Annotated in this window: 46 protein-coding genes and 2 tRNA genes; 40 read left to right on the forward strand and 8 right to left on the reverse strand. The window is 56.6% G+C overall.

Features of this window, described 5'->3' with window-relative positions:
• Nucleotides 1-183 precede the first annotated feature (183 nt).
• From ACMTNU_RS12945 to ACMTNU_RS12990, 10 genes are all read left to right on the forward strand, one after another.
• Nucleotides 184-453: a hypothetical protein gene (locus ACMTNU_RS12945; RefSeq protein WP_413935679.1), complete on the forward strand. Its 270-nt coding sequence runs from the start codon at nucleotides 184-186 to the stop codon at nucleotides 451-453.
• Between the two features lie 15 nt (nucleotides 454-468).
• Nucleotides 469-759, forward strand: coding sequence for an alginate O-acetyltransferase AlgX-related protein (locus tag ACMTNU_RS12950; RefSeq protein ID WP_413935680.1), 291 nt, complete (start codon nucleotides 469-471; stop codon nucleotides 757-759).
• A gap of 69 nt (nucleotides 760-828) precedes the next feature.
• Nucleotides 829-2,673, forward strand: coding sequence for a carbamoyltransferase (locus ACMTNU_RS12955; RefSeq protein WP_413935681.1), 1,845 nt, complete (start codon nucleotides 829-831; stop codon nucleotides 2,671-2,673).
• Between the two features lie 11 nt (nucleotides 2,674-2,684).
• Entirely contained in the window at nucleotides 2,685-3,089 is a 405-nt protein-coding gene (locus ACMTNU_RS12960; protein ID WP_413935682.1) for an SxtJ family membrane protein, read from the forward strand.
• A 19-nt stretch (nucleotides 3,090-3,108) separates the two neighbouring features.
• A complete protein-coding gene (locus ACMTNU_RS12965) occupies nucleotides 3,109-3,261 on the forward strand; it encodes a DUF5989 family protein (RefSeq protein WP_413935683.1) in 153 nt (50 codons plus the stop codon).
• 552 nt (nucleotides 3,262-3,813) lie between these two features.
• Nucleotides 3,814-6,657: a hypothetical protein gene (locus ACMTNU_RS12970; RefSeq protein WP_413935684.1), complete on the forward strand. Its 2,844-nt coding sequence runs from the start codon at nucleotides 3,814-3,816 to the stop codon at nucleotides 6,655-6,657.
• Nucleotides 6,654-10,133 carry a DUF6603 domain-containing protein gene (locus tag ACMTNU_RS12975; protein ID WP_413935685.1) on the forward strand — a complete coding sequence of 1,160 codons (3,480 nt, stop codon included), beginning with the start codon at nucleotides 6,654-6,656 and terminating at the stop codon, nucleotides 10,131-10,133. The genes ACMTNU_RS12970 and ACMTNU_RS12975 overlap by 4 nt, the downstream gene beginning before the upstream one ends.
• Before the next feature lie 2 nt (nucleotides 10,134-10,135).
• Nucleotides 10,136-12,976, forward strand: a complete 2,841-nt coding sequence (locus tag ACMTNU_RS12980; protein ID WP_413935686.1) for a hypothetical protein — start codon at nucleotides 10,136-10,138, stop codon at nucleotides 12,974-12,976.
• On the forward strand, nucleotides 12,973-17,277 hold the full coding sequence (locus ACMTNU_RS12985; protein WP_413935687.1) for a hypothetical protein: 4,305 nt from the start codon (nucleotides 12,973-12,975) through the stop codon (nucleotides 17,275-17,277). Before ACMTNU_RS12980 ends, ACMTNU_RS12985 begins: the two co-directional genes overlap by 4 nt.
• Before the next feature lie 12 nt (nucleotides 17,278-17,289).
• Nucleotides 17,290-18,987, forward strand: a complete 1,698-nt coding sequence (locus ACMTNU_RS12990; protein WP_413935688.1) for a hypothetical protein — start codon at nucleotides 17,290-17,292, stop codon at nucleotides 18,985-18,987.
• 53 nt (nucleotides 18,988-19,040) lie between these two features.
• On the opposite strand, the gene ACMTNU_RS12995 is transcribed toward ACMTNU_RS12990, so the two are convergent.
• Nucleotides 19,041-19,117, reverse strand: a tRNA-Met gene (locus ACMTNU_RS12995).
• Nucleotides 19,118-19,204: 87 nt separating this feature from the next.
• Here ACMTNU_RS12995 and fmt point away from each other — a divergent pair.
• The 5 genes from fmt to pheT are packed head-to-tail and all read left to right on the forward strand — an operon-like array spanning nucleotide 19,205 to nucleotide 25,609.
• Nucleotides 19,205-20,158 (forward strand): methionyl-tRNA formyltransferase, encoded by a 954-nt coding sequence (gene fmt, locus ACMTNU_RS13000; protein ID WP_413935689.1) that lies wholly within the window; start codon nucleotides 19,205-19,207, stop codon nucleotides 20,156-20,158.
• Nucleotides 20,159-20,192: 34 nt separating this feature from the next.
• Entirely contained in the window at nucleotides 20,193-21,605 is a 1,413-nt protein-coding gene (gene rsmB / locus ACMTNU_RS13005) for a 16S rRNA (cytosine(967)-C(5))-methyltransferase RsmB (RefSeq protein WP_413935690.1), read from the forward strand.
• The gene (gene rpe, locus ACMTNU_RS13010; RefSeq protein WP_413935691.1) at nucleotides 21,605-22,306 is read left to right on the forward strand and encodes a ribulose-phosphate 3-epimerase; all 702 of its coding nucleotides are present in this window, start codon (nucleotides 21,605-21,607) and stop codon (nucleotides 22,304-22,306) included. Before rsmB ends, rpe begins: the two co-directional genes overlap by 1 nt.
• A 10-nt stretch (nucleotides 22,307-22,316) precedes the next feature.
• Nucleotides 22,317-23,882 carry a phenylalanine--tRNA ligase subunit alpha gene (locus tag ACMTNU_RS13015; RefSeq protein WP_413935692.1) on the forward strand — a complete coding sequence of 522 codons (1,566 nt, stop codon included), beginning with the start codon at nucleotides 22,317-22,319 and terminating at the stop codon, nucleotides 23,880-23,882.
• 8 nt (nucleotides 23,883-23,890) lie between these two features.
• Nucleotides 23,891-25,609 (forward strand): phenylalanine--tRNA ligase subunit beta, encoded by a 1,719-nt coding sequence (gene pheT, locus ACMTNU_RS13020; RefSeq protein WP_413935693.1) that lies wholly within the window; start codon nucleotides 23,891-23,893, stop codon nucleotides 25,607-25,609.
• 122 nt (nucleotides 25,610-25,731) lie between these two features.
• Here pheT and rplT read toward each other — a convergent pair whose 3' ends face one another.
• The 7 genes from rplT to ACMTNU_RS13055 form a co-directional block, all read right to left on the reverse strand.
• Nucleotides 25,732-26,097, reverse strand: coding sequence for a 50S ribosomal protein L20 (rplT, locus tag ACMTNU_RS13025; RefSeq protein ID WP_086424793.1), 366 nt, complete (start codon nucleotides 26,095-26,097; stop codon nucleotides 25,732-25,734).
• A gap of 52 nt (nucleotides 26,098-26,149) precedes the next feature.
• Nucleotides 26,150-26,344, reverse strand: a complete 195-nt coding sequence (rpmI, locus tag ACMTNU_RS13030; protein ID WP_413935694.1) for a 50S ribosomal protein L35 — start codon at nucleotides 26,342-26,344, stop codon at nucleotides 26,150-26,152.
• A 40-nt stretch (nucleotides 26,345-26,384) separates the two neighbouring features.
• Nucleotides 26,385-26,876 carry a translation initiation factor IF-3 gene (gene infC, locus ACMTNU_RS13035; protein ID WP_245630884.1) on the reverse strand — a complete coding sequence of 164 codons (492 nt, stop codon included), beginning with the start codon at nucleotides 26,874-26,876 and terminating at the stop codon, nucleotides 26,385-26,387.
• Nucleotides 26,877-26,908: 32 nt separating this feature from the next.
• Nucleotides 26,909-28,837, reverse strand: a complete 1,929-nt coding sequence (gene thrS / locus ACMTNU_RS13040) for a threonine--tRNA ligase (protein WP_413935695.1) — start codon at nucleotides 28,835-28,837, stop codon at nucleotides 26,909-26,911.
• A gap of 86 nt (nucleotides 28,838-28,923) precedes the next feature.
• Nucleotides 28,924-28,998: transfer RNA gene (locus tag ACMTNU_RS13045), tRNA-Val, on the reverse strand.
• Between the two features lie 133 nt (nucleotides 28,999-29,131).
• Nucleotides 29,132-29,404 (reverse strand): HU family DNA-binding protein, encoded by a 273-nt coding sequence (locus ACMTNU_RS13050; protein WP_086424796.1) that lies wholly within the window; start codon nucleotides 29,402-29,404, stop codon nucleotides 29,132-29,134.
• 67 nt (nucleotides 29,405-29,471) lie between these two features.
• Nucleotides 29,472-30,062 carry a helix-turn-helix domain-containing protein gene (locus ACMTNU_RS13055; protein WP_413935696.1) on the reverse strand — a complete coding sequence of 197 codons (591 nt, stop codon included), beginning with the start codon at nucleotides 30,060-30,062 and terminating at the stop codon, nucleotides 29,472-29,474.
• Between the two features lie 309 nt (nucleotides 30,063-30,371).
• Between ACMTNU_RS13055 and ACMTNU_RS13060 the strand changes: the two genes are divergently transcribed.
• The 25 genes from ACMTNU_RS13060 (at nucleotide 30,372) to ACMTNU_RS13180 (ending at nucleotide 56,739) form a co-directional block, all read left to right on the forward strand.
• Nucleotides 30,372-30,821 carry an RrF2 family transcriptional regulator gene (locus ACMTNU_RS13060; protein WP_413935697.1) on the forward strand — a complete coding sequence of 150 codons (450 nt, stop codon included), beginning with the start codon at nucleotides 30,372-30,374 and terminating at the stop codon, nucleotides 30,819-30,821.
• A gap of 40 nt (nucleotides 30,822-30,861) precedes the next feature.
• The gene (locus ACMTNU_RS13065; RefSeq protein ID WP_413935698.1) at nucleotides 30,862-33,351 is read left to right on the forward strand and encodes a sulfurtransferase TusA family protein; all 2,490 of its coding nucleotides are present in this window, start codon (nucleotides 30,862-30,864) and stop codon (nucleotides 33,349-33,351) included.
• Nucleotides 33,352-33,353: 2 nt separating this feature from the next.
• Nucleotides 33,354-34,046, forward strand: a complete 693-nt coding sequence (locus ACMTNU_RS13070) for a phosphoadenylyl-sulfate reductase (protein ID WP_413935699.1) — start codon at nucleotides 33,354-33,356, stop codon at nucleotides 34,044-34,046.
• 2 nt (nucleotides 34,047-34,048) lie between these two features.
• Nucleotides 34,049-35,089, forward strand: a complete 1,041-nt coding sequence (trpD, locus tag ACMTNU_RS13075; protein ID WP_413935700.1) for an anthranilate phosphoribosyltransferase — start codon at nucleotides 34,049-34,051, stop codon at nucleotides 35,087-35,089.
• Between the two features lie 26 nt (nucleotides 35,090-35,115).
• The gene (cysD, locus tag ACMTNU_RS13080; RefSeq protein WP_413935701.1) at nucleotides 35,116-35,913 is read left to right on the forward strand and encodes a sulfate adenylyltransferase subunit CysD; all 798 of its coding nucleotides are present in this window, start codon (nucleotides 35,116-35,118) and stop codon (nucleotides 35,911-35,913) included.
• A 98-nt stretch (nucleotides 35,914-36,011) separates the two neighbouring features.
• Nucleotides 36,012-37,856 carry a GTP-binding protein gene (locus ACMTNU_RS13085; RefSeq protein ID WP_413935702.1) on the forward strand — a complete coding sequence of 615 codons (1,845 nt, stop codon included), beginning with the start codon at nucleotides 36,012-36,014 and terminating at the stop codon, nucleotides 37,854-37,856.
• Nucleotides 37,857-38,269: 413 nt separating this feature from the next.
• Nucleotides 38,270-38,842 (forward strand): OmpA family protein, encoded by a 573-nt coding sequence (locus ACMTNU_RS13090; protein ID WP_413935703.1) that lies wholly within the window; start codon nucleotides 38,270-38,272, stop codon nucleotides 38,840-38,842.
• Entirely contained in the window at nucleotides 38,839-40,599 is a 1,761-nt protein-coding gene (locus ACMTNU_RS13095) for a hypothetical protein (protein ID WP_413935704.1), read from the forward strand. The genes ACMTNU_RS13090 and ACMTNU_RS13095 overlap by 4 nt, the downstream gene beginning before the upstream one ends.
• Nucleotides 40,600-41,011: 412 nt before the next feature.
• On the forward strand, nucleotides 41,012-41,731 hold the full coding sequence (locus ACMTNU_RS13100) for a PCP reductase family protein (protein WP_413935705.1): 720 nt from the start codon (nucleotides 41,012-41,014) through the stop codon (nucleotides 41,729-41,731).
• Between the two features lie 96 nt (nucleotides 41,732-41,827).
• The gene (locus tag ACMTNU_RS13105; RefSeq protein ID WP_413935706.1) at nucleotides 41,828-42,583 is read left to right on the forward strand and encodes a hypothetical protein; all 756 of its coding nucleotides are present in this window, start codon (nucleotides 41,828-41,830) and stop codon (nucleotides 42,581-42,583) included.
• A gap of 218 nt (nucleotides 42,584-42,801) precedes the next feature.
• Nucleotides 42,802-43,560: a YebC/PmpR family DNA-binding transcriptional regulator gene (locus tag ACMTNU_RS13110; protein WP_413935707.1), complete on the forward strand. Its 759-nt coding sequence runs from the start codon at nucleotides 42,802-42,804 to the stop codon at nucleotides 43,558-43,560.
• Nucleotides 43,561-43,608: 48 nt separating this feature from the next.
• Nucleotides 43,609-44,217 carry a Holliday junction branch migration protein RuvA gene (gene ruvA / locus ACMTNU_RS13115; RefSeq protein ID WP_413935708.1) on the forward strand — a complete coding sequence of 203 codons (609 nt, stop codon included), beginning with the start codon at nucleotides 43,609-43,611 and terminating at the stop codon, nucleotides 44,215-44,217.
• A 2-nt stretch (nucleotides 44,218-44,219) separates the two neighbouring features.
• Nucleotides 44,220-44,711, forward strand: coding sequence for a hypothetical protein (locus tag ACMTNU_RS13120; RefSeq protein ID WP_413935709.1), 492 nt, complete (start codon nucleotides 44,220-44,222; stop codon nucleotides 44,709-44,711).
• A 16-nt stretch (nucleotides 44,712-44,727) separates the two neighbouring features.
• Nucleotides 44,728-45,732 carry a Holliday junction branch migration DNA helicase RuvB gene (gene ruvB, locus ACMTNU_RS13125; RefSeq protein WP_413935711.1) on the forward strand — a complete coding sequence of 335 codons (1,005 nt, stop codon included), beginning with the start codon at nucleotides 44,728-44,730 and terminating at the stop codon, nucleotides 45,730-45,732.
• Nucleotides 45,733-45,895: 163 nt separating this feature from the next.
• Nucleotides 45,896-46,972, forward strand: a complete 1,077-nt coding sequence (gene pheA / locus ACMTNU_RS13130) for a prephenate dehydratase (protein WP_413935712.1) — start codon at nucleotides 45,896-45,898, stop codon at nucleotides 46,970-46,972.
• 3 nt (nucleotides 46,973-46,975) lie between these two features.
• Nucleotides 46,976-48,061: a histidinol-phosphate transaminase gene (gene hisC / locus ACMTNU_RS13135; RefSeq protein WP_413935713.1), complete on the forward strand. Its 1,086-nt coding sequence runs from the start codon at nucleotides 46,976-46,978 to the stop codon at nucleotides 48,059-48,061.
• A gap of 18 nt (nucleotides 48,062-48,079) precedes the next feature.
• Nucleotides 48,080-49,093, forward strand: a complete 1,014-nt coding sequence (gene aroF / locus ACMTNU_RS13140) for a 3-deoxy-7-phosphoheptulonate synthase (RefSeq protein WP_090745677.1) — start codon at nucleotides 48,080-48,082, stop codon at nucleotides 49,091-49,093.
• A gap of 7 nt (nucleotides 49,094-49,100) precedes the next feature.
• Nucleotides 49,101-49,994: a prephenate dehydrogenase gene (locus ACMTNU_RS13145; protein ID WP_413935714.1), complete on the forward strand. Its 894-nt coding sequence runs from the start codon at nucleotides 49,101-49,103 to the stop codon at nucleotides 49,992-49,994.
• Complete coding sequence (gene aroA, locus ACMTNU_RS13150) at nucleotides 49,991-51,313, forward strand: 3-phosphoshikimate 1-carboxyvinyltransferase (protein WP_413935715.1); 1,323 nt, start codon at nucleotides 49,991-49,993, stop codon at nucleotides 51,311-51,313. Before ACMTNU_RS13145 ends, aroA begins: the two co-directional genes overlap by 4 nt.
• 23 nt (nucleotides 51,314-51,336) lie before the next feature.
• Entirely contained in the window at nucleotides 51,337-51,996 is a 660-nt protein-coding gene (cmk, locus tag ACMTNU_RS13155) for a (d)CMP kinase (RefSeq protein ID WP_413935716.1), read from the forward strand.
• On the forward strand, nucleotides 51,993-52,685 hold the full coding sequence (locus ACMTNU_RS13160) for a lysophospholipid acyltransferase family protein (RefSeq protein WP_413935717.1): 693 nt from the start codon (nucleotides 51,993-51,995) through the stop codon (nucleotides 52,683-52,685). The genes cmk and ACMTNU_RS13160 overlap by 4 nt, the downstream gene beginning before the upstream one ends.
• Nucleotides 52,686-52,740: 55 nt before the next feature.
• Nucleotides 52,741-54,456, forward strand: coding sequence for a 30S ribosomal protein S1 (locus ACMTNU_RS13165; RefSeq protein ID WP_413935718.1), 1,716 nt, complete (start codon nucleotides 52,741-52,743; stop codon nucleotides 54,454-54,456).
• A gap of 29 nt (nucleotides 54,457-54,485) precedes the next feature.
• Entirely contained in the window at nucleotides 54,486-55,388 is a 903-nt protein-coding gene (sppA, locus tag ACMTNU_RS13170; RefSeq protein ID WP_413935719.1) for a signal peptide peptidase SppA, read from the forward strand.
• A gap of 45 nt (nucleotides 55,389-55,433) precedes the next feature.
• Nucleotides 55,434-55,712, forward strand: a complete 279-nt coding sequence (locus tag ACMTNU_RS13175) for an HU family DNA-binding protein (RefSeq protein WP_086425704.1) — start codon at nucleotides 55,434-55,436, stop codon at nucleotides 55,710-55,712.
• Between the two features lie 31 nt (nucleotides 55,713-55,743).
• A complete protein-coding gene (locus tag ACMTNU_RS13180) occupies nucleotides 55,744-56,739 on the forward strand; it encodes a PCP reductase family protein (RefSeq protein WP_413935720.1) in 996 nt (331 codons plus the stop codon).
• Nucleotides 56,740-57,058 lie beyond the last annotated feature (319 nt).

Genomic DNA, 57,058 nt, shown 5'->3' on the forward strand with positions numbered 1-57,058 from the left:
AAGAAGGAAACGGTCAGGAAGTGTAAACCGCAACACAACCGATCAAGCCGAGAGGACCGCCGCCTGAACCAGTTACACACCTATTGACATGACCTCGATCAATGCCCATTTTAGAATTCTGGATCAAGGCCCGGGGGGCAGTTCAAAGACACGATCATTGATGCAGCGTTGAGCTTTCCCTCAATGCTCAAGCGAGAGGTCGTGGTCACGAAGTTCAAAAACGTGCGAGTCGTATTCTCTCATCTTGGAGGAGCTGCTCAAACGAACAATCATTACGTGATAGATGGACAAGTAGCAGCGTTTCCCCTCTATGTGTCGTCCCGCTTTAGAGCGAAGCTGTTTCTCCCCGATCAACTGAAGCGTGTACAAAATCCTGCGCAATATGCCGAGTCGCATCCGAATGCGAGTTTGCTTCAGAAAACCTATGAGCGTATGAAAGCGCTATCGAATTAAGGAGGTTTTCGAGTTGTGGTTATCATCGCTCCAAGTGATTCGCGCTTGCATGGAGCAGAGTTTGAAGATTTTCCGAGATTGTCGGAAAAACCCCATTTCGACATGTTTGTTGAACGTCTGGCTGGACAGTCTGGTTTAGGAGTCGCTAATCTAGAAAAGTTATTGCGGCCGCTCACTGCCAACGAGCTTCTTTACTTTCGCGATGATGACCATTGGAATGAACGAGGTCATGCGGCGGTCGCCGATATTCTAGGTCGGTTTCTCAAATCCAGGCACATCATCAATAGCGACAGAAAAGCTCTTTGAGAAAGTGGTGTTCCCGAAGCGAGGGGGACTCCATGCGAGAAGTCCTATCAATGTGTGAGGGGCAAGGGCATGAGTAATATCCTTGGGATTTCGGCTTTTTACCATGATAGCGCGGCATGTTTGATTCAGAGTGGAGAAATCATTGCCGCCGCTCAGGAAGAGCGGTTTACCCGTAAGAAGCATGACCCAGGGTTCCCCAGCTATGCCGTGACCTACTGTTTACAGGAAGGGAGAATCGCCCTAAAGGATCTCCGCTATATCGTCTTTTATGATAAGCCGCTCGTAAAATTTGAGCGCTTACTTGAGACGTACCTAGCCTTTGCTCCAAAGGGACTGCAATCGTTTGTGGCGGCCATGCCGGTGTGGCTAAAAGAAAAGCTCCTACTCCGGAATCTGCTTGAGAAAGAATTCATGGCGCTCGCCCCGGAGTTGAAAAAGTCTGAGCTGCCTATGGTGCTGTTTGGCGAGCATCATGAGTCCCATGCAGCCTCGGCCTTTTATCCGTCTCCCTATGACAAGGCGGTTGTGCTCTGTATGGATGGCGTCGGGGAGTGGGCCACGACCTCCGCTTGGCTTGGTGAAGGAAATAAGCTCACTCCGCTCTGGGAAATCCCATTTCCCCATTCACTGGGGCTGCTTTATTCCGCCTTCACATATTACACCGGGTTTAAGGTCAATTCGGGTGAGTATAAGGTGATGGGTTTAGCTCCGTATGGGGAGCCTAAATATGTCAAAGCGATTTATGATCATCTGCTTGACCTCAAAGCGGATGGGACGTTCCGTCTGAACATGGAGTATTTCAACTATTGCACCGGGTTGACCATGACCGGGGATAAGTTCGATAGGGTCTTCGGTGGCCCTCCGCGGAAACCAGAGAGTAAGTTGACACAACGGGAGATGGATCTGGCGCGTTCAATCCAGGAAGTAACCGAAGAAGTGATGCTTCGGGTCACGAAGACTCTGCACCGAGAGACCGGGGTCGAGTATCTCTGTATGGCCGGCGGCGTGGCGCTCAATTGTGTGGGAAACGGGAGGATTCTACGAGAAGGCCCGTTCAAAGGAATTTGGATTCAGCCGGCCGCCGGGGATGCAGGTGGAGCAGTTGGTGCAGCGCTCTCTGCCTGGCATCGGTATGATGATCAACCAAGGCTGTCAACGGGTGTTGACCGCATGAAGGGGAGTTATTTGGGGCCGAAACATACGAATACTGAGATCGAGCAGTTCCTCAAGCAAGCCGATGCCCCCTATGAACGTCTAGACGATGAGCGGCTCTTCGATCGTGTCGCCAAGGAGCTTGCGGAGGGAAAAGTCGTCGGATGGTTGCAGGGCCGGATGGAGTTCGGACCTCGTGCCCTCGGTGGTCGAAGCATTCTCGGTGACGCCCGAAATATCAAAATGCAGTCGGTGATGAACCTCAAGATCAAATATCGCGAATCGTTCCGCCCCTTTGCCCCTTCGGTCGTGCGGGAACGTGTATCTGATTTCTTTGAGATGAACACGGATAGCCCCTATATGTTGCTTGTTGCGCCGGTGCAGGCAAAGCGATGCCTGCCGCTTCCGGCACAACAGGCCACGCTCTGGGGAATTGACCTGCTGAATGTCCCGCGCTCCGATATTCCGGCTGTCACACATCTGGATTATTCAGCCAGGATTCAAACGGTGCATGAAGACACGAATCCTCGCTATTATCGACTGCTCAAGGCATTCGAAGCCCAAACCGGCTATCCTGTGCTCGTCAACACGTCCTTTAATGTTCGAGGAGAGCCAATTGTGAGCACACCCGAGGACGCCTACCGGTGCTTCATGCGAACGGAAATGGATGTCCTCGCACTTGAGAACTGTGTGCTGTACAAGACCCAGCAAAAGCCACTGACGAACGAGACAAACTGGCAAAAAGAATTCGAGCTCGACTAGGAGATCACACCGTGAATTCAGCATACCATCACTCTACGGAGAAAGATTTGCGGCAGTTTGGGCTTCTGGTGGGCAGTGTGTTTGCCGTGATCGGAGTCTGGCCGATTGTGTTTCGGAGTGAGTCGCCTCGGCTTTGGGCGGTGATTCTCGGATGCCTACTTATTGCCCTCGGCGCAATTGCCCCGAAGAGCTTGACACAGGTTCATGCCGGATGGATGAAGATCGGCCATGTTCTCGGTTCGATCAATACGAGAATCATACTCGGGGTTATTTATTATCTTCTCATTACTCCAATGGGTCTTGCGATGCGTCTGATGGGTAAGGATTCCATGCATCGCACGCTCGCGCGAGACGCCGAGACCTATCGCGTCGTTCGAGCCCCTCGGCCCCGTCAGCATATGCGGAATCAATTCTAGGTTAGAAGAAGGAGAACGTATGGGAGAATTGCTGGCTGAATTGTGGGCGTTCATGAGAGAGCGAAAGAAGTTTTGGCTGTTACCGATTCTCGTGGTATTGCTGCTATTCGGGACGCTCATCGTTCTTACGCAGGGGTCTGCGGTTGCGCCATTCATCTATACGTTGTTCTAATCACTACGAAACGTATGTCGGTTCAAGCAGAATGGTCCCTGTCTTTGACATTGCTCATCCTGCGTCCACCGGCATCGATAGCCGATTGATGACCTGTCTGTGCATCCTCTCCCAGGAACGGGCATTGTAGGAGCGGATACATCCCGTGCCATGCCCCGTCGGCTGATCAAAAACCGGTGCATGATTGACCGTGGGCGTGCAGATTGTGCGCCGGATGTCAAATCTGGCGGACGTGATCTGGAACAACGCACCGAAGAGCATCCTGGATCCGTTCCCGGCTCAGGTGCAGGGCGCCAAGAGTGTGTACTAAGTAGGGGGATAGAATCTGTAGCCTTCTTCAGTGAGGGTACAGTGAGGGGGCTGGTTTGGATATCCGGGCCAGCCCCTTGTGGTGCCTTCTATTTTTCGTGCGAGACGCGTCAACACATCACCTTGCCATTCCATTGGTACTGCTCGTAGAGCCCCTGTCCAGTAGTGGTTGCCTCGACTTCGCTGCAGACCCATGGTAGGCTGCGCCCAAAAAATCTGTCATGATAAGAGGAGGAGCCACCGGTGCTTCCTGTGCTTTTGGCGGGTCCAATTCTGCGCCGTGCAGAGCCAACGCTTGTCACGGCATGGATGGCCTTTTCGGAAGAAGTCACAGTTCGAATCAACATCTGGGACGCGTTGGTCCATGATGCCGGTCCCAGCGCACTACTCTCCACCGATCTCCAGCCGCTTAACCCACGATCGAACTCGGCGTCAAGTATTCGGATCGGCGACAAGCTGCACCTGGCACAGGCGATTTTCAAAGTTGAGCCGGAAAAGGCGTTGTTCCCGGGCCGGCCATATTCTTACAACGTCCTAGTAAGAGACCGTGCAGGGAATGACCATGATCTGAAAAGCCTGGGCTTGTTGAGCAATGGTGAGATCAATGGGCACTCGAACCTGGCAATGGGGTACGAGCCCGGCTTTCTGCCGACGTTCATGCTGCCGCCAGCAGAGTTGACGGACCTGCGGATCCTCCACGGATCGTGCCGTCGGATGACGCAAGAGATGGAAGATGGGATGGCGTGGGTCGACGATCTGATCCGTGAAGCGCGGCTCGCCGATCCGATCCACCGTCCGCACCAGTTGTGCCTGACGGGCGATCAGATCTACGCCGACGACGTGGCGTTACCCTTCCTGCCCCAGCTGATCATGCGTGGGCGCGAGCTGCTCGGCAACAATGAGTTCCTCCCCACGCGGTGGCCCGGGCCCGATACCAGGTACTGGCCTGCTGATGCCAAACACTTTCCGCCAGCGTTGCGGCGAGAGGTCGTCCTCTCCGAGGGGCGCTTCACGACGATCGACTACCACAGTCACTTGCTTTCGTTTGGTGAGTTCGCAGCGATGTATCTCCTCGTGTGGTCGAATGTGCTCTGGGACAAGTCGGCGCTCAGCTCGTTCGATGAGATTGTGGAGCGCTTCTTCGCGAGCGGACCTCCCTGGGATCACCTTGGTATTCACTTTCAACAACGGGATGCCTCGGACCAACCGAAGATCGAGCGGCCTCTGCTCGAGAAGTTCCTCGACCTCGTGCTGCCATCGGGCAGCGGGCCGAACACGCTTACCGTCGGCGAGCTGCGTGCGACGCTGAAGCCACGTGACATCGACGCCGAGCCCACGTGGCGATTCGCGCTCGAGGCGCGTCTTCTGCTACCGGATCGGCGCCAGCGGATCCTCGATCAGGTGAACGCCGATCTCGACGCCGACACGAAGGTGACGCCCGCAAACGATCAAGAGCGGGAGTGGTTGAAAGACAAGCACGAGGGGCACACGAAGATCTTTCGAATCGTCGATGGCCTGCCGCAAGAGGAGCAGCCGGCGTTTCAGGCGTTCTACGAGGCGCTGCAGAGCAACTGGGGCGGGCTCTACGATACGAAGCACAGCGTGCGAAAGCGTGAGGTGGATCTCTTCTACAACAACCTGCCGAAGGTCCGCCGCGCACTGGCGAACGTCCCTGTCTACATGATGGCCGACGATCACGAGGTGACCGACGACTGGAACCTCAATCCCATCTGGAAGGACCGCGTCTACACGAACCCACTCGGCAAGACGGTCCTGCGCAACGGGATCCTCGCCTACGCGCTCTTTCAAGGCTGGGGCAACGATCCGGACTACTTTCAGAGCGGACCAGCCGCCGAACTGCTGACCCGCGCGCAAGAGTTGTTTCCGACTGGTGCGACCGCTCCATCCAGGGAATCCGAGGCCGCTGAACGCATCAATGTCCTCCTCGGCCTCGACGGAGCCGAGCGACCACCGGTGCGGTGGCACTACTCGGTGTCGTGCGCGCGGCATCTGCTGCTAGCCCTCGATAATCGCACGCGCCGCAGTTTCGTCTCTCGAATCGGTCCGCCCGGCAACATCGCGATTTCTGCGATCGCGGAACAGGTGCCCGAGGGGCCGTTGCCCGCGGGACTCGAAGTCCTCATCGTCATGGCCCCCCTACCTATCGTCGGCCCGCCGGTCTTCGACGAAGTCGTGGCACCGTTGTCCTATCGCGTCTTCGACATGATCAGCTACGTCTCGCACCGGAATAACCAGATCAAGGGCATGCCGGGGACGAACCCTGACGCGATCGAAGCCTGGGCGTTCGATCCGAAGACGATGGAGGCGGTCCTCAAGCGGCTGGAACCGTACCGGCGGATCGTCTTGCTCTCGGGTGATGTGCACAACGGGTCCACTCAGTTCCTGAGCTATTGGAAGAAGGGTGACACCCAGCCGGCGAGGTTCGTGCAGTTCACGTCGAGCGGTGTCCGGAATGTGATGCCGAACTTCCTCCGCGTGGTAGACCGTGGATTTGCGTTCGTGCAACGGATTATCCGGGCGAACATCGGGATCACGCGCCTGGGGTGGAATCAGAAAGACCCAGCACCTTTGTCGCTCCCACCTGGGAATGAAGGCGTGATGCCGGTGCTCGCCGGGAAGCTCGCATCGAGTCCCGTATTGATCCCTGCCGGCGGATGGCCCGCGACGGCCTCTTTTGCGCGGCCACCCGATTGGAGCTGGCGTGCGCATGTGGTGCTCGATGAGCGTCCCGACAGCGCCCGACCCGAAGCGGCGCGGCCAGCACCGCTGCCATCGACGATGAATGCGACCTCTCTCGACGGATACCGGCAGCTCGTGGCGCGACACGTGAAGCAGTTCAAGAAGGCATCACACGGACGGCAAGTGTTGATGGCCAACAATCTGGGACGGATCCACTTCGAACAGTTGCCGCAGGCCATTCACGCCGTGCAGGAACTTTTCACCGTCCATCCCGCCGCCCCTGATCCGAAGAAGGCCGAGGTCTACGCGCTCCACCGCGTGCAGCTGGCGGCGCTCGCGGGTGCGACGATCGACGAGCCTGAGCCGACGCTAGGAGACGCCGGGTGAGCGATTCCAAGAAGCCGACGAAGACAAAGAAGAGCGTTGTCCAGCGCATCGTCGGCTGGTTCGTCGACGTGTATCTCTGGGCGCGTGAAACGCTCACGGATGACCAAGCCCGTGCCGCGCTCCTGACCGACCTCGGACTGCCACCCACCTCGAACGCGAAGCTGGATCTCCCGAAGGACAAGCTCGACAGCCTGCAGCGCTATCGCGCGGCACAGGACGTCGACGCAAAAGCGTTTCTCCAGGCCGTCGAGGATCTGAAGGCGATTGCCGACGCCGTGAAGGCGTTCGCCACGGCGGTGGGCGTCAGCGGCGAAGCTGCGATCGAGGAGTTCTCGCACCGCGTCTTCCACCTGTTGGCGCTTAACTACATGCGCCTGCACCAGCCCATGCTGTATTGGGCGGCGCAGCCCTTCGGCTTCATCGAGGAGTCGCTCACCACGCACTCGACGGCCAAGGCCTACCCGGAGCGAATCGTTTCGTTCTTCAAGGGGATCGGCAATCACTTCGAGGCGCTCGGATGCAGTCTGGCTACCGAGGAACAGGCCAAGGCATTCTCCGATTTCATTTTCATTCCGGTCTCAATTACAGCGGCCTTCGGCGGGCAGGCGATCGCTTCTGCCATCTCCGAAGACTTCGGCCAAAAGAACCTGATCGAGGTCATGTACGGCTGGGAGCCGGCGCCGGGGACACCTCCAAGCGATGCCGATCGGTTGTCGGATGGGATTCTGTCGGTCCTGATCCGTCATCCATTCAAGCCCCCCGCCGCGATCGGCGAGGTCAGTGAGGCCAACGCGAGCTGTTCGTTCATGCTGGTGCCGCGCGCACACGGCGGTCCCGGCCTGCTGGTGGCCGTCGGCAGCGCCCTCCAGTTCGACCTGCCGGTGGACGATGACTGGACCTTCAGCTTCAGGGTTCGGTCGGCCAATGCCGTCGACTTTCTAATCCGGTTCGACGAGCTTAACGTCGAGGCGAGTGCCGCGACGGATGCCGACATTCGCGTGGCCATCGAGGCTAACGGAGAGGAATCCAATGAACCATACGTCGTCGGCATCTCGGAACGAACGAGGCTTGAGTTCGGACGGCTGGCGCTCTCAGGGGAGCTGTCGTCGACCGGTGCCGGGTTCAAGCTGGCGGCTGCCGATTGTGCGCTCGTGATCGATGCCGAGGCGGACGGTGACGAGTTCATCGCCGATTCATTGCCGAAGCAGGAAACCAGGATTGCGTTCCAGTTCGGCCTTGGCCTCTCAAGCGAACGTGGGCTGTATCTGGAAGGCGGTGCGGGGCTTCGATCCATCATTCCAATCGCCAAATCCATCGGCCCGGTGACGATTCAACACATGCAACTCGGTCTGGTGCCGGATACGGAGAACGATCGGAGCAACCTTGCCCTCATGGCGACCGTCGCGATGGCGTTTGATATCGGTCCCTTGCGGGCGAGTCTGGATCAGATCGGCTTTCAATTGAAGCTGGATTTCGCGAGCCGGAACCCAAATCTGGGGTTTGCGGATCTGGTCTTCGGTTTCGTTCCGCCGAAGGGCGTGGGGTTGCTGATCGAGGGCGATGTCGTGTCCGGTGGCGGCTTCTTGCTCCTCGATCCCGATCAAGGCCGCTACGCGGGAGTCCTGCATCTCGACCTCGGCGGCGGCGTGGCATTAAAAGCCGTCGCGCTGCTCGATACGAGGCTGCCGGACGGCCAGAAGGGCTATTCGTTGCTCGCGATCATTACGGTAGAAGGGTTTCAATCGATTCCGCTGGGCTTTGGGTTCTTCCTTTCGGGTGTGGGCGGTCTCATCGGTATTCACCGGACCATCCTCCAGGAACCGCTTCTGGCCGGCGTGCGCAACCACACCCTGGATCACATACTGTTCGCGGAGGATCCTGTCCGCAACGCGCCGGCGTTGATTGCTGCCGTGGGTGCGGTGTTCCCACCGTCGAAAGACAGACATCTCTTCTGCCTCATGATCCAAGCCACGTATGGTAAGCCGGCGCTCCTACATATCCATTTGGCATTGGGTATCGAACACAATCGTCAAAGTGGAAGCGGGAGGACATCGAAGTTCTTCGTCATGGGACAGATCAAATCGTTGTTGCCGGACAAGGATAAGGATCTGATCCGATTGCATATGGACGTGGCTGGCGTGGTGGATTTCGAACAGAAGACCGCCGCATTCGACGCGTCATTATTCGATTCGCGGTTGGCACGCACGTTCACCATTGCGGGGGACATGGCGCTGCGGGCGCAATGGGGAGAGTCACCGAATTTTGCGTTGGCGGTCGGTGGATTCCATCCGGACTTTGCCGCGCCGGTGGGTTTCCCAAAGCTCACGCGAGTTTCCATCAACCTGTCCGATGGGGATAACCCGCACATTCGCTGTGAGGCCTATTTTGCGTTGACATCCAATACGACGCAATTCGGTGCCAAGACCGAGATCTTCGTTAAAATATCGAAATTTTCGGTACATGGCTATGTGTCATACGACGTGCTTGTCCAGCATGATCCGCTGCAGTTCAACGCCGCCTTTGACGCAAAAGTTCAGCTCAAGATCGGCTCGAAAAATCTACTCATGGTTCGGTTGCGAGGGGAGCTGATCGGGCCGAGCCCGCTCCATATTCGCGGAAGTGCAACGTTCGGATTTCTGTGGTGGGACTATACGGTCAGTATCAACAAGACGCTGGCACAAGGCGAAAAGCCTCCGATACCCGAGCCGGTCGATGCCGAAGCGCTGTTACTGGCCGCCCTCCGTGATCCGGCCAATTGGAGCCACGAACTGACGGACACAGACCGGGCCTTGGTGACGGTGCGAAATGCCGAACCGAACACGGAACTCGTCATTCATCCGTTGAGCCGGCTCTCGGTTCGACAGCGAGTGTTGCCGCTCGATCGCGAGATCTCCCGGTTCGGCGTCGCCCGGTCGAGCGGAACGCGTCTGTTCCGCATCACCGAGGCACGCGTCAACAGCCAGGTGAAGTCACTCGAACCGGTTACGGAATTTTTCGCACCGGCGCAATTCCTCGACATGCCGGATGATCAGAAGCTTTCGGGCCCTTCGTTCGAGCGGATGCCCGCCGGCATCCGTGTCGGCACGAATCGTGTGGTGTTCGGCGCTTCAATTACCGCCGATCTCGATTACGAGGAGATTGTGGTGGATTCAGCCATGAACGTGAAACCGGATCCCACATTCCAATCGTCCGTGCGGCTGACCGCACCGGCGTTATCAATGCAGGTTCAGTGGGGGGCGGCGAAACAAAGTCGTGCACAACGGCTGGGCCGTGCGAAGTATCGATCGGCTGGGATCGCGGTGAAATTCATGGAGCCACACTTTGAGATCGCAAGCACAGAGGATACGTCGCAGGTCATGGTCCGCCATCTCACTTTTTCTGAAGCGAAAACAACCATGGCGAAGTTGCAACGCAAGAGCCCGTCGGCAAGTCGGTTTCTACGGATTGCGCCGGTCGCAGAGTTGGTTAGGAGATAGCTATGTCGGAATCTGAGTTTGCTGCGCTTCGGTATCTGCCGTGGGTACGTCAAGGGGCCGCTGCCGAATTTGTCGACGGCGCTTCGGTAGAAGTGAAGCTCAAGGTGAACGATTCCGATGTGACCATGCCGATACGGTTAATCGGTCCAGGCAGGGTGGCCGGTATCGATCCACAGCAGATCATCCGCATGGAACCGCATCCGGGAACGGTTGACTTTAATCCATTCCAATTCCCGGCCGTTGAGTTCGACCGGCCAGATTTTCCCTGGCTCTTTACTCCCGGCCAGGCTGACGCCAAGGATCGCCTTCTCCCCTGGCTTTGTCTGGTGGTCGTTCGGAAACAGATTGGCGTCACGCTTCGAGTCGGCACGGTGTTGCCTCTCTTGGAGATCAAGAGTCCCGCACTGCCCCAGGTGGAATTGCCGGACCTTGCTGAAAGTTGGGCATGGGGGCACGCGCAAATAGCAGGCCGGTCGGATTCGGCATCGCCGGAGGAAGGTCTGGCGATGCCGGCGCTCAATCTCTCACGGTTGATGTGCCCACGCAAGCTCGAGTCTGATTCGGACTACATCGCGTGTGTCGTTCCGACATTCGAAACGGGGCGTTTGGCTGGCTTGGGATTGTCCGACACCGGAGCCGAGGACTCGAAACCTGCGTGGTTCTCCGGTGATCAGGCACCGGCGGACATCGCACTGCCTGTCTATCATCATTGGGAATTTCGCACCGGTCCACCGATGGACTTCGAGTCGCTGGTGCGCCTGCTGAAGGCACGTCCGCTGCCGGAAAAGGCCGGACGGCGGGACCTTTTCATCGGGCAGGCCGGATTGGGTCTGCCGAAGCTCACGCCCGATGTGCCCGGTGCTCTCTTGGCCTTGGAAGGGGCGTTGAAACATCTGGATGCCAAACCTGCCGAGTGGGAGGCGGTGCCGCGGGCGGCCTTTCAAGCGACGCTTCGTGCCGTGGTGAATTCGCCGGCTGAGGCACTGGAGCACGGTGCAACGGATCCCGTGGTGGCTCCGCCGATGTATGGACGATGGCAAGCGGGGAAGGACCGTGTCGAGCTGACCGGCGGTCAGCCGCTCTGGCTGCATGAACTCAATCTCGATCCGCGGCATCGGGCAGCGGCGGGGTTGGGCGCGGATGTGATCCGTCGAGATCAGGAGTCGCTGATGGCGGCGGCGTGGGAGCAGGTGGGAGAAATCCAGCGGGCGAATGAATTGCTGCGGCAGGCGCAACTTGCGCGATCGGTTACGGAGTCGTTGCATCAGCGGCATTTCAGCCGGATGCCGGAGCCGACACTCGTACGCATGACGGCAACGGCGCACGCCCGCATGAAGGCGGTGTCCGTACCGAATGGCGCTCCCCCGCCGTCGACGTTGGCACTGAAGAGTCAGGTTGTCAGGAGCACGGTTCGCTGGCTGGCGGCGGCCCCGGCGATGCGCCAGGCCGCTCGTCCACGCGGTCCCGTATTGAGGCGAACCGGCACGCATCTTCTCCATGGCTCGTTGCACATGCCGCTGGTCTTCTCCGTTGCAAATCCAGGGATGGTGACGATCGAAGGTGTATCAGATGCGGTGTTTGCATCACTGCCGGACCCAAAGGCCAAGGTGCGGACCTTCGGCGCGAATCCTCAGGGGTTCGATCCCCAGCCGCCCGGCAATGCGTTCATCTGGATATTCACTCTGCAGGCAGAAGGCGCACCGCTGTTGGATGGCCACTGGGAACGGCGCCGCGCTGGTGACGCCGGTACCGGCCACCATCCGGTATTCCTTAACTTCCGTTCTGCGGCGGCGGCGCATGAAGCGCGACTGCCTCGGCCGGGACTTGTCGCGTTTCAGTCTCCCCTCGTGTTGGGGAATATCAAGGACGCCTTGCTGGCGCAACTGAACCCTACGACTACGATTCCGGCGCTCATGCGTTCGCGGATTCGATCGTCGATGCCGGCGATGCATGCGGAGCGTGAAGATCCGCTCGAGCCGATCATGACGGCGCCGGAGTTTCCCCGTCCGATGTATGAAGCGTTGCGTGAGCTGTCGTCGGATTATCTTTTGCCTGGTTTGGAGCACGTCCCGCCCGACACGGTCGCCGTCCTCCAGACAAATCCGGTGTTTGTCGAAGCCTTCATGGCAGGGCTGAGTACGGAGATGGCACGTGAGCTATTATGGCGCGAATTTCCTACGGACCAACGGGGGACATATTTTCGCCAGTTTTGGGCGGCAGCGAATCCGGCCGAGGCTCGCCAGATTCAGCCGATTCATCGCTGGCGGAAAGCGTTGGGCCAGCATCCTGAGCCTGGTCTGAGGCAGGCTTCGTTGGTGTTGTTGATTCGCGGCGAGTTGCTGCGCCGGTATCCGCATACGGTCATCTATGCGGCCAAAGCGGTGATGTCCGGTGTGCGGCGAGTGCCTGGTCCCACGGAGCAGTATCCGATCTTCCGTGGTTCACTCGATCCGGATGTGACGTTCCTTGGTTTCGATCTTTCCCGTGCCGAGGCGCTCGGCGACACGACTGATCCAGGGTGGTTCTTTGTCATCCAGGAGCAGCCGACGGCACCGCGCTTCGGCCTTGATAAACCGGAGGGTTTTGCCGAAGCCATGCCCAAGCCGGCAACGTGGAACGACCTGAGCTGGGGCCACCTGGCGAAGGATCGCGCGGCGTTCGATAAGCTGACCCATGTCTCAGTCACAGGGGCGCTGCCCGATACGTCTGCGATCCGTGAACCTCCGGGCATCAGCTGGGGAGCGAACTCGGCGCATATGGCGTGTGTGACCGCGCAGCGACCAGTCCGCATTGCGATTCACGCGAACGACCTGATTGAGCCGATGAAAGGGCAGCGTCCATGAGCTCTCTTCCCACGGCATTGCTGCTTCCCGCCGACCGGCCATTGGTGTTATTTCCCGTGCGGATTGAAACACGTTTCTTCCCGGCGGTGCCTGAGTCCTATACGATTCGGATTCGTGTCTATCCGGATACGATTCATGTCGATACGCACGAATCCGGCCTCACAGGCGATGAAGCTGAATGGGGACGGCACTATTGGCAGTCCTTGTGGCGAGCGGGCAATGACGAAGAGCGGCGGAAGGCGGCGTGGCGCCAACTCGCCGAACGGTATGAACCGCAACGCGCTTCGTGGATTGCCTGGCAGCTGCATCCCCTGAACTCTGAGGACCGGCCCGACGGTCCAATCGCAGAGAATCAGCCGCTGAATCCGCCGCCCCGATTCCAGCAACCTCCGCAGTTGCAGATCCAAACGGAAACTTGGACAAGGGCTCCCTGGACACGCGTACTGCCGGATCACTGGATGGCCGTCGGATACGTGGGTGGTGCCGTGGTAGCTGTGGCCGAAGGTGGCAAGATTCCAGATCCGTTGCCGGTGGGACCCTCTCCCGATGCGGATGTTACGCCTGTTGACGATCAGCCGCCGATCGACGCCGGCATGAAGTGGATGATCGATTACGACGAGGCTGTTCTCGTGGGGATGGGGTTGGAACTGGTACTGCCAGCCGGCATATCGCACCTCGACCGCTTACTGGTCTTCGGTGTGAAACGATCGCTGACGGCCGAAGACTCGGCATTGCGGTTGAGCGAGCTGCTTTCCGCTCAGGGCTATACGCAGGGCTTGAGTTTTCTCGAACCTGGGATACCTTCGAACAACAGTTCCATGGGATCGAGCGGGTTCAGTTCTTTTGATGCCGGTTACGAGTCGAGCTTTCACGCGAACCAGATGCAGGCCCTTGGCCAAGACTCCAACGGCGGCCTGTTGGCAAAGGCTTTTGGCCTTCCAGACAAGACGTTCCAACGCATAGAGCGTGCGGGATTGACGGAGTCGGTCGATGCGTACCACATGAATACCGCACTCTGGCAGCCGACCTGGGGGTATTATCTGGAGCAGATGATGCGCCCTGCGATGTCGGAGACCGAGGCCGACGAGACTATTGAGCTGGCGCGACAGCATTTCATCCAGTACGTTCGTGCTGGAGGGCCGCTTCCTGCTATTCGCTGTGGGCGACAGCCCTATGGCATTCTGCCCGTCACCTCCCTCGACCTGTGGAAGCCGCGCAGCGCGGATGGGGCTGGCACCTCTCTTCTGACCTCGCTGGTGTCGATCCTTATGAAACTTCGAGCTGCTTGGCGGCGGTGCGCCGAGCGAGCCCCGCGTCTGGGGGCCAGCACGAACCCGGAGGATGACTTACGAAATGTGCTTCGGTTGGAGGCCACCTCTTCAAGTTACTCCATTCGAGCTGCGATAGGTCGGCACTACTTTCAAAATCTCTGGCAATTTCAGTTGATCGATCTCGATCGACCAGGTTGGTGGGCCAAGCACAACCAGCTTGTCGGTGCCTCTCTGGAGGCACTCGGGTTTGCGGGAACAAACACCCGGCTGAATCAAACCGTCTATGCCGGAGTCGATATACCGCTGAAAGCGGCACTCGTCCAGCCCGGCGAGGTGGCAACCGACACGCGACTCGCCCCGAATTTTATCGACTTGCTGCTGTCGACGTCCGTGGCAGGAATCCGGATGGAGGCGTTTCCTGACCCTAAGCCGAACAGTCTGCTCTATGTCCTGCTTCGGCATGCGGCGCTGCTGGAGTACGGCAAGGCTGCGGCAAACATTCTCCTCTCTCAAGGGATGATGACACAGGCGCAACGACGCGAGGCGGAAATCATTGATGTGGAACCAGGCTCGACAGTGTTCACGGCGATGAAGCAACTCGCCACCGTGGTGCCGGCGGTGTCGCCGCTGCCGCTTGAGGTCTTTCTCCAACAATTGAGGTCGTTCGATGATGACGATGTGGTGCAGCTCGGAGCATTTCGCACCAGCCTGATGCATCTCTCAGGTCTTCACGTGACCGGGCTGGAACGGTTGATGACCGGTACGCTTGATCTCTGCTCCTACCGCCTGGACGCGTGGATTACATCGCTTGCCACGAGACGTTTGGCGGCCATGCGACAGGTGAATCGGACCGGTGTGTTCCTCGGCGCCTATGGGTGGGTAGAAAATCTGAAGCCTGGACCGGCACCCTCGTTTGCCGCGACCGTGCCGGAAGAGTCGAGTCCTCCGGTGTTTATGCTTCCGGGCAATCCTGGGTTGATTCATGCGCCGTCGCTCACGCAGGCGGCAACCGCGGCCGTGCTGCGCAGCGGACATCTCACGCACCAGGACGTGGAATCAGGCCGGCTGTTGGCGATCGACCTTACATCGGAACGTGTGCGTTTGGCCAAGTGGCTACTGGACGGAGTACGCCAAGGTCAGCCACTCGGTGCCTTGCTGGGCTATCGGTTTGAACGAGGCCTGCATGAGGGGCATCCTGGCCTGGAGCTCGACCGTTTCATCAAGCCGTTTCGAGAAATCGCACCACTGACGGCTCTCAGGCTTGATTCAGCCGACGACGTGCCTGTTGAAGTGGTCGCTGCGAACAACGTCGTCGACGGCTTGAAATTGCAACGCGTATGGCGGCAAGCCGTGGGTGTGAACGAAGCGGCGTTTTTCGCCAAATTGCCCGCGAGCACGGCAGCCGAACTGCAGGCCCTTCGCACGGAGTTGTCGGCGTTGGACGATATGATCGATGCCGTGAGTGACGCGTTGATGGCCGAAAGTGTGCATCAGGCCGTGCAGGGTAATCCATCACGCGCATCGGCTACGCTGGACGCTGTGGCGCGGGGCGATGCACGTCCTCCCGAACTCGATGTGGTCGAGACGCCGAGAAGCGGCATTGCCCTGACGCATCGGGTGCTGGTGTTGTTCGGCGGCCAGATACGGGCCGCGCCGGGATGGACTCGGGGACGGCATCCCTATCGCGGCGATGCGGCGCCGCATTTGGATGCATGGGTCGGACGACTGGTGGGTGACCCGTCACGGGTGCGCTGTCGCATCCAAAAGGTAGACGAGGTGAATGGCACGATCCTCGAGACCCATGAACTGCGCTTCAGTCAACTCGGCCTGTCGCCGCTGGACTTTGTGTATGGGGTAGAGAGCAGCGGTGAGGTCACACGATCCGAGTTTGAGCAGCGTCTCTTGTTGGAGGCGATGAGCCGGAACCCTGGTTTGGGACCGGAAGGGGCGTTGCGCGTGAACTTCGATCGTGATCCGGCGTGGAACATCCAAGACCTCAGCGGCGTCGAGTTCCTCGAATTGATTCGTGCGGTCCGGCAGTTCATCGCACGATCGCGCGGTGCGGAGGGTCGTGACCTGGCTCCCAGCGGCGGAGCGGCGGTGCCGAGCGGGATCGATGATGGTGAGCTGCGGCAACGGGCGATCCGTGCGACAGAGGCACTCCGTAGCGCAGTGAGTCAGCTCAAAGATCCCAATGGCGACCTTCGCGCATCCCTGCTGCAGATGGCCCATTTTGGCATCGCCGGAGCAATACCGACGGGAGCCGATCTGATTACGCAGGCCCGCTCAGTGGAACGCGAAGCGATGAACCGGCTCGAACGGGCAGAAGCTGCGCCGGACGCCGGAGCCGCCCTGCGAGAAGTGTTCGGAGCTTCGTTCGTGGTGATGCCGGCGTTTCGTCCGGCCAACATGGACGAGCTGGCTCAGACGTTGGCCGACAGTCTGAAGCTGCAGGGTGATGATCCCAACGAAGCGGTTACCTGGTTGCATCGAGCTGCGCGTGTGCGTGAACCGTTGTCGCGCTTGGAAGACGCGTTGCGGTATGCCGAAGTGCTCGGAACGGGCGTGACCCTTGCGCTTCGTGTAGGCCAATTGCCGCTGCGTGACAATGACCGGTGGGTCGGGCTGCCTGTGGCGGGAGGCAATCCGATCTCGGGAGGCGTGGTATCGCTGGTCGCACAGATGGATGCACCGTTCAACCCCCACGAGCCTCTGACGGGTTTACTCGTCGATGAATGGATCGAAACCGTGCCGAATCCTACGGAAACGACGGGTGTCGCGTTTCAGTATGATCAACCGGACGCCTCGCCGCCACAATCAATCCTCATCGCCGTACCTCCGGGCAAGGATCACACCTGGACGGCGCAAACCCTGCAGCAGGTATTGATCGAAACCTTGGACCTGGCTCGCCTCCGTGTGGTGGATCCTGAGGTGCTCGAGGAAGTTCACCATTTTCTGCCTGCGTTGTTTTTTGCGTCAAATGCCCAAGACGAGACGATCTCAACCGACTGGACGAAGCTGACACGCTAAGGAAAAACGGATATGCCTTCTATCACCAGTTGGATTCGTCTTGAACCGAAAGTCCGAGTCGAGGATGAGACCGAGGGGATCCAGGCCCGTGTCTGGGATCCTCTGTGGCTGCTCGGGCGCCAGTGGCAGATGGGCGAATTTCAGGGATCCGATAGTGGATCACCCGTAGCCGCGCGGCTGCGGGCGGAATCGGCCAACATCACACGCTATCATCCGGGGGTTCCGACGACGAAGGTGCAAGGGCGCCGTTACGACGGCCAGAAGCTGCCGCTTGAAACACTGGTGGAACAGGAGCCGGTGCGGCAACCACATCGGCTGGTTCTGGCCGTGGATGCCGGCCTTCACTTCCTTCGATTGCTTGCACAGCGATCGCTCAGTCAGAGCTATCGCGCAGCGTACGTACGGCGATACGGTATTGCGCCGTTGACGTCGGAGCAGCGCGCGCAGTTCGATGCAGCGAGCATCCGGATGTTCGAGTTGTTGGCCAGCCGTGCGCTGGATGGAGATCTTCTTGCCGCTGATCTCCAGCAGTTGCGTCCCGATCTTCCTACCTCCCCACTCATTGAATCCGGGGATGTTGAAGCCGTAAAAGCAGTGGTGGCCGAGTGGTTGCGTTGGTATGACGGGTTGTTCGCTGACGTGGATAAGAATGATTCAGCATGGGTCGACGAGCGAATGGAGTACGCCTTTTCTGTCTCGGCGCGCACGTCATCGAGAGAACTGACTCTGGTGGCGCGTGAGTATACGCAGGGGCAGTTGGATTGGTATGCGTTCAATATCGGTGGCCCGCAACTGGGCGCGGTTACTGATGCCCCACCCAACACGGTCACACGTACGACGATTCCCGCTCCAGTCAGCTTCCGGGGTATGCCAGCCCAGCGTTGGTGGGAATTTGAGGATGCACAAGTGCACTTCGGTGCAGTCGACACCGGACCAGAGGATCTTGCGCGCATGTTGCTCGTTGAGTTTGCCACAAGTTTCGGCAATGACTGGTTTGTAGTTCCGGTAGAACTCGAAGCCGGTTCCCTCTGCATGATCCGGTCGCTGATCGTTACGGATACGTTTGGTGGACGCTTTGCCGTACCGAACTCCGTACCTGGTGGAAAACCGTGGCGTATGTTTCAGCTGACTTCTGATCAGCCATCCTCGATTTCCAACGCCCCTCCAGTCCTATTCGTGCCGCCAGTGGTGCTGAAGAACGTGCAAGGTCCACCGATCGAAGAGGTGGTGCTCTTCCGCGATGAGATGGCGAATATGGCCTGGGGTGTGGAGCGGGTGGTGGATGGCCCTACTGGGAGGCCGTTGAATCGGCATGATGCGTACTATGAGCGAGCGATCCCACAGGTGCCGGATATTCCACTGCCGGACGCTCTCCGCTATGAGCTTGCTTCGACCGTTCCAGACTACTGGATTCCGTTTGTGCCCGTGCAAATCAGCGGCTCACGCGCCGTTCGCTTGCGGCGCGCAGCGATGCTGGATGCCAATGGCCAACCACAATTCAACCGGTCACAAGGTAGGATCCTGACGCCCAAGCCCGGACTACGACTGGACGTGTTCGAAGAGGAAATTCCAAGGGAGGGCATTCGGGTGAGCCGTAATTATCAGTACACTCGCTGGCTGGATGGCTCTACTCATGTATGGGTCGGGAGGCGAAAAGGCGTCGGGCGAGGCGAGGGATCAAGCGAACTGCGCTTCGATTCGCTTCGGTAGTCTCTGTTGCTGGTTTCTGTGTCGGGCTTGTGCTCGAGACGAACGAGGAAGGTTGGTTGCGGGGAGAGGATTTGAACCTCTGACCTTTGGGTTATGAGCCCAACGAGCTACCAGGCTGCTCCACCCCGCGAAGGGAGACTAACAAAGCGTTGAATGACAAGTCAAGTTTCGTGGTCGCCTGATTGCATTCTGCCCATCACGATGATAAAGCCAAGCTATGCGTATCGTCTTCATGGGCACACCCGACTTTGCCGTTCCATCGCTCGAAGCACTTCTGAACTCAGGCGATGAAGTAGTAGGGGTTGTGTGTCAACCGGATCGTCCGAAGGGACGGGGCCATCAGGTGGTTGCACCGCCGGTGAAACTGGTGGCAGAACGTGCCGGTATTCCAGTGCTGCAGCCGCTCAAGATTCGAACACCTGAGTTTTTGCAAGCCTTGTCATCCTGGCAGCCGGATGTCATTGCGGTAGCTGCGTACGGCCGTATCTTGCACACACCGATTCTTCAGCTTCCTCCGATGGGCTGTGTGAATGTACATGGATCGCTCTTGCCGAAATATCGCGGTGCCGCTCCGGTGCAATGGGCCGTCATCAACGGCGAGACCGAGACGGGCATTACGACGATGCTCATGGACGAAGGCATGGATACCGGCGCCATGGTACTGCAGGCGAAATTGGCGATTCTTCCTGATGATACGGCCGGGACATTGGCGCCACGCCTGGCCGCACTGGGTGGACGACTGCTCATCGAGACACTTGTCCAGCTGAAAGCCGGGACATTGGTGCCAACGAAGCAAGACGATCAGCAGGCGACCATGGCCCCGCTCCTCAAAAAAGAAGACGGTCTGATTGACTGGACGCTGAGTGCCAAGACACTGACCAATCGGGTGCGAGGGCTCTCTCCCTGGCCGGGGGCCTATACGTTTCTGGGTCATGAGCGTTGGAACATTTGGAAGGCGGTCTTACAGGGGACTGCGACTACTGATACCCCAGGAACGATTGTTGCCGTGAATAAACAGTCGATCGTGGTGGCAACCGGCGATGGGCTTCTTGAGATCCGCGAAATCCAAACTGCTAATTCGAAGCGCATGGCGGTGGCCCAATTCCTGGCCGGTCACCGGGTGACAGTTGGACAACAACTGGGTCCACCGCCAATCACCTTGGTCGGGTAATTAATTACCTCGGCTGGACCTCCTCAAACCTCCCATGCCAGACCCACGCACGCTGCCGAGTTCCACAAACCATTCACCTCGGTCTGTCGTGCTGTCTATCCTGCTTGCAAGTCAACGAGGTGATCGTGCTCTTGATGAGGCACTGGATCAACGGGTGAAGTCGGTTTCAGACCCACGTGACCGGGCGCTGATTATGGAGCTTGTCTATGGAGTTCTTCGAAGACAGGAGACCCTTGACTGGCGTCTAGGGGCAGTACTCACCAAGCCTCTTCATCGACTTCCGGCCCTGGTGCAGATGTTGCTTCGGATCGGCGCCTATCAGCTGCTCTTTCTCGATCGTATCCCCGCGTCAGCTGCGGTCCACGAAGCCGTCGAGCTGGCCAAGGCATCCGCCAAACAGTTGGGACGGGACTGGGGTGCCTTGGTGAACGCGGTCTTGCGCAACCTCATCCGGTTGCCTGTCCCGACTTTGCCGGATCCCGCTCTTCATCCAAGTGAATATCTTTCGATCAGCTACGGTATCCCTTTGTGGCTCAGTCAGCGGTGGCTGGCACGATTGGGATATGAGCAGGCGGAATCAGCTTGTGTAGCGGCTAGCGCAATCCCTTCACTGACCTTTCGGGTTAACCGGATGCGATTGACGAGGGACGGTCTCCTGGAACTGTTCGCGCAAGCCGGAATCGGAGCCCACTCATCGGCTATTAGTCCGGTGGGGGTGCGATTGGACAAGGGACAAGATGTTTCCTCGCTTCCAGGGTTTGAGACTGGGGACTACTATGTCGAAGACGAAGCCGCACAACTCATTCCACCGATCCTTGACCCTCAGTCCGGTGAATCGATTCTAGATGTTTGTGCCGCTCCAGGAGGGAAGGCCACTCATCTTGCCGAACTTATGGGCGATCAAGGAACAATTGTCGCGTTGGATCTCAAGGCCTCACGGCTGGAACTGCTCCGAGACAATTGTCGGCGGCTGGGGTTGCACTGTATTGTCCCCATCGTGAGTGACGCAAGGCGGCCTGCTGACTGGCCGTTGGAAATGACGAGCTCTCGTCATGCCGGATTGCCCATGTTCGACCGTATTCTGGTCGATGCCCCTTGCAGTGGACTTGGCGTCTTGCGGCGCCATCCGGAATCGAAAAGTCAGTGCCTGGAATCCACCTTCGCTCGACATCAGATATTACAGAGTCAGATCCTTGAATCGGTCGCTCCCTGCTTGCGGCCCGGCGGCGTGCTGGTCTATAGTACCTGCTCGACAGAAACAGAGGAGACCGAAGAGGTTATCAGCCGGTTTTGCAAGGCCTATCCAGGATGGATGCGTGAATCTGTGGTTCCCTGGCTTCCTCCCACTGCGCTTCCCTTTGTGACTGAGCAGGGGGCGCTCTCCACCATGTGTAATCGCGTCGGAATGGACGGATTCTACGCCGTTCGTCTGAGGAACATGAACTAATGGCGCAACCGGTCCTTATCGCCCCATCGATTCTCTCCGCCGATTTTGCCAGATTGGCCGAAGAAATCGCCGCCGTGGAGCAGGCCGGCGCCGATCTCTTGCATGTGGACGTGATGGACGGCCATTTCGTGCCGAATTTGACGGTGGGCCCGCCCATCGTTGAAAGTCTGAAAAAGGTCACCAAGCTCCCGCTTGATGTGCATCTCATGATCACCAATGCGGATGCCTTTATTCCTGATTTCGTCGAGGCCGGGGCCGACTATCTGACCGTACATGTTGAAGCCTGTCCGCATCTCCACCGCACGATACAATCGATCAAGGAACGGGGGATCAAGGCAGGGGTGACCCTGAATCCGGCCACTCCCATTTCCTCTCTCCAAGACATCCTGGGCGATGTCGATCTCGTCTTAATCATGTCCGTCAATCCTGGATTCGGTGGGCAAAAGTTCATTCCGTCGGTCCTCAAGAAAATTGCCGACGCGCGAGCCATGCTGGATCAGATCAACAGCCATGCACTGCTTGAAGTCGACGGCGGTGTGAAGGTGGAGAATACAAAGGAAATCGTGGCCGCCGGTGCCACGACGTTGGTTGCCGGGTCAGCGATCTTTTCTCAACGCGATTACAAGGCGACGATCGCCGCGCTGCGGGCGGCCGCTCAGACAGCCGGTCCATCCACGCCGCCTGCGGCAATGAATCGATAGGTCATTGAGCGTGGATATCTCCAGCATCATCGACAGCCTGCATCCTCTCGAAATCAAAGTCCTAATGACTATGAGTGCGCGTCAACCTGCTGCCGCATTCAAGAGCGAAGACTTAGCCGTGGCTGCGGAGTTGGAGCCGTCGCAACTCAGTATGGCGGTTGAGTGGCTCTTGGCGAAGGGCTTGATCGAGATTCAATCGGAAATCGTCACGCCGGTCGTCTCACTCACAAAAATCGGTGAAGAGTATCATCAAGCAGCCGCCCCGATCGAACGCATTTTGGCGGCCGCACGTGACGCGGCCGGAACTGGAAAGCGACTTACGATCGGCGATCTCCAAACCCAACCGGGATTGGATCCCTCCGATGTCAGCAAAGCCGTAGGACGGTTGAAAAAGGAAGGCGTCTTGCTGATCATCCAGGGCGGCTGCATTGAGACGACCGGACGTTCGAGCCCGACTGCCGACGCGCTCCGGCCGCTCTTGGAAGAGGTTCACGGGTCCTGTCGAGAGCTGACCAGCTTTTCCCCCGAGCGTCAACAGCTGATCGAAGACTACTCGGTGAAGCGTGGGAATGCCAAGGAGCCTTTCCGCGTCGATGAACGTGTGACGCGCTCGTTTGTCTTGTCTCCATCCGGGGCCAGCGCGGTCGAGCAATTGATGAATCAGGGATTGGTGGAGGAAGTCTCACAACTGAGCCCTGAACTGCTCAAGGACGGCAGTTGGCGCCAGAAGCGATTCCGGAAATACACCATCAGTCTTCGGGCGCCGCGTGTTGGAACCGGGAAAAAACATCCGTATCGAGAGTTCTTGGATACGGTGAAAGCGAAGCTCGTGAGCATGGGATTCCAAGAGATGCGTGGAGCCCTGGTGGAGACCGAGTTTTGGAACATGGACGCGTTATTCATGCCGCAATTCCATCCAGCCCGCGACATTCATGACGTCTATTTCGTGAAACAACCGACTCATGCTGTCATGGCGGACGAATCCCTTCTGTCCAAGGTTGGGCAGGTGCATGAACACGGCGGCAAGACCGGCTCCTCCGGGTGGGGCTATGCATTTGATCTGCAGCGCGCCAAACGCCTGGTGTTGCGCAGCCAGGGGACCGCGGTTTCAGCACGGACGTTGGCGGCCTCGCCCAATATCCCCGGGAAATATTTTTCGATCGCCCGATGTTTTCGCTATGATCAAGTCGATGCCACCCATGCGACGGATTTTTTCCAAGTCGAAGGGATCGTGCTTGGAGAGGACATCAACTTCCGTACGCTCTTGGGGTTGCTCAATTTATTTGCCCATGAGGTGGCGCAAGCGAAAGAGGTCAAGTTTGTGCCCGCGTATTTCCCCTTTACCGAGCCGTCCGTTGAGCTCCACGTTCGCCACCCTCGTCTGGGCTGGATGGAACTTGGAGGCGCCGGCTTATTCCGTCCGGAAGTGACCGTGCCGCTTGGCGTCACAGCACCCGTGATTGCCTGGGGGCTCGGGCTGGATCGAATGGCGATGGTGGCCTTGGGGATCCATGATATTCGAGAGCTCTTCACCGATAACCTAGAGTTGATTCGGACCACCCGAGGATTGTTCTAGTTACCGCCATGCCCACGATCACCATTTTCAAAGACGATTTCGAATCGCTGTTGAAGGGAACTGGTGCCACAAATCGCACGGTCTCGATTGAGCAAGTGGAAGAGTGGTTGATGCTCGTGAAGGGCGAACTCAAGGGCCACAATCCCGATACCGGAGAATTGCGCATCGAACTACAAGACAGCAATCGACCGGATTTGTGGTGTTGCGAGGGGATCGCACGGCAGATTCGGATCAAGCAACAGGGGAAGATTGCGCAGTATCCCTTCTTGACGGGGAAGACAAAGCCCAAAGCAACAATCGTGGTAAAGCCTGGGATGGAACAGGTCCGCCCATACGTGGCTGCCTGCGCAGCCAGGGGCTATCAGGTGACGTCGCAGGGGTTGGCCCAGTTGATTCAAACACAAGAAAAATTGGCCGAGATCTTCGGCCATAAACGAAAAACAGTTTCTATCGGTATCTACCAACTCTCCAAGATTACCTTCCCGGTGACCTATGAATTGGTGCAACCCGGTGAGGCTCGGTTTACCCCATTGGGAATGGAGACCGTGATGACCCTGGCGGAGATGCTCATGGTCCATCCCAAGGGATTGGAATATGGGGGAGTTTTGGCTGGAGCGAGCCGTGTCCCGATCCTGCGGGACGCGGCCAACCAACCGTTGTCCTTCCCGCCGATCATCAATAGCCGAGAGGTCGGTGAAGTGCAGGTGGGTGACGATCAGCTGTTCGTCGAAGTCACTGGAACTGACTTGCCGATGGTTGTGCTGACCGTGAACATTTTTGCGGCTAACCTTGCCGACCGGGGGGCGACGATTGAGCCGATCCGTGTGGAGTACTCCACGCGTACCTCCTTGGGCAAACGCGTGACCACGCCACAGGATTTGAAGAAGAGCAAGACGATTCCGATCCATACAATCGAGCAGGCACTTGGCCAAGAACTTGGCATCAAGGTCGTCCAACAAGCGCTTGAGGTGTACGGCTATGAAGTGTCTGCTGGGAAGGGATCTGTTCGGGTCAAGCTCCCGCCCTATCGACAGGATCTGATGCACACGATGGATGTGGTGGAAGATGTCGCGATGAGCCGTGGGTATGCGGAGTTTACGCCAGTCATGCCGGCACAGTTTACCGTGGGCGGATTATCCCGTATTGAACAAGTTTCCGATCGCGCCCGAGAGTTGATGGTGGGATTAGGCTTTCAGGAGATTATCTCCAATATCCTTGGTTCGCCGGAACAGTATTCCGGGCATATGCGAATTGACGAGACGGAATGGGGGCAGATGGTCAAGGTCGATAATGTAATGACCTTGAACTTCTCCTGCCTACGGCAATGGATTTTGCCCTCGCTGTTACGCATTGAAGCCGCTTCGAGTCGGGCCTTTTATCCGCATCGTCTGTTTGAAGCCGGCGATGTGGCTATTCCAGACGCTACTCACGAGGCGGGGTCTCGGACCGAGACTGTTCTGGGGGCAGTCATCGCCCATGCCGCCGCACATTTTTCGGAGATTCATTCGTGCCTGGATACGCTGTTCTATTACTTAGGGAAGGAGTACCGGTTGGAGCCGGTGCCGCACCCGTCGTTCTTGGAAGGCCGTGCCGGACGTATTCTCGTTGCCGACAAGCCCGTCGGCATCATCGGAGAGATCCATCCCGAAGTACTGGAGCGTTGGCAAATCACCATGCCGGTCGTGGCCTTTGATCTCAATCTGTCGCAACTGATCGTCGAAGGATGAGCAGCCCTACCGGACGTTGCTCAGTCGGCCCTATCCAACACGGGCATTGCAACATTCATGAAGGGGAGCAACGTTCTGTTGCCCCCCTTCTTTCTGTATCCGGTAATCGCTGCTATGTGAGATTATGCTGCTGCGGGCACGTGCTGCTTGGCCAGACCGACCAATTTCTCAAACCCGGTGGCGTCCTTGATGGCCATATCTGAAAGGACCTTTCGATCCAACAGCACATTGGCCTTCTTGAGGGCGTTGACAAACCGGTTATAGGTCAGTCCGTGATTCCGCACTGCGGCGCTGATACGAGCGATCCACAACTGCCGGAAATCCCGCTTCCGGTTTTTTCGACCGGTGTAGGCGTAGGTCAGTCCCTTATCAACACTTTCCGTTGCTGAACGGAACAACCGGCTTTTCCCGCCGTACTGGCCTGACGCCAGCTTGATCCGTTTTTTCCGTCGGGCTCTCGTTTTTGGTCCACCTTTTGCGCGAGGCATGATTCATTGCTCCTTTTGGGTCCTGAAATTCACAACACAACACGATCGCCGTCTATGCATACGGCAGGAGTCGATTCAATGTCAAAACAACCGTGGAGTCCACCACGGTGGTTCCGCTCAAGCGGCGCTTTCGGTCATGCCGCTTGCTGGTCAGGATGTGCCGCTTGCCCGCCTTGCGGCGGACAATCTTGCCGCTTCCCGTTTTGGTAAATCGTTTACTTGTTCCTGAATGCGTCTTCATTTTCATGTGGGAGGTTCCTTTAGTTGAGCAATCGCTGCACTGTACGTTAGTGTTTCGGAGCGACGATCATGATCAAGCTGCGTCCTTCCATACGGGGAGCATACTCGATCGTGCCGGCTTGTGCCAACTGTTCAATGACGGAGTTCATCACAGCGCGCCCCATCTCTTGGTTGGCCATCTCTCGTCCACGATAGGTGAGGGTAACCTTGGTCTTGTTTCCCTCTTCTAAAAACGTTTTCATCTGTCGGACTTTGATTTCAAGATCGTGCTTATCGGTTCGTGGGCGCAACTTGATTTCCTTCACTTGCGTGGACTTTTGGTGACGCCGGTTTTGATGATCCTTTTTGCTCAGCTCATACTTATACTTCCCAAAGTCCATAATTCTACAGACTGGAGGGACCGAAGTGGGAGCGACTTCCACCAAATCGTGGCCAGTCTCTTGGGCCTGGCGAAAGGCATCCGCTGTCTGAAGGATACCGAGCTGTTCTCCCTCTGGACCAATGACACGAACTTCTCGGACTCGAATTTCACGATTCACACGTAATTTGGGGACGATAGGCCACCTCTCTCTTAGTGGGTGTGTTGAAGCTCTCGCCGGGTATGCTTGAGCTCGGATTGCAACAGATTCACGATCTCGGTCACCGTCATGGTCCCTAACGTGGCTCCACTTCGGCCTCGGACTGAGAGCGTGCCATTCTGGACTTCTCGATTCCCTGCCACCAACATGAACGGGATCTTTGCCTTTTCGGCCTCGCGAATCTTGAATCCGATCTTTTCATTCCGAAGGTCTGCTTCGGCCCTGAAACCGGCTGCTTTCAATTGTGCCACAACGGCACTGACATAGTCCTGCTGCTGATCAGTGATATTGATGACCACTGCTTGTACGGGTGCCAGCCAGGTCGGAAAGGCGCCGCCGTAATGCTCAATCAGAATACCGAAGAACCGTTCAATCGATCCCATCAGGGCACGATGGATCATGATCGGGCGATGGGCCTTCCCGTCTTCTCCGATATAGCTCAAATCAAACCGCTCGGGATTGTTGAAGTCCACCTGGACCGTGGAACATTGCCATGAGCGGCCGAGCGCGTCTTTGATCTTAATGTCGATTTTGGGGCCGTAAAACGCCCCGCCCCCAGGATCCAACTGAAAGGCAATCCGACGGCCCTTCAATGCGGCTTCCAAGGCGCTGGTGGCCAATGTCCAATGCTCATCGCCGCCGACCGATTCCTTCGGTCTGGTGGAGAGAAACACTTCAAACTCAGTAAACCCAAATGTTTGAAGCACGAAAAATGTAAAATCCAGTACCCGGCTGACTTCCACTTCCATCTGATCAGGTCTGCAGAAGAGGTGGGCATCATCCTGTGTGAATCCCCGCACTCGCATGAGGCCGTGGAGGACCCCGGTCCGTTCGTACCGGTAGACGGTGCCAAGCTCACCATATCGAATGGGAAGATCTCGATAGCTTCGCAGGTGAGACTGATAGATCATGATGTGGTACGGGCAGTTCATCGGTTTGAGTTGGTACTCGCTACCCTCCAGCTTCATGGGCGGAAACATGTTTTCCTGATAGAAATCGAGGTGACCGCTGGTTTTCCAAAGATCAAGGCGGGCCGTATGAGGGGAGTAGACCAGGTTGTACCCGTCGCGAATATGTTGTTCGCGCCAAAAGTTTTCAATCAACAGGCGGACTGCGGCCCCCTTCGGATGCCAGAGCACGAGACCAGGGCCGATGTCATCCTGAATACTGATCAAGTCCAGTTCCTTCCCGACTTTTCGGTGATCACGACGCTTAATCTCTTCCAGCCTGGCCAAATAGGCATCAACCTCGGCTCTGGTCGGAAAAGAGGTTCCGTAGATCCGCTGCAACATCGGGTTCCGCTCGTCCCCGCGCCAGTAGGCACCGGCAATGTTGAGCAACTTGAGGGCACCGATATGGCCGGTCGTTGGCAGATGGGGACCCCGACAAAGATCCACGAAATCACCCTGCGTATACGCGGTGATCGGCTCATGATCGGGAAATCCTTGAATCAATTCAACCTTGTACTGTTCACCACGAGATGTGAAGAAATCGATGGCCTCCTGCTTGGAGAACTCCCTCCGTGTAATGGGGAGGTTGCGTTGAATGATATCTGCTGCACGGGCTTCGATCTTTTCCAGATCTTCCGGCGTGAAGGGACGCTCGAAGGCGAAGTCATAGTAAAAACTATCGTCCAACGCAGGACCGATCGTCAGTTGAGCTGAAGGGAACAGCTCTTTCACCGCTTGAGCCATGACGTGGGTACTGCTGTGGCGGTAGACCTCCCGCCCTTCTGCACTATCAAATCGAAGCGGTTCGATCAGGACACCACCGGCAAGAGGTCGTGACAGGTCAACCACGGCCCCATCCACCTTGGCTGCGAGCACATCCGGCCCCGACACCCCCAAAGAAGAAAGCGCGGTCCCTGCGGTGTCGCCCGCTTTCGTATCGGTACTGTGGCCGTCCTTGAGAGCAATCTTCATCGAGTCTACTACACAACCGAGCGCACGAGGAAAATGACAGCGGGTGAGCGTCGGTCAAGACAAACCCAACCGTTCATGTTTCACTATGGTAGGCGCGGACGGTCTTGAACCGTCGACCTCTACCGTGTCAAGGTAGCGCTCTCCCCCTGAGCTACGCGCCTATCAAGAAGAGGAGGCATGCTAATATAGCCCCGAGGATACTGTCAAGAAAACGAAAGAGAAGACAGTCGCCCTTCAGGAACCTGAAGGAGCCACCACCTTCTCTTTCTCCTCTCGCCGGCACCCAGAAAAAATCTACTTTACTGCGGAGCGGAGCTCTTTTCCGGCTGAAAACTTGGGCACTTTTGCCGCCGGAATCCGGAGTGACTCGCCCGTTCTGGGGTTCCTTCCCATTCGTGCTTTCCGCTTGGAAAGCGTAAAGGTGCCAAAATTGACAAGGGAGACACGTTGTCCCTTCTTCAGTGAGGAGGTCACTGCACCGGTGAATGCTTCAAGGGCGGTTCCCGCCGCGACCTTGGTGATTCCCGCCGAGGCGGCCATCTTCGCGATCAGCTCTTCCTTTGTCATCATGTCCCTCCTTAATGGGTAGTGAAGAAATGGAGAAAATGACTCCGGTGACACTGCATTGGCACACTCATGCACTACGATTCGCCCGTAACTTGGTCTGTTTCAGCGGGATATGCAGATTCACGATCTTTTTTCTCAGCGTGTTCCGGTTCAGTCCAAGCAACGCGGCCGCCTGAATCTGGTTACCTCGTGTTTCTTGCAGCGCCGATGTGATGAGAGGGCGCTCGACGGCGGAGATAAGGATCGGGTGAAGGTTCCTTGCGGAGCCGTTGCGCATCCCCTTGACGAATTCACCCATTTTGACTTCCAAGTAATTTTCCAGAGACCCGTCCCGGGCTTTACTCAACTGGGGGCCGCCTGGCGTGAGTACGGTTTGGATCAGATTCAGGGCTTGTCGTAAGACCGCGCGCGAACCTTGAATGAAAAGCGTGTGAGTGAAATCAAGATGCTCGGGCCGTGGAGCGACCGCGCCTGGTGTGCCGGATAATTCCTCGATGAGGACATCCACCTGCTGATGGTTCGATGATTCGCTCTGGAAGGCGGCTGCATCACGGAATATGCTGATGGAGGAATCCGTAAAGATCTGTTGAACTTGAGCATGGACGGACGGGTCCGTCGTAAGCAATACGATATTGTATGTCGGCGGTGATGCTGGCATGAAGGCACCATGTAGAAGAAGAGTGCAGATTATTGTCCGTGGCAGAATTGATGTCAATCGGATTTTCGGCCAGGGCCTTCTGCCGGACAGCTTTCAGTGAGGCGTGATGTGTGGAAAAGGATCACGTCTACAAAGAGTTGGAGATCGATGGAGACTTGGAATCGGGAGGCGGCAATAAAACAGGACGCAAAGGTGAAAATACTTAGAGTGCCAGTAGTTCGCGGAGCTGATGCGGGCAAGTCGATCTTGACAGGTTCACGATCGGGCAGGTAGAGTGTGGCGCTCTAATTCCTACAGGAATTGTAAAGAATGAAAATGTCCAAGCGTGTGAGCTATGGAATCCTGGCAGCCATTGATCTGGCCATCCATGCGAAAGACGCTCCGATTCAAGCCAAGGCTGTCTCAAGGCGCCAGGGCATTCCTCTTCGTTTTCTTGAACAGGTGCTTCATACCATGAAGAATGCCGGATTGGTTGAAAGCCAACGTGGAGCACAGGGCGGGTATCTGTTGTCTCGAAAACCGGAAGACCTTTCGCTTGCCGAGATATTTGAATCTCTTGAAGGGCCGGTCTTTCATCGGTCGGGCGTCAATCCGCTGCCTCGACCTCGCCATATGGGAAAATCTGATCTCCTTCTGGGCGATGTGTGCGAACAACTTCAACAGGCCGAGCGGAAAGTTCTCGAGAGTATCACGATTGAACAGTTGGCGGCGCGCCAGCGGCTCGCGGATGCGCAACGTAGCCCCATGTACCATATCTGATGGAAAAGGCTTCTTCTTCCAGGTGACTAAGGAGTGACCCATGAATGACACTGCATCTCTTGCCATCCCCCATATTGAGACACACCCGATTCCTTCCGCCATTCTGGAAGAAATAGAGACCTTTGAAACCGAAGCCATGCGGACATTGGCCGGAGACATCTCCACGGACCTATTCAAGCCGTTCCGATTACAGTACGGCATTTATGGTCAGCGTCAGCCTGGGGTCCAGATGGTGCGGATCAAGATTCCGTTCGGGGGAATTACTGCGAACCAGCTCCGCCGCGTGGCGGAACTGGCAGACCGCTATGCGACGGGTGTCGGTCATGTCACCACCAGACAAGACATTCAGATGCACTTTGTTGAGCTGAAAGATGTGCCGACTATCATGCGGGGTCTTGCTGAAGTCGGCCTGACCACTCGCGAGGCTTGTGCAAATACGGTACGAAATGTGACGGCCTGCCACCTGGCCGGGGTGTGCCAAGGCGAAGTGTTCGATGTGACCCCGTATGCAAAGACGGTCGCCTATCACCTGCTGCGGAATCCCTTGAATCAAAGCCTACCGCGCAAGTTTAAGATTGCGTTTTCCGGTTGCGCGCACGACTGTGCCCTCACGCCGATTCACGACATCGGTTTGTTGGCAGTCAAGCGTGCGGACGGAGTCATCGGATTTCGCATGGTTGCGGGTGGAGGGTTGGGTTCCACACCGCGGATTGCCCAGTTGCTCCGAGAGTTCACCCCGATGGAGGAGCTGATTCCCAGTATCGAAGCCGTCATTAAGGTATTCGATACCCTCGGTAATCGGAAAAACCGAAACAAGGCCCGCATGAAATTTGTGATCGACAAGCTGGGCTTCGAGGAATTCAAGCGCCGATGGGAGGCCGCCTATACCGCAATGGGGCATGCCCTTCCGAACAAGGGCGCGATTGCCTTATTGCCCTATCAGGACACCCCTCCGGCACTCATCATGCCGACTCGCAACGGGATGTCCAATGGAAACGGGAACGGAAACGGAACCCATCCGATCGGCCACGAGACCCCATGTGACATGTGGAGGCGGACCAACGTCGTCCGGCAAAAGCAGGATGGGTATGTGACGGCAGCAATCAAGCTCTTTATGGGCGATATCACTTCCCAGCAACTGTTGTTTGTCGCGGATCTGGCTGAACGGTATTCCAACGGGAATCTTCGCACCACGATCAATCAGAACCTGGTAATCCGGTGGATTCCCGCTGATCGGCTCTCGTCTCTCTATGAGGATTTGGCCTCTCACGGGTTGGCTGATCCCGGCGCTGAACTCGTCGAAGACATCATCGCCTGTCCCGGAACCGATACCTGTGGGCTGGGTATCACCTCATCAAAAGGTTTGGCGCGAGCGCTAGCCGAGGTGTTTCCTGCCGGGCGGGTACCGGAAGAGTTGACCGGTGTGGATATCAAAATCAGTGGGTGCCATAACTCCTGCGCGCAGCACCACATCTCCACGATCGGGCTGCATGGCGTCGGGAAGCGTATCGGTGAACATGTCGCACCGCACTATGAGCTGCACCTCGGTGGGTCGGTCAGCGGCACGGCGACGATCGGACAGATGATCGTGAAGTTGCCGGCGAAAGCGGTCCCGGCAGCGCTTTCTCATTTGATCGACGTGTATCGGCGTGATCGTCAGGCGAATGAAAGCCTCACGAAGTTCATTGCCCGTAAGGGGAAGGCCAAGCTGAAGGACGAGTTGATTCCTTACACGATCGTTCCCTCGTACGAAGAAGATTCGACCTTCTACTATGACTGGGAAGGGGAGGACGAGTTTATTTTGGAGGATCTCGGCCCGGGCGAATGTGCCGGCGGCGCACTGGAGATGATCGAAAACGGTATTTTGGAGGCGGATCAAGAACTCTATCAAGCGAAACTCTTGGTCGAGAAGCATCAGTATTCCGTGTCGGTCAACAAATCGTATCGCGCGGTGTTGGCGGCGGCGAAGGCGTTGCTTGTGACGGAGGGATTGGAACCATCGACGGATTCCGAAACCTTCACCGAATTCAACAGCCGGATTGCCCAGAAGGGGATCGTGCCATCCATCTATCGAGACCTCACCAAGAAGGTCGGCGATCTCGGTCCCAAAGAAACCTCGCCTGAATCGGCGCGCGAGAAGATGACGTTTGCCAAGGGCTTTGTCGAGGCCTGCCGTGCCGCCACGGACCAGATGGGCAAGGATCTTAAGCTGGCAGCTGTGAAGGAAGAGCAGCTGCCGTCCGCGCCCGCACCTGTTCCCGTTGACGTTCAACCGGTTGCTCCAGCTTCGACCGGAGCCCCGGTCTACGATCTGCGCGGCGTCGCTTGCCCGATGAACTATGTGAAGACCAAGCTGAAGCTTGAAATGATGGACGCGGGGGAGAAGCTGGAAGTCTGGTTGGATGCGGGCGAACCGATCAAGAATGTGCCGATGAGTCTCAAGAATGATGGGCATAAGGTATTGATCCAAGAGGCTTTGGAGGCGGACGCGTCGCATTATCGGATTCTGGTCGAGAAGGTTGAGGGCTAGGGGTGAGTGCTGATTTCAAGACGCTCAGTGATTCCTTCGAGGCGAAATCGCCGCAAGATGTGTTGGCCTACGCCATTGAGACGTACCATCCACGGATTGTGTTGGCCTGTAGCTTTGGGGCTGAAGATGTGGTCCTCGTCGATATGGTGCATCGCATGAACCCCGATATCCCATTGTTCTATCTCGATACCGATTTCTTGTTTCCGGAAACCTATGCGACGAGAGATCGCATCATCGAAAGGTATCAGTTGAAGCCGGCGCAAGTGATCCAAGTGAAGTCATTGTTGACGCCGCAGAAACAAGCAGCGTCCTATGGCGACGCTCTCTGGACCAGCAATCCAGATCAGTGTTGCCAATTGAGAAAGGTTGAGCCGTTGACTCGTGTGCTGCAAGGGTACGATGCCTGGATCACCGGAATCAGGAGAGATCAAGCCCCGTCCCGGGCGGATGCCGGTTTAATCGAGCGGGACCAGAAATTTCGCTTGGTCAAGGTCAATCCACTGGTGCGATGGAGCTGGACCGATGTCTGGACCTACATCAAGATTTACGAAGTTCCCTACAACCCGCTGCATGATCAGAATTACCCCAGCATTGGCTGTACCCATTGCACCAAACCGGTGATGCCGGGGCAAGATCCTCGATCGGGCCGCTGGCAGGGTAGCGCCAAAACCGAATGCGGGCTTCACAAGTCGTAATTATGCCATTTCACGAAATTCTCGCAAAAGTTGCCAAGGGCCCCAAAGCATCCAAAGACCTCACCTGGGATGAGTGCAAGCAAGCGATGAAGGCGTTGGTGGAAGGTGAAGCCAGCCCCGCGCAGGTCGGAGCCTTCCTCATCGCCATGCGATTCAAAATGGAGTCCGTCACCGAGTTGGCGGGATTGACGGCGGCGGCTCGACAATATGTGCCGCCGTTGGCTGTCTCGCGTGGGGTGGCTGTCGTGGATGTGCCGACCTATGCCGGGAAGCAGGATACCTTTCATGCAATTGTCGCGGCCTCGATCGTGGCGACAGCAGCCGGGGCAACCGTCTTGATGCACGGCTACGATGGAATCCCTGCACGGCCTGGCGCAGCCGGGGTATTAAAGGCATTGGGGATCCGGGTGGATGCTGAACCCAAGCAGGTTGCCGAGGAGGTGAACCGCAGCGGCTTCGCCTATTTGGACATCGGCCTCTACCACCCACCGGTCTACCGATTTCTTGAAATGCGCCAGACACTTGGGGTCAGGAACGTGTTCCATCCAATCGCCAGACTACTGAATCCGGCTCGGGCGAAGGTGCAGGTCGTGGGTTTGTCGCATCCGCCTCACTTTGAAAAGACGGCCGAAGCCTTGCGCATCCTTGGGTGCCCCCATGCGTTGGTCGTGCGGGGAGTCGAGGGTGATCCGGAGTTGTCGGCCTCAATGGCAACCAGAGTATTGGAATTGCGCGACGAGCGGATCACGCCGATCGGTGTGGCGCCAAAGGATTTTGGTTTGGCATTGGCCCCATCCCGCGAGATGGCTGGATTTCCACCGGACCAGCGTGAGAAGGAAGCAGATCTCCTACGTCGGATACTTGAGGGTCGAGTGCAGGGCGGTCAAAAAGATTGGGTGCTGATGAATGCGGCAATGTTGCTGTATGCCGCGGGGAAAGGGGTATCGCTTGCCGCTTGCTTCCCAGCCGCTCGCGCCGCGATTGAAGGAGGCGCTGCGGCTCGCAAGCTCGAGGATCTCATCAAACAGTCGGTGGCAGCGTAGAACAAGAACCGGAAAGAACAGAGGTCATGAAACACCTTCGTCAATTGGAAGATCAAAGCGTCTACATCCTGCGAGAAGCCTACAAGCATTTCAACAATCTCGCCATGCTCTGGTCGATGGGCAAGGATTCCACCGTGCTGCTGTGGTTGGCCCGCAAGGCCTTCTTTGGGCATGTGCCGTTCCCACTGCTCCATGTCGATACCAGCTATAAAATTCCGGCGATGATCGAGTATCGCGATCGTCTGGCGCGAGAGTGGCGATTAGACTTGGTCGTCGGCCAAAATAAAGAAGCCTTGGCGGCCGGCATGAACCACACCCTAGGCCGTGTGGTCTGTTGCACCGCGCTGAAGACGAACGGCCTCAAGCAACTCTTAGAGAACAAAGGATATACCGGGGTCATTCTTGGGGTCAGGGCCGATGAGGAAGGGACGAGAGCTAAGGAACGCTATTTCTCTCCTCGGGATAAACACGGCGATTGGGATTTTCGAGATCAGCCGCCCGAGCTCTGGGATCAATACAAGACCACCTTTCCGCCAGGCACCCATATCCGGATTCATCCTCTCTTGGATTGGACGGAAATCAATATTTGGGAGTACATCAAACTCGAAAACATTCCGTTCATCGACCTCTATCTCGATAAGGGCGACGGGACACGCTATCGCAGTCTGGGTTGCGCGCCCTGTACGACCCCGATTAAATCAACGGCCAAGACCGTGGATGACATTATCGAGGAGTTACGACATACGACCGTGGCTGAGCGATCAGGCCGAGCGCAGGACGAAGGACGGGGCATGGAGCTCCTGCGCAAAGATGGCTATATGTAGACAGAAGGGTGAATGGTTAATGAGTGAGAGATGAAAAACAGCGTAGTTCTTCATTGATCGTGAACCATCGCCCATCAACCATTCACGAGTGAGCACGCATGCAAGTCAATGTGACAAAACCATCTGAAAATTTGAACATCGTCATTGTCGGCCATGTGGATCATGGAAAGTCTACCTTGCTGGGGCGGCTCTATGCCGACACCGGTTCTCTCCCCGATGGGAAGCTAGAAAAGGTTCAGGCTATCTGCAAGCAGCAGGGGAAGGAATTCGAGTACGCGTTTCTCTTCGATGCCTTCCTTGAGGAACAGGAGCAGGGGATTACGATCGACACGGCCCGTACGTTTTTTATGTGGAAGGGCAGGCAGTACATCATTATCGATGCCCCGGGGCACAAAGAGTTTCTGAAGAACATGATTTCCGGGGCAGCTCGTGCTGAGGCAGCCTTGCTGTTGATCGATGCGTTGGAAGGGGTCAAGGAGCAATCCAAGAAGCATGGATATCTTCTGTCGCTGCTGGGGGTCCGCCAGTTTGCCGTGGTGGTGAATAAGATGGACCTGGTCGGCTATCGGCAGGATGTGTTCGACGGGATTGAAAAAGAATACCGAGAGTTTTTAGGGCAATTCAAAGCGGTGCCGGCACAGTTCATTCCGGTGAGTGCCAAGCTCGGGGACAATATCGCGAACCGTAGCCACGCGATGTCCTGGTACAGCGGTCCTACCGTGCTAGACACACTCAGCGCGTTTCAAAAGGAAACCGCTCGTTCCGAGCAACCTCTGCGACTATCTGTCCAGGATGTCTATAAGTTCGATGCTCGGCGGATCATCACCGGTCGAATTACAGCAGGGCGGCTTAAGGTAGGCGATCATCTCGTGTTCTCGCCATCCAACAAGCGGGCGAATATTAGAACGGTGGAGGCCTTCAATATCGAGCCACAGCCGACTGAAGGCCAGGCCGGTCAATCGATCGGCATCACACTCGATGAGCAGATTTTCGTGGAGCGAGGTGAGATTGCCTCACATCAAGAGCATCTGCCGTCGGTCTCGACAGCATTCCGGGCCAATCTGTTTTGGTTGGGGAAGAAGCCGTTGGAAAAAGGCCGCAAGTATCTGTTGCGCGTCGCCACGAAGGAAGTGGACTGCGAGGTGGCCTCGATTCACAGAATCATCGATACAATGGACCTCGCACAGCAGCAGGGCAGTAACAGTGTCGGGAAGAATCAAGTGGCCGAATTGACCTTGCGCACCAAGGCCCCGGTTGCCTTCGACCTGTCGGCGTCATTTGAGGCCACCGGCCGGTTTGTTCTCGTCGACGAGTACGATATCGCAGGCGGCGGCATCATCACTGAACTTGTCCATGACGATCAGGAGTTTCTCCGCGAAGAGGCTAGGCGTCGCGATTTTGCCTGGGTGAAGGGTGAAGTCACCGTTGAGGATCGGGCACAGCAATACGGCCATCGAGCGGCGATCGTCCTGATTACCGGAGGTCGACACACGGGGAAATCATTCTTGGCGAGAAAGCTTGAAGGCCGTCTCGTGGCGGACGGACGTCATGCCTACTTGCTGGACGGGGAAAACCTGCGCCGCGGTCTGGATGCGGATCTCAGCGAAGAAGAGCGGGGCCAAACGACTGAAATGGCCCGTCGCTACGGCGAAGTGGCAAGGCTCCTCATCGACACCGGCCTCATTGTCGTCTCGACGACGAATCCCTTTGGGCTGGCCTATCGCGAAGCCTCGGAAGCCATCAGGACCCTCGTCCATCCTGCGCCGGTCATTGCAGTCCACATGAGCAAGACCGCGGAGGAGCCGCCACCCAATACGGATGTTGTCCTGACGGGTCCCACGGACTTTGATGCAGCCACTGCCCGAATCTTGGATGAATTGAAACGTCGAGGTGTCTTGGCTCAGGCCATTGGCGCCAAGCCGGTCTTTCAATATTCTATTTAGAGCAGCGGCACCCGACATAATCGACCATGTTGGTCATCGACTCGTGGCGATTGTGCCATTGCTTCCCACACAGGCAAGACAGTAGACAAACCGCAACTGAATACAGATGTTGGCCTTGCAGGCCTGCTACAGATTTCGACATCGCGCGCGGCGCGTATTGTTGAAGAATTGAAACGCTGGAGGAACTGACGTCGGGCGTTCATTCCCTCGACAACGGGGGAAGGCTGTGGGCATCCTCATCAGGCTATGCGAAACAGGACGTGGCATCAATCCATAGTCCGTGGGGCACTGCCAGGACGCGAGTTTCCTGCCTGTCAGACGATGGGACAAGACCGACCTCTTGACGGCCCTTCCTAATACCACTATTCTGTTGTGACGCGCTCATTTATTCTCCTTAGGCTAAAGTGACAGTCATGCAGGGTAAAGACCCGTTCTTGGTATTCCTCGGGGTATTCATCCTTGGTGCGACATTCTTCTTCTGTGGTAAAGGGGCGGTGACGTCACCTCCTCCGGTTGCATCGCAGAACCCGTCTGAAACTCCTCCGCCGGTCCAGAGGCTTATTGAGCCGCCGTCATCGCCGCCACCAGTGCCGTCGGTCTCCACGGCCGCTGTGCTGAAAAAAAAGATCGACGCGCTGCTGATGGGGACTGCGATGATGTTTCGAATGAACAGCGCCCTGCTGGTCCCAGAGGGAAAAGTTGTCCTGAATAGCGTGGCCGCGATTTTACAAGAAGATCCCACAAGTGTCTTTGAAGTTGCCGGCCATACAGACGGCGTCGGACCGGAGCACGCGAATCGGTTGCTTTCGGAACAGCGGGCTAAGGCCGTCGTCGAGTATCTGATCTCAAAAGGGATTGTTGCCGATCGTCTGATTGCCACAGGATATGGAGCATCACGACCGATCACTGACGGTTCGACCGATGAGGCGCGTGAGCCACACCAGCAGATCGAATTCTCAATTGGGACCAAGGGGGAGGGGCCATGATGTCACCGCACTGGACATGCTGGCTCGGGACGGTGGTGGGAGCTGGATGCCTCGGGTGGGGGATCAAGGGACTGGTGCTGGGCTCAGTGATGGATGACAGGCGTCGGGAGGTGGAACGGCTCACGAGCAAGGTCACCATGCTCACCAAGCTCGCCAATCAACCGCCGGAGGTGCGAACGGTGGAGAAGCGAGTGGAGGTGCCGGTCGAACGGGTGGTGATCAAACAGGTTGAAGTGCCGGTTGAGAAGATCATTGAGAAGCGGGTGGAGGTGCCGATTGAAAAGACCGTGGAGAAGGTCGTCGATCGGCCGATCGACAATCCGGAGCATCTGTCCAGAATTAAGGCGTTGGAAAGCGAAGTCGCTCTGATCCTTCGCTTACTTGGGCAGATCATTCAACTCCAAACTGCTTCTGCACAGGCCGAGGAAAGGGGTAGTGAAGGGCGGGTGGTGGTGCCCATTGATGCTCCGGAGCACCTGGACCGGATCAAGGCGTTAGAAGGCGAAGTGGCTGTCATTGACGATCTTCGCGCGCAGATTGCTGAGCTCCAAGCCACGTCCGTGCACATTGGAGAGAAGGTCGCCGAGAAGAACATTGAGTCTCTCACTGGGCAGAACGGAGAACTACCGGTCGACAGTCCGGAACCTCTGGCGCGGATCACGGCGTTAGAGGCCGGGGTGGCCGAGATCGCCGAGCTTCGTGCGCAGATTGCTGGGCTCCAGCACGCGTTGGGACAGGCTGGGGGGATGGCAGATGAGAAGCAGAGCGAGCCTCCCATTGAAATAAACGGGGCGGGGCCAGTCGACAATCCGGAGCATCTGGCGCGGATCAAGGCGTTGGAAGGCGAGGTGGCCGAGATTGCCGAGCTTCGTGCGAAAATCGTAGAGCTTTGGGAGTCGTCTGTGCAGGCCGGGGAGAAGGGGGTTGAAACGCAGAGCGAGAATTCTACAGAAAGGCATAGGGGATTGCCGGTCATTCAGACGAGTGAACACAGGGCAGATGGCGACGATGCCGGCGAGGTATCGGATAAGGGACAAGCGGTGGAGGAGTCGTCTGATGATCTCAAACAGATCCGCGGGGTCGGGCCGGCGTTAGAACGATTTCTTCATAAACGGAGCGTCTTCTGGTTTCACCAGGTGGCGACCTGGAGCCAGGCCGACATCGACAAGTTCGAGTTCCTCTTGCCCAACTTTGGGGGCCGCATTCAACGAGAAAACTGGGTGCGCAGCGCGCAGGTCGAGCACTATAAAAAGTACAAGCAGTGGCTCGGAGGCGGCGAGCCTCCACGTGAAAACCTGGATCGTCCGATGCAGACAGCGCAGCCCTACACCACACCTTCACAGACCGTGGAGAAGGTCGCTGAGAAGCGGAATGGGATTCTTGCAGAAGCGAATGGGGATGTACGGCTCGCCCCGGTGAGTGAACAGGAGGGGAGCCTCAACCATGCCGGAGCCGGTGAGCCGTCGGATAAGGGACAAGCGGTGGAGGAGTCGCCTGATGATCTCAAACAGATCCACGGGGTCGGGCCGGCGTTAGAACGGTTTCTCCACAAACGAGGCGTCTTTTGGTTCAGCCAGGTGGCGACCTGGAGTCAGGCGGACATCGATAAGTTCGAGTTCCTCTTGCCCAACTTCGGCGGGCGTATCCAACGAGAAAACTGGGTGCGCAGTGCGCAGCTCGAACACTACAGAAAGTATAAGCAGTGGCTCGGAAACGATGAGTCCACAACGACAACGCCGGAGGCGCCCTCGGTTTGAACTCCATCGAAAAATCACAAAACACGATTTCTAAGGTTGCTGATCCCAGGTCAGGCAGCTGCTTGTCTTGCCACAGACCAGATCTGGTTGGAAATGTGTATGCTGATCTCTTGCTCCCCTCCGAGGATGCGTATCTGAGGCAAGATTTCCAATTCTGAGATTAGGTTCTACTCCGGAAACCAAGGCATGCTGGGCTGAGATGAGAACAACACTGTACAGGGTCAAAACACCAGTGCAACATTAAGTCACAAGTCCGTCTCAATTTCCGAAGTAAGTCAGTACCTCGCCTCTTGCTTCTCCATCCTCAGCCGGTTTGACTCCCCCAAAACCCTTGTGATAGCGTAAGTTTCTTATTGATCATGGGCTCGACACGCCATAAAGAACTACTTCGGCGGAGAGAACAGGAGTTTGTATGAAATTCGTCTGTCTGAACTGTGAAACCTATATGAGTCTGGAGAAGGTCGAAAAGCCGCAGGAGGGTTCCCTTGGAGTTTTCTTTGCCTGTCCGTCTTGTAATGCCAAATTCTCGATGGTGACCAATGCCGGTGAAACAAACATGATGAATTCTCTGGGGCTGAAACTCGGAGCAAAGTCAGAACCAGCGGCCTCCATGGAAGGGCTTCGCACACTCGCGGGAAATGGCCAGGGGGCTAAGGCTCCAAAGCCGAATTCTTCTGCCCCAGCCATGGCTGCCACGGCGGCGGCGCCTGCGAAGGCTCCTGAGAAAGCGAGTGGCTGTCCCTTCTCCGCAATGGTTGCGGAAATGGGCCTGACCAACTCCGGTAAGCCGGCAAACGGAGCTTCCGAGTTCACGTGGACTGCTGATGCCAAGGAGAAACTCGAGCGGCTTCCCGCATTCGTGAAACCAATGGTGCAAGCGAGCGTCGAGGGCTATGCGCGCAAGCAGGGGGTGACGACGATCTCGCTGCAAGTGATGGATGATTCCAAGAATTATTCTCCTGAAGGGATGACCTGGTCACGAGAAGCCGAGCAGCGCTTGGAGAATATTCCTGACTTCATCCGTCCCATGGCGCGCAAAGAGGTGGAGCGGATGGCCAAGGAACGTGGGCTTGCGACCATCACGGCACAGGTGATGGATGACGCCAAAGACAAGTTCATGAAGTTCATGTAAGAACGGTTTCGTTCTCTTGGGAAGTGAAAGGCCTATCCTGGCCGTCTGGATAGGCCTTTCCGCTATGTGCAGTCATTCGGTCGACGGTTCGATAGCATGAAGTGGTGGGTTCCTCAACTGTCTGTCCTGCTGTTGACGGTTGCGCTCTCCTCCTTGGGCGGCAATATTTCTGCCCAACTCTCATCGGAACTCCTGGTAGTTCCCGCTCCAGCCAACCAAAGCCACAGCACGCATCGTGAACCGGCTGGCGCTAAATGGGAAGGATCGGCCCAAGGGGTAGCCTATTCAGAGTTTAACCATCGGCTTGCCGGATTGGCTGTCCTGCTGTTTGGTCTGGCGGAGTTAGGACATGCGTTGCGGTATCAGGTACCTGTCTGGACCCGTCTGGTACTCCCATGCGCGCTTGGAGTCCTTGGGACGTATCTTGTGATCTGGAGCGACCATGAGGCCTGGCCGATCGGGGCACTCACGTTCGCACAGACCTTCTCCGGGCAGGATCTTGAAATTCTCCAGCATAAATTCTACGGAGTATTTTCGAGTGTCGCCGCAGTAAGTGAGACTCTGCGTCGGATCGGTTGGGCGAGGCATCCCGGGTGGGCAGTCCCCTTGCTTATCCTCGGATTTTTGGGTACCCTGCTGCTCTTTGCCCACTCGCACGGGAATCATCCGGCGAATCACATCATCGAGTTGCACCATGCCTTTCTTGGCATTATCGGGATTGGTGCGGCGGTCTCGAGTGCCATGATGGCATGGGCATCCCATACCTCGGAGCAGACAATGAAAAGATGGGAAGTGGCGTGGGCGACTTGTGTGGTCGTCATCGGTCTTCAACTGCTTGTGTATTTTGAGTAGCCGCAATGCAATGCGGTCCTCTGCAGCAACCCTCTCTTCTACCCCTCCGCTTGCTGCGCGTCTATTCAGGAGAGCACCCAATCGCTCGTCTTCAGAGACCGGTGAGATTTGACACCTTTCTGAGGCCTGTGCTACCTCTAACCATTCACAGGTCATTCGTGCTCTATCACACATCTCTAACCGGCCGAGAGGGTATGGCTGGATAGAGGAGGACACACATGGGTGGACATAGCCATTGGGCAACGATTAAGCGCCACAAGGGGGCTCAGGACGCCAAGCGTGGAAAGATCTTTACCAGAATTATTCGTGAGGTGACGATCGCTGCCCGTTCAGGGGGAGATCCGGACGGGAACCCACGGCTTCGTCTGGCCATTGCCAAGGCGAAGGAAGCCAACATGCCAGGCGATACCTTAAAGAAAGCGATTCAGCGCGGCACCGGGGAGCTGCCAGGCGTGACCTACGAGGAGTTTGCGTTGGAGGGCTATGGGCCTGGAGGAACCGCGCTGCTCTTGGACATTACGAGCGATAATCGGAATCGAACAGTGGCGGAGATCCGGAGTCTGTTGACCAAGAATCATGGCAACATGGCTGAGGCCGGTGCCGTCGCATGGCAGTTTCACAAGAAGGGGCTCCTGACGATCGAGGCGGGGAAGGTCGATGAGGATACTTTGCTCTCCTTGGCCCTCGATGCCGGAGCAGAAGACGTGAAAACCGGTGATAAATCGATTGAAATCATCACCGGACCACAAGAATTCGAAGCCGTCAAGAAAGCGTTGGCCGACGCAAAAGTTGAGACGACACTGGCAGAAATCACGTATGTGCCCCAGAATACCATCAGCCTCGAAGAAAAGTCGGCCGAACAGATGCTGAAATTGATGGAAATTCTGGATGAGCACGACGATGTGCAAAAGGTTCACGCAAACTTCGATATTCCGGATGACGTCATGGAAAAAGTGGCCGCGACGGCGGCGGGCTGATCCTCCGGTGGCTCTTGCCTGGCACTTGTCTTGGGATAACGAGACGAGATGATCGCCTTTCTCACGGGGCGGTTAGCAGTCAAAGCCCCGACCCATCTGACGATCGATGTGCAGGGGGTCGGGTACGAAGTTCATATTCCCCTCAGTACCTACTACTCGCTTCCAAACCTCGACGACAGTACGGCACTGCATATTCATACGCATCTCCGGGAGGATGCGATCCAGCTGTTCGGCTTTCTCTCCCAGAGCGAGAAGGAGGCGTTTTTGCTGTTGACCAGCGTCTCCGGAATCGGCCCAAAATTGGCGCTCAGTGTGTTGTCGAGTTTATCGGTTACCGATTTGGTTCATGCCATTCAGGCTGCGGATACCGAGAAGCTGGAGACTGTTCCGGGGATCGGCAAGAAGTCGGCCGGGCGTCTCGCGCTCGAACTCAAAGATAAGGTCGGTAAGATTCAAGGTATCCACCCCCGTTCTCCTGCGGCAGAGCCTGCGGAATTCGATGATCTCTTCGAGGATGCGTTATCCGCTCTGGTACACTTGGGCTACCGTGCTCAAGATGCCAAAGAAGCCTTAAAGCGGGTGACAAAAGCCGCATCAGGCTCGCTGGCACTAAAGGAACTGATTCGAGAAGGGCTCAAGGAGCTAGCAAGGGGGTAACGATGATGCCATCTTGTACGAGGACTACGGCCAGGCTCATCTTGTACGGTGCGATGATAGGGACTTCGTTTACTCTTCTTTCTTCATCCGTGAGCCTTGCGGAAGAATCATCGGAGCCGAAAACGATCAGGATGACTTGCGGGAAATGTCCGGACGGCTATGCAACGACCGGCGTCACTCAATCTCAGGATATCTGTAAAGATCAGGAAGGGACGCTCGTGCAATGCGTGCCACTTGGCGCGAACATGCTGGGAGTCTGTGGAGCTTGTCCTGAGGGGTATGCGGAAATCGGGAGCTCCTCGGTTCCTGCGCGTTGTGGAACCAATGATGGGGGACGGCTGACTCAGTGCCAACTGCGAAAAATGGAGACCACGTTCCCGGACGCCACTCAAGGATACAAGGCATGTCCTCCGGATTGTGGCGATACGGCAAAACCTGGCCAGGGAGCGATTCCGCCGCCTCCACTGTACCAACAGGTGCCAGATCATAAGTAAGTGCCGATGCTCGGCTATGACTGAACGGCTTGTCACCAATCATGCAGAGGAGGAGGAGCGAGGACTGGAGAATGTCTTACGTCCCCAGACGCTTGAGGAGTATGTCGGTCAGGAGAAGATGAAGGAGTCGCTTCGGATTTGTATCGAAGCGGCTCGGCAGCGGGGAGAATCGCTTGACCACGCCATTTTTTACGGCCCGCCCGGTCTCGGTAAAACAACCATTGCGCACATCATTGCGCGGGAAATGGGAGCGGCGTTGCGGTCAACCTCGGGGTTGGTGCTTGCTCATGCCGGCGACCTTGCAGCCGTTCTGACCAATCTTCAAGAACATGATGTGTTATTCATCGATGAAATTCATCGCCTCCCTGCTTCTGTGGAGGAGGCGCTCTATCCAGCTATGGAGGACTTCCAACTGGATTTGGTGGTTGGACAAGGACCAGCTACCAGAACCGTGAAACTCGATCTTCCACGGTTTACACTGGTGGGAGCCACGACGAGGGCTGGCTCCCTCACCTCTCCCCTCCGTGATCGCTTCGGATTGGTCTATCGGCTGGAGTTTTACGAGCCTTCCGAGCTGGAGGCCATTGTGGTGAGGTCGGCAGGTGTCCTGGGGGTCGGCATTGATCGGGCCGGTGCAGCAGAAATCTCGCGGCGTGCGAGAGGAACCCCGCGGATCGTCAATCGGCTTATCAAGCGTATCAGGGATTATGCCCAAATTAAGGCTGATGGCCGTATCACTAAAGAGGTCGCGCAGGAGGGGCTGGCGTGGCTGGGGATCGACGAGGCCGGGTTCGACGACATGGACCGCAAAGTCCTCCTCACCATTATCGAGAAGTTCAACGGGGGGCCGGTTGGAGTGGAGTCCTTAGCGGCTGCTGTTCAAGAGGATAAGGGCACGATCGAGGATGTGTACGAACCCTATCTCATTCAGGCAGGTTTCTTGGACCGTACAGGGCGCGGCCGTCAGGTCACGAAGTTGGCGTACGACCATTTCAAGCGACCGTCGCATTTGCTGATGTAAGCCGGGCACGCGCGACTCTAAGCGCGTGCTTTCCGTGGGCATCAGCTGTTCTTGCAATAGTTTCCGCCGATCCTGTAGAATTCCCCACTTGTCTCAACGATCCCCGTCCCTCAACGGGATGAGGAAGCCCTCCTGTGAACGGGTGCTTGAAACGAGACGCCGTATGCCCAAGGACATGCCAGAATATCGTAAGGAAATCGATAGGATCGATGATGAGATCATTCGGCTTCTGAACGAACGTTCAAAGAGTGTCATTGAAATCGGGCGATTGAAGAAAGAGAAGGATGCGGATGCCAACCTCCATACCGCTGGCCGGGAGGCTGAGATCATCCAACGGCTCACCAGACTCAATACCGGTCCATTCCCCAGCGAGGCCATTCGCTCTGTCTATCGGGAAATCATGTCAGCGTCGCTGTCGCTTGAGGCTCCCCAGAAGGTCGCCTATCTAGGACCGAGGGCAACCTTTACCCATATGGCCTGCATGCAGAAATTCGGCTCATCCGTCCAGTATGTGCCGGTCCAGAGCATTAAAGAGGTCTTCAGCGAAGTGGAGCGAGGCCGAGCTAATTTCGGCGTAGTGCCGATCGAGAACACGACGGAAGGTGTGGTCAATCATACGCTCGACATGTTTATCGATTCTAACTTGCGGATCTATGGAGAAATTCTTCAAGAAGTCTCTCATCATTTGCTGTCCAAATCAGGCCTCATGGAAGATGTGAAGAAAATTCAGTCGCATCCGCATGCCCTGGCTCAGTGCAGGAACTGGCTTGAGACCAATCTCCCCCACGTTCCTACGGTGGAGGTGGCGAGCACGGCCCGGGCCGCCGAGATGTGCGTCGATGATCAGGCCTCTGCCGCCATTGCGTCGGAGTTGGCTGGTCAGCTCTATGGCCTGAAAGTGATCAAGGCCCGGATCGAAGACAACCTGAATAACTTCACCCGTTTCCTGGTGCTGTCTCAAAAACCTTCCGAACAGACGGGGAAAGATAAGACGTCGTTGATGCTGTCGGTGAAGGATAAAGTCGGAGCTCTCTACGATTTGCTTCGTCCGTTCGCTTCCTATGGCATCAGCATGACCAAGATCGAATCACGTCCCTCCCAGCGGAAAGCCTGGGAGTATATTTTCTTTGTGGATGTCGAAGGACATATCAATGATGATCGAGTCAACAAGGCCGTGGAGGAAGTGAAGGCCCGCTGTCTCTTTATGAAGATCTTGGGCTCCTACCCGGCACATAACTAAATTATGCCACTCCAGGTCCATCCTGATATCCGATCCCTCAGTCCGTACGTCCCCGGGAAGCCGATTGATGAGCTCCAGCGGGAGCTCGGCTTGACTCGCGTCATCAAGCTTGCCTCCAACGAGAATCCCCTGGGACCTTCACCAAAAGCCATAGAGGCTCTTAGTGGAGCACAGGATACGCTCCATCGCTATCCTGATGGAGGTGCCTATCAACTGCGCCGGGCGCTTGCCGATCGCTGGAAAGTGACTCAAGAACAGGTCATCCTCGGAAACGGGTCCGATGAGATCATCGGCTTGCTCGCCAGAACATTTTTGGCTCCTGGCGATGAAGCCGTGATGGCGGATCACACCTTCGTGATCTACAAGATGGAGGTCACGGCCGTTCACGGAAGGCCGGTGATCGTTCCTCTCGTCAACTGGACTCACGACCTTGAGTCAATGGTTCAGGCGATTACGCCGCGAACGCGGTTGCTGTTTCTCTGTAATCCCAATAACCCCACCGGGACGATGGTGTCGGCGGACGCGGTCGAACGCTTTATGGCACGAGTGCCGGACGATGTGATTGTGGTGTTCGACGAAGCATATTACGAGTATGTCCGCCATCCTCAGTTTCCAGATGCGCTGGGCTATGTGAAACAGGGGCGGAGCGCGATTGTCCTGAGGACTTTCTCGAAGATTTATGGGCTGGCCGGATTGCGAATTGGGTATGGTATCAGTACTCCAGAAGTCATCGATTACTTGAATCGGGTTCGGCCTCCATTCAATGCCAATAGCCTTGCCCAGAAAGCCGCGCTGGCTGCCCTGGCCGATGACGATCATGTGGCGAAGAGCCGGGCGGTCAACGCCGCCGGGATCGAGCAGGTGGGGCAAGGGCTGCGAGCACTCGGACTCGTACCGATTCCGACGGAAACCAACTTTCTCTACTTTGACGCCAAACAGGATGGACGTGGAGTGTTTGACGCACTCCTGCGAGAAGGCATTATTGCGAGGCATATCGAGGGGACCATGCTGCGTGTCACCATCGGCCGATCCGACGAGAATACCGCCTTCCTTCAGGCGCTCGGCAAGGTCTTAGGCGGCCGCAGATAAGAGTCGTAAGAGGGAACTATGATCATTGTATTGAAACCGGAGGCATCGGAGAGCGAGGTCGACCATATTATCGATCGACTGAGGGACCTTGGCCTCAAATCACAAATCTCAACGGGCCAGGAGCGCACCATTATCGGGGTCATCGGCGACGATCGTATTCTGCACAATCAGCCGTTGACGGCCCTTCCCGGTGTCGAAAGCGTCTTGCCCATCCTGGCTCCGTGGAAACTAGTCAGTCGTGAGTTTAAGAAGGAGCCGACGATCATTGATGTCGGGGGTGTCAAAATCGGCGCCAAGAAACTCGCGATCATGGCTGGTCCCTGTGCGGTGGAGCGACTCGAGCTGACGGTTGGCATTGCCCATGAAGTCAAAGCTTCAGGCGCGACAATTTTGCGTGGTGGGGCCTATAAACCACGGACGTCTCCCTATTCGTTTCAAGGACTGGGGCGGGAAGGGTTGGACTACCTCGTTGAAGCGAGAAAACAAACGGGTTTACCGGTGGTCAGTGAAATCTTGGATACTCGTGATATCGAGCTGTTTTTAGAGAAGGCGGATATCATCCAGATCGGCGCTCGGAACATGCAGAACTTCGAGCTGCTGAAGGAAGTCGGGGCCTACGACAAGCCCGTGTTGCTTAAGCGGGGGTTGTCGGCCACGATCAAGGAGTTTCTCCTGTCGGCTGAGTACATCATGTCACGGGGCAATCAGAATGTGATGTTGTGCGAACGGGGCATCCGCACGTTCGAGACGCAGTACCGGAACACCTTGGATCTGGCGGCCATTCCAACATTGAAAGAACTTTCTCATCTTCCGGTTATCGTGGACCCCAGCCATGCCACAGGCAAGTGGGATCTCGTGGCGCCGATGTCGAAAGCGGCGGTCGCGGCGGGCGCGGATGGGCTGCTCATTGAGGTCCATTCAAATCCGGAATGCGCGCTCTGTGACGGCGAAGAATCGATCAAGCCGTCGAAGTTCAAGACGCTGATGGGAGATCTGAAGAATATCGCGAAAGCCGTGGGAAGAGAGTTGTAACATCTCGATGCCGGTCCATTTTAAACAAGTCGCCATTATCGGGGTCGGGCTGATCGGTGGATCGCTCGGTATGATTCTCCGCAGGAAGGCCTTGGCCGACCACGTGGTCGGTGTCGGCCGTCGAGTGGAGAATCTCAAGACCGCTGTTGCGTTGGGGGCAATCGATCGATATGTGGCTGACCCCCAAGAGGGCGTGCGTGGGGCGGATTTGGTCGTTTTGGCTACGCCTGTAGATACGTATGAGCGACATCTTCAAGAATGGGCCCATTGTCTCGCTCCCGGATCGATCGTCAGTGATGTGGGAAGTGTGAAGGGGACGCTGGTCGAGCGGTCGGAGGCTGCCATGCCAGACGGCGTGCATTTTGTCGGAGCGCATCCAGTCGCCGGAAAAGAAAAGACAGGAGTCGCCGCCGGTACCGATCAGTTGTTCAAAGGGGCGCGTTGTATTTTAACTCCCACGAAACGGACAAATGCTACGGCTCTAGAGCGGGTGAGGCAATTATGGGAAGAAGCCGGGTCGATCATCTTGACGATGGACCCTCATCTCCACGACCAAATTCTTGGTGCCGTCAGTCACTTGCCGCATGTGGCTGCTTTTGCCCTGATGAATGCCTTGTCCGAACTTCGTGATCAGGCGTTGCCGTCTCTCGATCTTGCCGGTCATTCCGGGGGGGGGTTGCGGGATACGACGAGGATTGCCGCGAGTTCTCCTGAAATGTGGCGAGATATTTTTCTGTGGAACAGAGAGAATGTGGTGGCGTATATCGACCGGTACACACGAGCTTTGGAAGAATTGAAGCAGCTGATTAGGGCCGGTGATGCGGCGGGTATCGAAAAAGCACTCGACCGGGCAAAAGGCGAACGCGAAAAACTTGCGAGCTCGACTGTGCGTCACTCATGAGATCATTCACCATCAGGCCAGGCCGTCCACTCAAGGGAACCACGACTGTTCCCGGCGATAAGTCTCTCACCCATCGGGCGATCATTCTCACGGCGTTGGCCGAAGGGACGAGCATCATTGCCGGGTACTGTCGCGGTGAAGATTGCCTGAACACGATGAGAGCATGTCAGGCCCTCGGGATTTCTATCACGGAGACGCCGACCGAATTGACCGTCCGCGGAAAGGGGTTCTGGGGTTTGACTGAGCCGAGTGGACCGATCGATTGCGGGAATTCGGGGACAGGGATTCGGCTGTTGGCTGGCCTGCTGGCTGGTCAAGATTTCTTCTCCGTCCTTACCGGCGATGAATCGATCCGACGACGCCCCATGGGGCGAGTGGTCAAACCGCTACGCGAGATGGGTGCAGTCATTGCGGGCCGCAAGGGAGGAGAACTGGCTCCCTTAGCGATTACCGGTGCAGGTCTTCATGGAATCGACTATCGATCATCCGTGGCGAGCGCCCAGATTAAGTCGTCGCTTCTTCTCGCTGGCCTCTTTGCTCAAGGTCAGACTCGATATCGAGAGCCTCGGTTGTCACGGGACCATACAGAGCGGATGTTCCAGTTCTTTGGTATCCCTCTCAGACGCAAAGAAGGAGTGTTGATCCTGGATGGGAGACCATCGGTTGGGTGGCGAGGGGTGGACGTGACGATTCCCGGCGATTTCTCCGCAGCGGCTTTCTTTTTGGTTGGCGCAACGATCGTCCCAGGATCCGACATTACCATTCGAAATGTTGGGATGAATGAAACCAGGACGGGCCTTATCGACATCCTGAGAAAGATGGGGGCCGATATTCAGGTATTAGGTTTACGCGAGGCGGCCGGGGAGCCGGTTGGAGACCTTCGTGTGCAGTCAGCCGTCTTGAAGGGAGTGACGATTGGTCATGACCTTATCCCCAAAACAATCGATGAATTTCCGATCCTGTGCGTGGCGGCTGCGGTTGCGGAGGGAGATACCGTCATTTCCGGTGCTGAAGAATTGCGGGTCAAAGAGAGTGATCGGATTGCGACGATGAGTCGAGAGTTGACGGCCATGGGAGCTCTGATCGAAGAGCGACCGGATGGGATGGTGATTCGCGGCTTAGGTCGAGGGGGAGAAAACGGCCGATTGCAGGCTGCCAGCAACGCACAGAGTCATGGGGACCACCGCGTGGCGATGTCGTTGGCCATTGGTGGGTTGACGGCTGAGCAGAGTATGACGATTGCGGATACCGGCTGTATCGAGACGTCATTTCCAAATTTTGAAGGCAGGTTGGCAGAGCTGTTGACCGATTCGGTGTGACGGTTTGACTCGGCGAGGGATGAGTGATTATTGCGATTGATGGGCCGGCTGGGGTGGGAAAGAGCACCGTGGCCAAATTACTGGCGAGTCGGCTGGGGTATCTCTATCTGGATACCGGGGCACTCTATCGGGCTGTCGCATGGAAAACCTTGCGGTCGAGGATTCGTCCTGCCGACCATGCCCGCGTGGCCACCCTCTTGCCAACCACCTCGATTCATATGCAGTTTCACGAGGGTGCGATGCAGGTGTTGGTCGATGGCTGCGACGTGACTGGACAACTGCGTGCACCCGACGTGACTGCCGCTGCCTCTATTGTGTCCGCTATTCCGGCCGTTCGTGAATGGCTGTTGCCGATCCAACGACAGATCGGCCAGGGTGGCTCCGTCGTAGCGGAAGGTCGTGACATCGGCACCAAAGTTTTTCCCGCAGCCTCGTTCAAGTTTTTCTTGGATGCCGCTGCTGATGTTCGAGTGGCACGACGGCACCGTGAGTTGGTCGCTGCAGGGCGAGGAGATTCGATTGAAACGACATCCCATGATCTGTCGGCTCGAGATCAGCGAGATCGTACCCGTTCGATCGATCCATTGGTTCCTGCGGTCGATGCGCGATTTATCGATACCTCTACTCTCAGTCCCGATCAGGTCGTGGAGCAGATGATCATGGCTGTGTCGACTGGGTCGTGAGCGGGATCGTCTACGGATTATTGTGGGTTCTGGCGCGAGGCGTTGCCGGCCTCTGTTTTCGGTACCGTGTTGAAGGTCAGGTTCCTCGCACCGGAGGAATGCTGGTTGCGGCCAACCATGCAAGTTACCTCGACATTCCGCTTCTTGGTTGCGGGATGAATCGAAGGGCCTGGTATTTGGGGCGTCACGACTTGTTTCCTATCCCGGTGTTGAGCGGTCTGTTGCAATCGCTCGGGTGGATTCCGGTGAAGCTGGGCCGTCTGGATCGGGAGGCGTTCGGGAAGGCCATTAACCTGATCCGAGCCGGTCACGTGGTGGTTATTTTCCCTGAGGGGGGGCGTACGCAGGATGGACACCTCCGACAGCCTAAGGCCGGTATCGGAGTGATTGTGTCGCAGACGGGGTGTCCGGTAGTTCCAGCGTATTTGCGAGGGACCTTCGACGTGCTGCCTCCAGGAGCTTCCTGGCCTCGATGCCGTCCCGTGACTGTGCGGCTTGGAGCTCCGATCACATTTGATACGGGGAAGCAGAAAGAAAGAGCCGAAACAAAACAGTTTTATCAGAAGGTCAGCCGTACGGTGATCGAACATATCGCAGCCTTGGGGGAAGTTCCTGTTCCAACAAGGAAGGACGATATGGCAAGCGATTCGCCGAACAGGTCGACCGCCGACGCTCACAACGCTGAGTGAGCTCGGCGATTTCACCATCAGCACCCGACGAGAGTCGGAAGAGTAGGATGTTCATATGGGTACGGTATCCAACAGTAGCGACGCGCAGTTAGACCGCAATGCCTTAGCGGCGTTGTATGAAGAAACCTTCCGTAACCTGGAAGAAGGCACCATTACCGAGGGGCGAGTGGTGGCTCTGACCAAGGACAAGGTCATTGTTGATATCGGGTACAAGTCGGAAGGCATGATCCCGAACGATCAGTTCTCGTCGGACGACTTGGCGAATCTCAAGATCGGCGATCGGCTCCAAGTCTATATCGAAGAATGCGAAGACGCAGACGGCAATCTCGTGCTCTCCAAAGAAAAAGCCGACAAGATGAAGATTTGGGAAGAGCTCGAGAAGATGTACAAGGACGAGAAGAGTATCGAGGGCAAGATCGTGTCTCGCATCAAGGGCGGCATGATGGTGGACATCGGCGTCAAAGCGTTTCTGCCGGGCTCGCAGATCGATCTTCATCCGGTGCGTGATTTAGACGGACTCGTTGGGAAGACGTTCCCACTCAAGATCATCAAGATCAACCACCGGCGAGGGAACGTGGTGGTGTCGCGACGGGTATTACTGGAAGAAACTCGCGATAAGAAACGGCAGACAACCTTGGCGAATCTCAAGGAGGGTCAGCTGATTCAGGGAACCGTGAAAAACATCACCGATTACGGATCATTTATTGACCTCGGTGGGATCGATGGATTGCTCCACATTACGGATATGTCGTGGGGACGAGTCGGACACCCGTCGGAACTGTTTACGGTTGGTGACAAAGTGGAAGTAACGGTACTCAAGTACGATCGCGAGACCGGACGTATTTCTCTGGGTCTCAAACAAAAGAGTGCTGATCCCTGGACCAATGTCGCCGGCAAGTATCCCATCGGGACGAGAGTCCGTGGTCGGGTGGTTAGTTTGACTGATTACGGAGCATTTGTAGAGCTCGAGCCAGGTGTAGAGGGCTTGGTACACGTCTCAGAGATGTCTTGGACACATGAGGTTCGGCATCCATCTCGGGTTGTGGCGGTAGGCGACCAAGTCGAAGCGGCGGTGCTTAATGTGGATCCGGCGAGCCGGAAGATTTCTTTAGGCATGAAACAAACCGCCCCGAATCCTTGGGATATGATCGAGGGGAAATATCCGATCGGCACCCGCATCGAAGGCAAAGTAAAGAGCTTGACGGATTTCGGCGTCTTTGTCGGACTGGAAGAAGGGATTGATGGGCTGATCCATATTTCGGATATGTCCTGGACGAAGCATATCAAACATCCTTCAGAACTCTTCAAGAAAGCGCAAAAGGTCGAGGCGATTGTCCTGCGCATCGACAAGGAAAAAGAACGGCTCTCACTTGGCTATAAGCAGCTGACGCGTGATCCGTGGGACGAGGTCATCCCGTCGCGGTATCATGTCGGCGATTCGGTGACTGGCAAGGTGTCGAAAGTCGCCGATTTCGGGATTTTCGTTGAACTGGACGGTGGTGTGGAAGGGTTGATCCATGTCAGCGAATCCGGTCTTGATTCTTCCCAGAAGCTGGAAGAAAAGTTTAAGTTGCAGGAAGACCTGACGGCGAAGATAATCAAAGTCGATCGGGAGGAACGCAAGATCGCACTCAGCCTTCGCGATCATCAACTCGATTGGGAGCGCAAGCAGGTCGACGACTATCATTCGTCGCAGGGCGCTATTGATCAGAGCCTTGGCCGGGCTGTTAAGCAGAGCCGGAAGCGAGCGCAAGCCGACGATCAAGAATAGGGGATTCCTGAACCGGACCGGTTGATACTATGGCGGATGATGTGACACAGGACGTGCGCCCACCCAAACGCCATCTGCTTCGCAAAGTCGTGTGGCTCTTTGCGGCAGGGGTGGGTGCGATGGTGCTGATGAATCTCCTTTATCCTGACCTCGATTTGTCGAGTGAGGATCGGATCGCCTTGATTCGTGTTGAAGGCGTCATCATGGATTCCCAAACGACGGTCAGTGAACTGAAGCGTTTCAGCGAAAACCCTTCCATCAAGGCGATCGTCCTGCGGATTGATACGCCAGGGGGTGGCGTGGTGCCATCTCAGGAAATCTACGATGCTGTCAAGCGAGTACGGAATAAGTCCAACAAGGCGGTGATTGCTTCGATGGGGAGTGTGGCGGCGTCAGGGGGGTATTATATCGCCGCAGCGACGGATCGGATCGTCGCGAATCCAGGGACCTTGACCGGAAGCATCGGTGTCATCATGGAAACCGCCAATGTGGAAGGGTTGCTTCAGAAAATCGGAGTGGAAGGGGTCGTCATCAAGAGCGGAAAGTTTAAAGATGTGGGATCTCCCCTTCGCAAGATGAGCGCTGAGGAAAGAGGGTTGCTCCAAGGGGTAATGGATGACGTCCATAGACAATTTATTGAAGCGGTGGCCGAAGGGCGGTCGCTGGAGCTGCGAACCGCACAAGCTCTGGCGGATGGACGCATCTTCACCGGTCGTCAGGCCAAAGACGTCAAGCTGGTGGATGAACTCGGAGACCTGGATGATGCCATTCAATTAGCTGCGGATGTGGTAGGGATCCAAGGGGAACCGAAAGTCGTCGAACCACGCCGCCGTTTTTCCCTCCGTGAAATGCTGGACTCGAAACTGAGCATGATATTCCCTAAATTGGATATACAGCCGGGTGTCAGCCTGAAATACTTGATGGCATTTTAGCTGTGCCTTAAATATGTGGTGATCATCAAGCGGAGGGAAGAAGATATGACGAAAGCGCAAATTATCGAGAAAGTCTCGGAGCAAGTGACCACATTGACCAAGCGGCAGGCCGAAGTCGTGGTCAATACGATTTTTGATTGCGTGCGAGACTCATTGAAAAATGGAGACAAGACGGAAATCAGAGGGTTCGGGAGCTTTCGCTTGCGTGCTCGTCGGATGAAAGAAGGACGGAACCCCAAGACCGGAGAGACCGTCGCAGTTCCGGCTAAGCGGGTCCCATTTTTTAAAGCCGGCAAAGAGATTAAAGAGTTGCTGAATCAATAACAACGTGGCGCTTTCATAAGGATTCAGATCGATGTCAGATCCATCCCACCTTCAAGCGACGGATATCCGGTGGACCGACGGCGCACTCAAGCGCATGGAACGTGCGCCAATTTTTCTTCGGGGCATGGTCCGTCGGTTAGCGGAAAAAAAAGCACGGGAATTGGGGTATGAAGAAATTACCGAAGAGGTTCTTGAACGATTCAAGGGGCAGATGATGGGAGGAATGGGCGGTGAAGCCGGCATGACGGCTGCCGCTGAAGCGATGGAGCAAGGACGGCTCCCATGGACGGCTGCGGCAAAAGAGCGGTTGGCCACCGTGCCGGAATTCATGCAGGCCATGATCAAACAGATTACGGAGGAAATCGCCAAGGAGCGAGGCCATCTCGAGGTGAACGTCGAGTTGTTTGAAAAGGTCGAGGCGCTCGGTGATATCCGCGAAGAGGAGAAGCCGACGATGGAGTGGACGGAGGACGCGTTGGCGTTACTCCAGGACAAACTCAAAGAGTCCCCGCCCATCGCGGCAGACTTCGTGATGGATATGCTGAAACGCGACACCGAAGATCTGGCCAGAGAGAAGCATCTGACGCGTATCGATGAATCAGTGCTCCGCGATGTATGGGACACTCCTCAGGCCAAAATCGGCTGGACGGATGACGCATGGAAACGGCTTCAGACATCTCCTGACTTTGTCCGAAGTGGAATCAGAAAAGCCGCCGAGCGGAGGGCTCGTAAGCTCGGGTTGAGGGAGATCGATTCCGACCATTTGACGACATTTCGAAATCAGGCGATGATGAAGGCGGTCAAACGTATCCGCTCATTCGGCTATCAGGAGTTGACCTTCGATGCCTTTGAGACCGCGATCAAGAAGACCAAGCGTCTGCAGGGCAATGACCAGGCGGAGAAACGCCTTCAGGAGATCCGCGGCCACTTTGCCGATCCGACAACCAAAAAACCTGAAGGAGGGACGCTTGGAGCTGAACTTATGGATCGTTTTCGCAGGTATCTCAAAGGGGAAGGCACACTCTAGGACCAGAGTTGCTTTGAACGTCTAGCCCTTCTCTTTGCTCTTCCCCCGCTTATACCGACTGCTACACTAAGGAGACTCTGCCTCAATTTTTCTCGCCGCCATCTTTGCCACGAATTGTGATGGGGTATCTCCCTTTTGGGTCATTCTTGGAAGGTGCTTGGGTAGGCTAGAGGGTATTGGCGTCTGTACAGGTTCATTTAGCTAACCGAGCAGAGACCTGTGAAAGCACCTGGACGAGGGATTGGAGGAAAGTTTCGTCCATCCTCCTCCGCCCCACGATTTCCTTAGACACACCATTGGGGCATACTGCCCCCTCACT

It is taken from the genome of Nitrospira sp. BLG_1, assembly GCF_047338595.1.
In the GTDB taxonomy this organism is placed as follows: domain Bacteria; phylum Nitrospirota; class Nitrospiria; order Nitrospirales; family Nitrospiraceae; genus Nitrospira_D.

Excerpts from the sequence above, each read along its gene's own strand:
- ACMTNU_RS13175 (WP_086425704.1), top strand. The coding sequence starts at position 55,434 with ATGACGAAAGCGCAAATTATCGAGAAAGTCTCGGAGCAAGTGACCACA.
- ACMTNU_RS12980 (WP_413935686.1), top strand. The coding sequence starts at position 10,136 with ATGTCGGAATCTGAGTTTGCTGCGCTTCGGTATCTGCCGTGGGTACGT.
- ACMTNU_RS13065 (WP_413935698.1), top strand. The coding sequence starts at position 30,862 with ATGAATGACACTGCATCTCTTGCCATCCCCCATATTGAGACACACCCG.
- pheT (WP_413935693.1), top strand. The coding sequence starts at position 23,891 with ATGCCCACGATCACCATTTTCAAAGACGATTTCGAATCGCTGTTGAAG.
- rplT (WP_086424793.1), bottom strand. The coding sequence starts at position 26,097 with ATGCCTCGCGCAAAAGGTGGACCAAAAACGAGAGCCCGACGGAAAAAA.
- ACMTNU_RS13180 (WP_413935720.1), top strand. The coding sequence starts at position 55,744 with ATGTCAGATCCATCCCACCTTCAAGCGACGGATATCCGGTGGACCGAC.
- ACMTNU_RS13165 (WP_413935718.1), top strand. The coding sequence starts at position 52,741 with ATGGGTACGGTATCCAACAGTAGCGACGCGCAGTTAGACCGCAATGCC.
- trpD (WP_413935700.1), top strand. The coding sequence starts at position 34,049 with ATGCCATTTCACGAAATTCTCGCAAAAGTTGCCAAGGGCCCCAAAGCA.
- fmt (WP_413935689.1), top strand. The coding sequence starts at position 19,205 with ATGCGTATCGTCTTCATGGGCACACCCGACTTTGCCGTTCCATCGCTC.
- ACMTNU_RS13100 (WP_413935705.1), top strand. The coding sequence starts at position 41,012 with ATGAAATTCGTCTGTCTGAACTGTGAAACCTATATGAGTCTGGAGAAG.
- ACMTNU_RS13060 (WP_413935697.1), top strand. The coding sequence starts at position 30,372 with ATGAAAATGTCCAAGCGTGTGAGCTATGGAATCCTGGCAGCCATTGAT.
- hisC (WP_413935713.1), top strand. The coding sequence starts at position 46,976 with ATGCCACTCCAGGTCCATCCTGATATCCGATCCCTCAGTCCGTACGTC.
- ACMTNU_RS13145 (WP_413935714.1), top strand. The coding sequence starts at position 49,101 with ATGCCGGTCCATTTTAAACAAGTCGCCATTATCGGGGTCGGGCTGATC.
- ACMTNU_RS12955 (WP_413935681.1), top strand. The coding sequence starts at position 829 with ATGAGTAATATCCTTGGGATTTCGGCTTTTTACCATGATAGCGCGGCA.
- ACMTNU_RS12985 (WP_413935687.1), top strand. The coding sequence starts at position 12,973 with ATGAGCTCTCTTCCCACGGCATTGCTGCTTCCCGCCGACCGGCCATTG.
- sppA (WP_413935719.1), top strand. The coding sequence starts at position 54,486 with ATGGCGGATGATGTGACACAGGACGTGCGCCCACCCAAACGCCATCTG.
- aroA (WP_413935715.1), top strand. The coding sequence starts at position 49,991 with ATGAGATCATTCACCATCAGGCCAGGCCGTCCACTCAAGGGAACCACG.
- rpmI (WP_413935694.1), bottom strand. The coding sequence starts at position 26,344 with ATGAAAATGAAGACGCATTCAGGAACAAGTAAACGATTTACCAAAACG.
- ruvB (WP_413935711.1), top strand. The coding sequence starts at position 44,728 with ATGACTGAACGGCTTGTCACCAATCATGCAGAGGAGGAGGAGCGAGGA.
- ACMTNU_RS12990 (WP_413935688.1), top strand. The coding sequence starts at position 17,290 with ATGCCTTCTATCACCAGTTGGATTCGTCTTGAACCGAAAGTCCGAGTC.
- thrS (WP_413935695.1), bottom strand. The coding sequence starts at position 28,837 with ATGAAGATTGCTCTCAAGGACGGCCACAGTACCGATACGAAAGCGGGC.
- ruvA (WP_413935708.1), top strand. The coding sequence starts at position 43,609 with ATGATCGCCTTTCTCACGGGGCGGTTAGCAGTCAAAGCCCCGACCCAT.
- ACMTNU_RS13050 (WP_086424796.1), bottom strand. The coding sequence starts at position 29,404 with ATGACAAAGGAAGAGCTGATCGCGAAGATGGCCGCCTCGGCGGGAATC.
- ACMTNU_RS12945 (WP_413935679.1), top strand. The coding sequence starts at position 184 with ATGCTCAAGCGAGAGGTCGTGGTCACGAAGTTCAAAAACGTGCGAGTC.
- ACMTNU_RS13110 (WP_413935707.1), top strand. The coding sequence starts at position 42,802 with ATGGGTGGACATAGCCATTGGGCAACGATTAAGCGCCACAAGGGGGCT.
- rpe (WP_413935691.1), top strand. The coding sequence starts at position 21,605 with ATGGCGCAACCGGTCCTTATCGCCCCATCGATTCTCTCCGCCGATTTT.
- aroF (WP_090745677.1), top strand. The coding sequence starts at position 48,080 with ATGATCATTGTATTGAAACCGGAGGCATCGGAGAGCGAGGTCGACCAT.
- ACMTNU_RS13095 (WP_413935704.1), top strand. The coding sequence starts at position 38,839 with ATGATGTCACCGCACTGGACATGCTGGCTCGGGACGGTGGTGGGAGCT.
- ACMTNU_RS13055 (WP_413935696.1), bottom strand. The coding sequence starts at position 30,062 with ATGCCAGCATCACCGCCGACATACAATATCGTATTGCTTACGACGGAC.
- ACMTNU_RS13090 (WP_413935703.1), top strand. The coding sequence starts at position 38,270 with ATGCAGGGTAAAGACCCGTTCTTGGTATTCCTCGGGGTATTCATCCTT.
- ACMTNU_RS13085 (WP_413935702.1), top strand. The coding sequence starts at position 36,012 with ATGCAAGTCAATGTGACAAAACCATCTGAAAATTTGAACATCGTCATT.
- pheA (WP_413935712.1), top strand. The coding sequence starts at position 45,896 with ATGCCCAAGGACATGCCAGAATATCGTAAGGAAATCGATAGGATCGAT.
- ACMTNU_RS13105 (WP_413935706.1), top strand. The coding sequence starts at position 41,828 with ATGAAGTGGTGGGTTCCTCAACTGTCTGTCCTGCTGTTGACGGTTGCG.
- ACMTNU_RS12965 (WP_413935683.1), top strand. The coding sequence starts at position 3,109 with ATGGGAGAATTGCTGGCTGAATTGTGGGCGTTCATGAGAGAGCGAAAG.
- ACMTNU_RS13120 (WP_413935709.1), top strand. The coding sequence starts at position 44,220 with ATGATGCCATCTTGTACGAGGACTACGGCCAGGCTCATCTTGTACGGT.
- rsmB (WP_413935690.1), top strand. The coding sequence starts at position 20,193 with ATGCCAGACCCACGCACGCTGCCGAGTTCCACAAACCATTCACCTCGG.
- cysD (WP_413935701.1), top strand. The coding sequence starts at position 35,116 with ATGAAACACCTTCGTCAATTGGAAGATCAAAGCGTCTACATCCTGCGA.